The 57,671-nt window shown below is 41.7% G+C and carries 52 protein-coding genes and 1 other annotated feature (1 of these 53 running past the window's edge); of the genes, 29 read left to right on the top strand and 23 right to left on the bottom strand.

What is annotated here, in order from left to right; all coding sequences use genetic code 11:
- The 6 genes from CSV72_RS11640 to CSV72_RS11615 all read right to left on the bottom strand — a co-directional run.
- Positions 1-653 carry the 5' portion of an ABC transporter permease gene (locus CSV72_RS11640; RefSeq protein WP_099678485.1) on the bottom strand. Its footprint begins 112 nt before the window's first position, so 653 of the gene's 765 nt are visible here — the first part of the coding sequence; it begins with the start codon at positions 651-653; its stop codon lies off the left edge, out of view.
- A complete protein-coding gene (locus CSV72_RS11635; protein ID WP_099678484.1) occupies positions 650-1,546 on the bottom strand; it encodes an ABC transporter ATP-binding protein in 897 nt (298 codons plus the stop codon). The genes CSV72_RS11640 and CSV72_RS11635 overlap by 4 nt, the downstream gene beginning before the upstream one ends.
- Positions 1,530-1,757, bottom strand: coding sequence for a PLDc N-terminal domain-containing protein (locus CSV72_RS11630; RefSeq protein ID WP_099678483.1), 228 nt, complete (start codon positions 1,755-1,757; stop codon positions 1,530-1,532). The genes CSV72_RS11635 and CSV72_RS11630 overlap by 17 nt, the downstream gene beginning before the upstream one ends.
- Positions 1,754-2,854: a helix-turn-helix domain-containing protein gene (locus tag CSV72_RS11625; protein ID WP_099678482.1), complete on the bottom strand. Its 1,101-nt coding sequence runs from the start codon at positions 2,852-2,854 to the stop codon at positions 1,754-1,756. The genes CSV72_RS11630 and CSV72_RS11625 overlap by 4 nt, the downstream gene beginning before the upstream one ends.
- A 149-nt stretch (positions 2,855-3,003) precedes the next feature.
- Positions 3,004-3,600: an N-acetyltransferase gene (locus CSV72_RS11620; protein WP_099678481.1), complete on the bottom strand. Its 597-nt coding sequence runs from the start codon at positions 3,598-3,600 to the stop codon at positions 3,004-3,006.
- Positions 3,601-4,007: 407 nt separating this feature from the next.
- A complete protein-coding gene (locus CSV72_RS11615) occupies positions 4,008-4,622 on the bottom strand; it encodes a DUF421 domain-containing protein (protein WP_099678480.1) in 615 nt (204 codons plus the stop codon).
- Between the two features lie 118 nt (positions 4,623-4,740).
- Here CSV72_RS11615 and CSV72_RS11610 point away from each other — a divergent pair, with 118 nt between their 5' ends.
- Complete coding sequence (locus tag CSV72_RS11610) at positions 4,741-5,691, top strand: hypothetical protein (protein WP_099678479.1); 951 nt, start codon at positions 4,741-4,743, stop codon at positions 5,689-5,691.
- 6 nt (positions 5,692-5,697) lie between these two features.
- On the opposite strand, the gene nhaC is transcribed toward CSV72_RS11610, so the two are convergent.
- Complete coding sequence (gene nhaC / locus CSV72_RS11605) at positions 5,698-7,077, bottom strand: Na+/H+ antiporter NhaC (protein ID WP_099634953.1); 1,380 nt, start codon at positions 7,075-7,077, stop codon at positions 5,698-5,700.
- Between the two features lie 691 nt (positions 7,078-7,768).
- Here nhaC and CSV72_RS11600 point away from each other — a divergent pair.
- On the top strand, positions 7,769-9,214 hold the full coding sequence (locus CSV72_RS11600) for a DASS family sodium-coupled anion symporter (RefSeq protein WP_099678503.1): 1,446 nt from the start codon (positions 7,769-7,771) through the stop codon (positions 9,212-9,214).
- A 108-nt stretch (positions 9,215-9,322) separates the two neighbouring features.
- Here the strand turns inward: CSV72_RS11600 and CSV72_RS11595 are convergent, their stop codons facing one another.
- Positions 9,323-10,834 (bottom strand): APC family permease, encoded by a 1,512-nt coding sequence (locus CSV72_RS11595; RefSeq protein WP_099678478.1) that lies wholly within the window; start codon positions 10,832-10,834, stop codon positions 9,323-9,325.
- A gap of 235 nt (positions 10,835-11,069) precedes the next feature.
- Between CSV72_RS11595 and CSV72_RS11590 the strand changes: the two genes are divergently transcribed.
- From CSV72_RS11590 to CSV72_RS11580, 3 genes are read left to right on the top strand one after another with little or no spacing between them, the layout of a single operon-like run.
- Positions 11,070-11,891, top strand: coding sequence for an amino acid ABC transporter substrate-binding protein (locus tag CSV72_RS11590; RefSeq protein ID WP_099678477.1), 822 nt, complete (start codon positions 11,070-11,072; stop codon positions 11,889-11,891).
- Complete coding sequence (locus CSV72_RS11585; RefSeq protein WP_099678476.1) at positions 11,881-12,597, top strand: amino acid ABC transporter permease; 717 nt, start codon at positions 11,881-11,883, stop codon at positions 12,595-12,597. The genes CSV72_RS11590 and CSV72_RS11585 overlap by 11 nt, the downstream gene beginning before the upstream one ends.
- Positions 12,594-13,331, top strand: a complete 738-nt coding sequence (locus CSV72_RS11580; RefSeq protein WP_099678475.1) for an amino acid ABC transporter ATP-binding protein — start codon at positions 12,594-12,596, stop codon at positions 13,329-13,331. The genes CSV72_RS11585 and CSV72_RS11580 overlap by 4 nt, the downstream gene beginning before the upstream one ends.
- Before the next feature lie 224 nt (positions 13,332-13,555).
- Here CSV72_RS11580 and CSV72_RS11575 read toward each other — a convergent pair whose 3' ends face one another.
- The gene (locus CSV72_RS11575) at positions 13,556-13,870 is read right to left on the bottom strand and encodes an MGMT family protein (protein ID WP_099678474.1); all 315 of its coding nucleotides are present in this window, start codon (positions 13,868-13,870) and stop codon (positions 13,556-13,558) included.
- 124 nt (positions 13,871-13,994) lie between these two features.
- On the opposite strand from CSV72_RS11575, the gene kynU reads away from it, so the two are divergent.
- The 4 genes from kynU to CSV72_RS11555 all read left to right on the top strand — a co-directional run bounded on the left by kynU (position 13,995) and on the right by CSV72_RS11555 (position 18,409).
- Positions 13,995-15,266: a kynureninase gene (gene kynU, locus CSV72_RS11570; RefSeq protein WP_099678473.1), complete on the top strand. Its 1,272-nt coding sequence runs from the start codon at positions 13,995-13,997 to the stop codon at positions 15,264-15,266.
- The gene (kynB, locus tag CSV72_RS11565; RefSeq protein WP_099678472.1) at positions 15,263-15,895 is read left to right on the top strand and encodes an arylformamidase; all 633 of its coding nucleotides are present in this window, start codon (positions 15,263-15,265) and stop codon (positions 15,893-15,895) included. Before kynU ends, kynB begins: the two co-directional genes overlap by 4 nt.
- Entirely contained in the window at positions 15,892-16,710 is an 819-nt protein-coding gene (gene kynA / locus CSV72_RS11560; protein ID WP_099678471.1) for a tryptophan 2,3-dioxygenase, read from the top strand. Before kynB ends, kynA begins: the two co-directional genes overlap by 4 nt.
- Positions 16,711-16,777: 67 nt before the next feature.
- On the top strand, positions 16,778-18,409 hold the full coding sequence (locus CSV72_RS11555; protein ID WP_099678470.1) for an S-layer homology domain-containing protein: 1,632 nt from the start codon (positions 16,778-16,780) through the stop codon (positions 18,407-18,409).
- A gap of 101 nt (positions 18,410-18,510) precedes the next feature.
- Here the strand turns inward: CSV72_RS11555 and CSV72_RS11550 are convergent, their stop codons facing one another.
- Positions 18,511-19,743, bottom strand: coding sequence for a dicarboxylate/amino acid:cation symporter (locus CSV72_RS11550; RefSeq protein WP_233191254.1), 1,233 nt, complete (start codon positions 19,741-19,743; stop codon positions 18,511-18,513).
- 185 nt (positions 19,744-19,928) lie between these two features.
- On the opposite strand from CSV72_RS11550, the gene CSV72_RS11545 reads away from it, so the two are divergent.
- Positions 19,929-20,348 (top strand): MarR family winged helix-turn-helix transcriptional regulator, encoded by a 420-nt coding sequence (locus CSV72_RS11545; protein WP_099678469.1) that lies wholly within the window; start codon positions 19,929-19,931, stop codon positions 20,346-20,348.
- A 12-nt stretch (positions 20,349-20,360) separates the two neighbouring features.
- Positions 20,361-21,548, top strand: a complete 1,188-nt coding sequence (locus CSV72_RS11540) for an MFS transporter (protein ID WP_099678468.1) — start codon at positions 20,361-20,363, stop codon at positions 21,546-21,548.
- Positions 21,549-21,592: 44 nt separating this feature from the next.
- On the opposite strand, the gene CSV72_RS11535 is transcribed toward CSV72_RS11540, so the two are convergent.
- From CSV72_RS11535 to CSV72_RS11525, 3 genes are all read right to left on the bottom strand, one after another.
- Positions 21,593-22,537: a GGDEF domain-containing protein gene (locus CSV72_RS11535; RefSeq protein ID WP_099678467.1), complete on the bottom strand. Its 945-nt coding sequence runs from the start codon at positions 22,535-22,537 to the stop codon at positions 21,593-21,595.
- Between the two features lie 3 nt (positions 22,538-22,540).
- A complete protein-coding gene (locus tag CSV72_RS11530; RefSeq protein WP_099678466.1) occupies positions 22,541-23,353 on the bottom strand; it encodes an alpha/beta fold hydrolase in 813 nt (270 codons plus the stop codon).
- Between the two features lie 127 nt (positions 23,354-23,480).
- Positions 23,481-24,671 (bottom strand): coenzyme F420-0:L-glutamate ligase, encoded by a 1,191-nt coding sequence (locus CSV72_RS11525; RefSeq protein ID WP_099678465.1) that lies wholly within the window; start codon positions 24,669-24,671, stop codon positions 23,481-23,483.
- 112 nt (positions 24,672-24,783) lie between these two features.
- Here CSV72_RS11525 and CSV72_RS11520 point away from each other — a divergent pair, with 112 nt between their 5' ends.
- Positions 24,784-25,668 (top strand): LysR family transcriptional regulator, encoded by an 885-nt coding sequence (locus tag CSV72_RS11520; RefSeq protein WP_099678464.1) that lies wholly within the window; start codon positions 24,784-24,786, stop codon positions 25,666-25,668.
- A gap of 625 nt (positions 25,669-26,293) precedes the next feature.
- Here CSV72_RS11520 and CSV72_RS11510 read toward each other — a convergent pair.
- The 5 genes from CSV72_RS11510 to CSV72_RS11490 all read right to left on the bottom strand — a co-directional run bounded on the left by CSV72_RS11510 (position 26,294) and on the right by CSV72_RS11490 (position 31,290).
- Positions 26,294-28,366: a catalase gene (locus CSV72_RS11510; protein WP_369802912.1), complete on the bottom strand. Its 2,073-nt coding sequence runs from the start codon at positions 28,364-28,366 to the stop codon at positions 26,294-26,296.
- 56 nt (positions 28,367-28,422) lie between these two features.
- Positions 28,423-30,099: an ABC1 kinase family protein gene (locus tag CSV72_RS11505; RefSeq protein WP_233191257.1), complete on the bottom strand. Its 1,677-nt coding sequence runs from the start codon at positions 30,097-30,099 to the stop codon at positions 28,423-28,425.
- A 106-nt stretch (positions 30,100-30,205) separates the two neighbouring features.
- Positions 30,206-30,775, bottom strand: a complete 570-nt coding sequence (locus CSV72_RS11500; protein ID WP_099624866.1) for a manganese catalase family protein — start codon at positions 30,773-30,775, stop codon at positions 30,206-30,208.
- Between the two features lie 36 nt (positions 30,776-30,811).
- Positions 30,812-31,075, bottom strand: a complete 264-nt coding sequence (locus CSV72_RS11495; RefSeq protein ID WP_099678460.1) for a spore coat protein CotJB — start codon at positions 31,073-31,075, stop codon at positions 30,812-30,814.
- Positions 31,075-31,290 (bottom strand): spore coat associated protein CotJA, encoded by a 216-nt coding sequence (locus CSV72_RS11490; RefSeq protein WP_085427534.1) that lies wholly within the window; start codon positions 31,288-31,290, stop codon positions 31,075-31,077. The genes CSV72_RS11495 and CSV72_RS11490 overlap by 1 nt, the downstream gene beginning before the upstream one ends.
- 282 nt (positions 31,291-31,572) lie before the next feature.
- On the opposite strand from CSV72_RS11490, the gene CSV72_RS11485 reads away from it, so the two are divergent.
- The 7 genes from CSV72_RS11485 to CSV72_RS11455 all read left to right on the top strand — a co-directional run bounded on the left by CSV72_RS11485 (position 31,573) and on the right by CSV72_RS11455 (position 40,207).
- Positions 31,573-32,820, top strand: coding sequence for an EAL and HDOD domain-containing protein (locus CSV72_RS11485; protein WP_099678459.1), 1,248 nt, complete (start codon positions 31,573-31,575; stop codon positions 32,818-32,820).
- A gap of 185 nt (positions 32,821-33,005) precedes the next feature.
- Positions 33,006-34,691, top strand: a complete 1,686-nt coding sequence (locus CSV72_RS11480; RefSeq protein ID WP_099678458.1) for a BCCT family transporter — start codon at positions 33,006-33,008, stop codon at positions 34,689-34,691.
- A 64-nt stretch (positions 34,692-34,755) separates the two neighbouring features.
- A complete protein-coding gene (locus CSV72_RS11475; protein ID WP_099678457.1) occupies positions 34,756-35,532 on the top strand; it encodes an ABC transporter ATP-binding protein in 777 nt (258 codons plus the stop codon).
- Between the two features lie 119 nt (positions 35,533-35,651).
- Positions 35,652-37,100: a phospholipase D family protein gene (locus tag CSV72_RS11470; RefSeq protein ID WP_099678456.1), complete on the top strand. Its 1,449-nt coding sequence runs from the start codon at positions 35,652-35,654 to the stop codon at positions 37,098-37,100.
- A gap of 119 nt (positions 37,101-37,219) precedes the next feature.
- On the top strand, positions 37,220-37,837 hold the full coding sequence (locus CSV72_RS11465; protein WP_099678455.1) for an NAD(P)-dependent oxidoreductase: 618 nt from the start codon (positions 37,220-37,222) through the stop codon (positions 37,835-37,837).
- 137 nt (positions 37,838-37,974) lie between these two features.
- The gene (locus CSV72_RS11460) at positions 37,975-39,546 is read left to right on the top strand and encodes a sensor domain-containing diguanylate cyclase (RefSeq protein WP_099678454.1); all 1,572 of its coding nucleotides are present in this window, start codon (positions 37,975-37,977) and stop codon (positions 39,544-39,546) included.
- A 49-nt stretch (positions 39,547-39,595) separates the two neighbouring features.
- Complete coding sequence (locus CSV72_RS11455) at positions 39,596-40,207, top strand: SAM-dependent methyltransferase (RefSeq protein ID WP_099678453.1); 612 nt, start codon at positions 39,596-39,598, stop codon at positions 40,205-40,207.
- A 27-nt stretch (positions 40,208-40,234) separates the two neighbouring features.
- Here CSV72_RS11455 and CSV72_RS11450 read toward each other — a convergent pair whose 3' ends face one another.
- The 3 genes from CSV72_RS11450 to CSV72_RS11440 all read right to left on the bottom strand — a co-directional run bounded on the left by CSV72_RS11450 (position 40,235) and on the right by CSV72_RS11440 (position 45,094).
- Positions 40,235-41,536 (bottom strand): uracil/xanthine transporter, encoded by a 1,302-nt coding sequence (locus CSV72_RS11450; RefSeq protein ID WP_233191252.1) that lies wholly within the window; start codon positions 41,534-41,536, stop codon positions 40,235-40,237.
- A 180-nt stretch (positions 41,537-41,716) separates the two neighbouring features.
- The gene (locus CSV72_RS11445) at positions 41,717-44,134 is read right to left on the bottom strand and encodes an EAL domain-containing protein (RefSeq protein ID WP_099678452.1); all 2,418 of its coding nucleotides are present in this window, start codon (positions 44,132-44,134) and stop codon (positions 41,717-41,719) included.
- A gap of 255 nt (positions 44,135-44,389) precedes the next feature.
- Positions 44,390-45,094 (bottom strand): pseudouridine synthase, encoded by a 705-nt coding sequence (locus CSV72_RS11440; RefSeq protein WP_099678451.1) that lies wholly within the window; start codon positions 45,092-45,094, stop codon positions 44,390-44,392.
- A 174-nt stretch (positions 45,095-45,268) separates the two neighbouring features.
- Positions 45,269-45,488 (top strand) — a binding site (T-box leader).
- 91 nt (positions 45,489-45,579) lie between these two features.
- Between CSV72_RS11440 and CSV72_RS11435 the strand changes: the two genes are divergently transcribed.
- From CSV72_RS11435 to CSV72_RS11390, 10 genes are all read left to right on the top strand, one after another.
- Positions 45,580-46,959 carry an anthranilate synthase component I family protein gene (locus CSV72_RS11435; RefSeq protein ID WP_233191250.1) on the top strand — a complete coding sequence of 460 codons (1,380 nt, stop codon included), beginning with the start codon at positions 45,580-45,582 and terminating at the stop codon, positions 46,957-46,959.
- 65 nt (positions 46,960-47,024) lie between these two features.
- Positions 47,025-48,056: an anthranilate phosphoribosyltransferase gene (trpD, locus tag CSV72_RS11430; protein ID WP_369802911.1), complete on the top strand. Its 1,032-nt coding sequence runs from the start codon at positions 47,025-47,027 to the stop codon at positions 48,054-48,056.
- A complete protein-coding gene (gene trpC / locus CSV72_RS11425) occupies positions 48,053-48,841 on the top strand; it encodes an indole-3-glycerol phosphate synthase TrpC (RefSeq protein ID WP_099678448.1) in 789 nt (262 codons plus the stop codon). The genes trpD and trpC overlap by 4 nt, the downstream gene beginning before the upstream one ends.
- Complete coding sequence (locus tag CSV72_RS11420; protein WP_099678447.1) at positions 48,838-49,470, top strand: phosphoribosylanthranilate isomerase; 633 nt, start codon at positions 48,838-48,840, stop codon at positions 49,468-49,470. Before trpC ends, CSV72_RS11420 begins: the two co-directional genes overlap by 4 nt.
- Entirely contained in the window at positions 49,454-50,644 is a 1,191-nt protein-coding gene (gene trpB / locus CSV72_RS11415) for a tryptophan synthase subunit beta (RefSeq protein ID WP_099678446.1), read from the top strand. Before CSV72_RS11420 ends, trpB begins: the two co-directional genes overlap by 17 nt.
- Positions 50,641-51,432 (top strand): tryptophan synthase subunit alpha, encoded by a 792-nt coding sequence (gene trpA / locus CSV72_RS11410; protein WP_099678445.1) that lies wholly within the window; start codon positions 50,641-50,643, stop codon positions 51,430-51,432. The genes trpB and trpA overlap by 4 nt, the downstream gene beginning before the upstream one ends.
- A 253-nt stretch (positions 51,433-51,685) precedes the next feature.
- Positions 51,686-52,615 carry a S66 peptidase family protein gene (locus CSV72_RS11405; RefSeq protein ID WP_099678500.1) on the top strand — a complete coding sequence of 310 codons (930 nt, stop codon included), beginning with the start codon at positions 51,686-51,688 and terminating at the stop codon, positions 52,613-52,615.
- Positions 52,616-53,725 (top strand): mandelate racemase/muconate lactonizing enzyme family protein, encoded by a 1,110-nt coding sequence (locus CSV72_RS11400; RefSeq protein WP_099678444.1) that lies wholly within the window; start codon positions 52,616-52,618, stop codon positions 53,723-53,725.
- On the top strand, positions 53,718-54,602 hold the full coding sequence (locus CSV72_RS11395) for a C40 family peptidase (RefSeq protein ID WP_158232203.1): 885 nt from the start codon (positions 53,718-53,720) through the stop codon (positions 54,600-54,602). The genes CSV72_RS11400 and CSV72_RS11395 overlap by 8 nt, the downstream gene beginning before the upstream one ends.
- Before the next feature lie 90 nt (positions 54,603-54,692).
- On the top strand, positions 54,693-55,172 hold the full coding sequence (locus CSV72_RS11390) for an acyl-CoA thioesterase (protein ID WP_099634915.1): 480 nt from the start codon (positions 54,693-54,695) through the stop codon (positions 55,170-55,172).
- A 352-nt stretch (positions 55,173-55,524) separates the two neighbouring features.
- On the opposite strand, the gene mscL is transcribed toward CSV72_RS11390, so the two are convergent.
- Together mscL and CSV72_RS11380 are read right to left on the bottom strand one after the other, a co-directional pair.
- Entirely contained in the window at positions 55,525-55,911 is a 387-nt protein-coding gene (gene mscL, locus CSV72_RS11385) for a large conductance mechanosensitive channel protein MscL (RefSeq protein ID WP_099678442.1), read from the bottom strand.
- A 46-nt stretch (positions 55,912-55,957) separates the two neighbouring features.
- Positions 55,958-56,587 carry a phosphatase PAP2 family protein gene (locus CSV72_RS11380; RefSeq protein ID WP_158232202.1) on the bottom strand — a complete coding sequence of 210 codons (630 nt, stop codon included), beginning with the start codon at positions 56,585-56,587 and terminating at the stop codon, positions 55,958-55,960.
- Positions 56,588-57,671: the final 1,084 nt, after the last annotated feature.

Raw genomic sequence — 57,671 nt, 5'->3', positions numbered from 1 at the left:
AATAGCTGTGTCGTAGCTGTTAGTAATTCAAGAGGATTCCAATTGGCAGAATTAGGAAATATAGCTGCAATAAATAATGCAATCACGACTAATAAAGTGAAAAGTGTTCCGCCATAGGGGGTAGCGAATAAGGTGTTTCCCCATAAGGTAATCGCCAGTAAGAGTATACCGAATACATACAGGCAACTAGCTGCAAATAGTAAATGTTGCAGTTGGCTTTGATCCCAATAATAAGCAGTGTAAGCATAGGTGATGGTGAATGATAGCGTGATAGCTAGTGTCCAATAGCAAAGAGCCATAAAGAATTTTGCTGTAATTACGGTACTGCGACGTAATCCTTTCGTTAGCAAAATTACAAGCGTACCTTTTTCCAGTTCCTTCGACATCAGCGTACTGAATAATAGAATAAACACGATCAATCCCATTTGTGGAACGTTTTTATAGAACTGTAGCCAAGAATCAAGTGCGGTAGGTTCAGGTAGATTGACAAATGTACCTTCAGGCATGAAGTTCTCTAATACCACCGGAGTGATTTTTGCTGTAAATGGATTTAGTATCCCGAGAATCGAGAAAATGACTAGGACAAGCATTAACTTATACGTCTTGACACTTTCAAACCATTCTTTCTTTAAAAAACCAAGCCACTGATTCATCCGAGCACCTCCAATACGAGTTGCTCAAGCAAACGGGTTTTGGGCTGCATCGATTGTATAGGAATCTTCTGGGTAGTGAGTTCTTGCATGAATGCCAATTGAGTACTTTCATCAGGTAAGTTTACAACTAATTTCTCGCTGTCAATCTTCACTTTAAATCGGGTGTTTTTCAATCGTTCATATACTTCTGTTACAGGTATCGTAAATGTGAAAGTGAATTGACCTGTAATTTGTTGTTTTAAATTCGCCAGTTCATCCTGAAATATAATGGTCCCTTCATGCAACATCGCGACGTGATCACAGATTTGTTCAGCGTCCGAAACGATATGTGTGGAGAAGAAAACAGTTGTTTCCTCTTTCGCCTTGTGTAAAATGGAAAGAATTTGCGCACGTCCAGCCGGATCCAAAGCAGAAGTAGGTTCATCACAAATCAACAATTTAGGGCGGTTTAGTAGTGCTTGTGCGATTCCAAGTCGCTGTTTCATTCCTCTCGAATACGTGCTAACAAGTGAAGTCGTGTCGGCTAATCCGACCAAATCCAATAGTTCATGGATCCGTCCTTGTTGTTCTGTTTTCGTCATATTCGTAATGACTGCACATAACTCCAAATACTGCGTTGCATTATAGAAGGGATAAAATTCAGGAACGTCCGGCAAATATCCAACATATTGATTGGACTGGGTCTCGCCAAAGGTTACCGGTTCACCTGCAATAGTAATGGAACCTGCATTGAGTGGTAATAAACCTAGCATGCATTTCATCAGTGTCGTTTTGCCGGAACCATTTGCACCGACAAATCCGAAAACGGTATGCTCAGGAATAGTGAGATGTATATCTTTCAGTACTTCATGATCTCCGAAACGCTTCGTGACACCATTAATTTGTACGACCATCGTGATCACCTCTTCCAAAAACGAAATAGATTAATGGTCCGATAAATTGCATTAATAACACAATCAACAGCCACATCACTTGATTACCAAAGCGGTAATGGGGATGGCGAATGACATGTATAGCGGAGTAAATGGCCAATCCCAGTTGCAAAATAATAAGAGGAATTAAAAACGGTAGATACTCCATAAGTAAAGCTATGTCGTTATTCATGAGCTTCCCTCCAATCCAAAGCGTAATCGTTGTCGTAACTCCTGCATCTCGTCGTCTTGTTTAAATGTCTCAAAGAATGGCGCATCCATTGACTCTAGGATGGATTGCTTAATGATTTCATTATTGCGCAGTGCATTTGCGCCTAAATCCAATTGTTTTAGCCAACCTTCCAGCAAGTCGAAGTATTCATCACCGCGTAGTGAAAGAGGAAATAGATGATGAACACATACATCCACAAACTTCTCTAAGTATGCATATAGTAACGACCGGTTAGATGAAAGGGCTGCACATTGCGCTGCGCTAAAATAAAATTGTAAGCACACATTTGGATGAAGTGCCCGCATTGAATATAACTCAATTAAACCTTCAATTCGGTGGATTGTTTCATCAAATACTTGTTTATTGGAAGCGGAAAGTCGTAAATAGAGTGGGCTACTGCCGACAAGTTGAATAACATTTTGATACATCATGACTTGGATGACGCGCATCGCTTCTTCTTGATCACCAAGTTGTTCGTGAGCGGTGGCCAGCAAAATCTCGTCTCCGATACTCGGTTTAATTACTCCGTCTAATAATTCCAATGTAGTTTCAGGATTTGATTGCATAAGCGAAATTGTTGCCAGTAAGGAGTTTGCTTGACGCAAAATCCATACATCTTCACTTACTTGTCGAATGCGCTCCAACAAATGATTGGTTTTCTGTAAAATAGAGGGACTATCACTGCTCAACATATGATGATTGATCAGCAATATACTCATCTGTAGTAGGAATGCAGGATCGTGGTAGTACAATTTCACTTGTTCTTCTACATCAATAAAAACCGATTCAAAAGATTCTTTACCAAAACGGGATGCGAATTCATAGTAGTAGTGTTGGATGGCTTCTTTAGAAAGCTGTCTTTCATAGCCAAGCAGTTCATCGACGGTTAATTCGAAATATGAGGCGATTTTCGGCAACAGTGTGATATCAGGGTAGCTTAATCCTTTTTCCCATTTCGACACCGAGGCTTTCGATACTTGGCAATATGAAGCCAGTGTATCTTGAGTAATTTGAAGTCGCTTTCGTTGTTGTAGAATCACAGTTCCTATTTGCAACATATCCTCACACCTTTCTCATATATTCAGTGTAAGGTTAAATGATTGTTGATTCAATCAACTGTTAGGCGATTATTTAGAAGGGGAGTCAACTAACAAGATATTATGTATTAGTACATAAAAAAGCCGGTCTATGAAAGACCGGTTTCACGTCATACGCTTACTGATTCGAAAGCTTCTAAAATATTCTTTTTTGGTTTCGCTTGATATTGCAGAACTTTGTCAGTGGAATCGTATGAATCTCCATAGAAATCTTGGTCTTTGTAGGTATGAATTTCTTCGTAGGTTGTTTTCATCGCGTTGAATACATCTTGTTCATCCGCTTGTGATGACTGCGGGGGTGCCCAGTATAGAATTTCGAGGATAGTCTGTTCGCCAGTAGCTAATGAACGACGGTTATAGCCGATTTTCTGTGCGTGCGTAAATTTTTCACGTGCATAGAACTTCAGTCGTTTCTCAGTATCTGGTTCGGATTCGTCTACTGGTTCAACTTCCAGTAAGATCGTTTTTTTCTTGGTTTTCAACGAATCCAGCAGTTTTTTTCCTAACCCTTCACCACGTGCGGCTGAAGATACGAAAAGATAGTCTACAAAAACGAAGTCCTCCGTTTCCACGTACATCAATACGTGCTTTGGCCCTTCTTCCTTATAGTAGACATTGCCTTTGTCATTCAGTAATGTCTCCATATGTTCCTGTGACTTCATCTCTTCAATTGGAAAATACTCTTTCAATTTGTTGTACCAATGCATTTGTTAAATTCTCCTCCATAGGTAATGAATGTACCTGGAGCTTTTTGTTTGGTGATCAAACAATGTGAGGAAAAAAGAGGTCAGAAAAAAATCCTCACACTTAGTATACACTTATTTTAGTAATAAATAAACCTATTTTATAAAATAAATTTTACTTTTTCATTATAATATATAAAAAACCGATACCTAGTGAATAGTTGGTATCGGTTATTTATGTTTTACCTACGGCCTTTACTGCCTGAATACGCCTCTTTTTTCTTCTTTTCATTCATTACGGTTTTTGCGACAGGATATAACACCATTCCCCATTTTATTAATTTTTTTATAACTCTTATCATATATGCTTCTTCCTCTCGATTTTGGAGTTGTTATAAGTTACTTCCCCTTTTAACGTGCGTATTAAACTTTTATTCAAGAGGTTTAGGAACTGGAGTGGGTTGTTCTATTTCTGTGAACAGATTAGAACTCTCGTTGATTGGCGTAGTTTTAGGTGTGAATGGAATATCAAGTTCTAGTTTTTTGCTCATTTGTTCTAACGTCAGCTGGAGTCTAGCAATGTCCTCCTTTGTTGCATATTGCTTGCGATCAATCAAGACATAACCGAGCTGTCCACTCATTTCGATAGTCGCCCATTTCACATCATCAATTCTTTCAATCCCACTTTGCCGCAAATGCATTTCCAATTCATCCACGGTTAAGCGTAGTTTTTTCATTGTAGATATTTTAAGGATGCCATTTTCAATCACCACTTTAGATCTTCCACGTAAAATACCTTCAAAGAAATTCCACTTCAACGCGAATAGTTCAAATGTAAAAAGTGTCAGTACTAAAATAAATGAAAGGAATAGGGTTTGCCATAGACTTTTGCTTGCTACAGGCTGAATCAATAATGTGCCGACCGCAATCATCAAAACGGTTTGGCCAACTGTCATTTGTGAAATGGACTTGCGGCCAGAAATATGTAACAGAATAATGCCTGCCACAATAATGAGTACCGCTTTCCAAATTGAATCGAATTCCATTATGCTCACGTCTTTTCATGCATTTAACTTTAATATGAGATAAATACTATATAATATGCATGAAAATTATGAATCCTTATTTAATACATTTCCGTATATGAATAAAGGAGTGATCAACATGAAGCAAGATATTCAGATGCGACAAAATAGTCTACAGGAAAAACGAGTGAATCAGCGACGTTTGATGAAACGTTTAGAGCAGACGAGCGAAAAACTAATCACTATGAAACAAAAACGTGATCAACTTCACCGCCAGTTGACGAAAGAACAGCAGGATGTTGTGAAGCTTGGCAAGTTTTCATTTGCGAACAAAATCAGTGAATGGACAGGTAGATGGGATGAAAAGGTGAAAAAGGAGATGGAAGAAGCCGCAGAAGTCGAATTGCAATATAATGAAGCAGAAAAGAACGTACTAGATCTAACTATAGAAGTAGAAGATTTGCGTAATGAACTGGAGAAACCGGACTATATGCATATTGCTGAGGATTGGGAATACTTCTTGAAGGAAAAAGAGTCATGGATTCGTTTGAATGATTCTGTTGCCAATCAAACGCTCCAGAAGATTTCGGACGATCGTGTGCGTGTCTATTCTATGTTGCGTGAAATAGGTGAAGCGTTTGAAGCGGGGGAAAAGGCGGACTACGCGTTGGCAGGTGCAATGAAGAAATTGGATTCAGCCGAAGGGATATCGATGTGGGATACATTTTTAGGAGGAGGCATTTTTGTCTCCGCATTAAAGTATTCCGAAATCAATAGTTCGGATGATCATGTTCATCAAGCGCAACGGGCATTACGTCATTATGAGACGGAATTGATGGATGTGCAAGATGCTGCGACAGATTCTTTCCAAGTAAATAAAAATGATATCTTTACATTCACAGATGTGTTTTTCGATAATATATTCTCTGACTGGATGGTCCATACACGAATTACAGACGGTAAAAAGAAGCTACACGCAGTCATGCAAGACGTCCGTCGTATACAGGACCGACTTGCAAGAAAACGTGCAGCTTTAGAAGAAGAAATCCGGCGACTTGATCAGCAGCAAGATGATATTATCATGTCGTAACGTTAATTAAATGCGTGTCAGCGTCTTCCCTAAATAGCCAAAAAGCACAGTCAAAATCGGGCTCAATAAGCAGAAGAACGCAAAGGGTAAATAAGCAATCGTTGGTACATCAAGCACAGTGGTGATGAAAATCCCTGCGACACTCCATGGAACAAGAGGATTAATGACGGTCCCGGCATCTTCCATTACACGGCTCAAGTTTTTATTTGCCAGTCCAACCTTTTCGTAGCTAGATTGGAAGGCCTGGCCGGTTAATAAGATAGATAAATACTGTTCACCGATCAAAACGTTAATGCCGATTGCAGTAAGTGCAGACGTCAAAATAACTGACGACACTTTACGTAACGCGCTTTCGATTTTAGCAAGTAAGCACTGCACAATACCTAAAGTAAACAGCATACCGCCCATACTAAGTGCGAGCAACACAAGCGAGATTGTGAACATCATGCCTTCCATTCCGTCACTGCGAGACAGTAATTCATCCACGACTGCAACGCCTGTGGATCCTTCATAACCACTAAATAGAATACTTAATACTTCGGATGCTCCATAAAATGTATGGATGTAGGCAACGATAATAGCAGACAATGCACTGACAGCCAGCGTCAAAATTGCTGGTACTTTGACGAATGTTAAAATGATCAGCACGGCTACAGGGATCAACGTATACCAATGTATTAAGTTGGTACCAATTAGTGCATCACTGTATTTCTCGATTGTCGTAAAATCACTTGATGTTACATTAGGCGATAACACACCAAATAAGATGAGTGAGATGAAGAACGCGGGAAATGTTGTCCATCCCATATTGCGTATATGTTCAAATAAGTCTACACCGACAATCGAAGAGGCTAAGTTGGTTGTATCAGACAACGGTGACATCTTATCCCCAAAAAATGCGCCCGAGACAATCGCGCCTGCCGCAATAGGCAAAGAAAGCTCCAAAATATGCGCCATACTAATGAACGCTACACCTATCGTAGCGACAGTTGTCAATGAACTACCGACAGATAAGCCGATAATGGCTGTGACAATGAACACGATGGCATAGAAAAACGTTGGCGTAATGATTTGCAGTCCAGCATAGATCAGGGTTGGAATCGTTCCACCCATCATCCAGCTGCTCACGAGAACTCCGATGAAGAAGAACAAGAACACCGCGCTCATACCAGAACTTGCACCTTCCACTAAACCGCGTTCCAACTCTTTGTAAGAAATTTTCTTCCATAATCCGTAGCCAAATAATAAAAGAATAGCAAATAAAATAGGTACATGTGGTACAGAATCGAATACTATAATGCTAGCACTGATCATTGCCACGATTAGTACAGTCAGTATGACCGACGCTTTTACGGTTGGCGAGTGAATCGCCTTAATTGGAAACATGCTCATGACCTCCTGTAAATGTAGAAAAACTCCTGTCATCCCCTTAAAGGACGAAGGAGTACTCCGCTCTGTCTCTTTGCTGTTGCGAATAAAATATGGAAGATATTGATTCATTATATAATAGATTGCTCTTTACTTATATAAATAGTTATCGTTTTGAATTTTATCACGTCAGAAAGATAAGTCAATAGAGGAGTAGACAGATTATTTCCACGCCGAAAAGTGTAAAGCGATAGAAAGTATTACAAGTATTCGGCTGTTCTTAGAAGTGATCTACTTCTGATGACAGTTTTTTTAGTGTATAAAGCTCGCGTTCTGATACAAATGTATCGTTTCAGGGATAGCAAGTAAGTGCGTACTGAGGTATTGAAAGTCGACTAGTTGGCGATTAGTGCGATAGTAGAGACAACCAAAGGGAGCGAGAGAGAATACTAAAAAAGGATTTTGCCAACAAAAGCGAAGCGTTAAGAGAATATGTAGCGTCAAATTGGCTCACTGTGTCAGACTAGAACGCAGTGTAACGGCAACCTGTCGTTTTACTTGCACATTCTTTTTCCGACATATTTCGCGTACATAGTTATTTGTAAATTATTTAGGGTATTATTAAAATATAACTATATATAGAGAGGAATGAATATTTGTGACAACAACACAAGAAGCTGCTCCTCAGCCAGAGAAGCAGAAACGTAATCTGAATGGATTGTGGATACTCTTGGCATTCGTTGCACTCATAACCATCGTTTTACTTCCTAACCCCGCAGATCTACCTGTCATGGGACAAAGAGCACTAGCCATCCTAGCATTCGCGGTAATTTTATGGGTGACTGAAGCCGTACCGTATCCTGTCAGCGCAGCCATGATCCTTGGATTAGCTGCAGTACTTCTCGGCCTCGCGCCAAATATGGAAAACCCTGAGGAACTGCTTGGAACGAAAAACGCCTTAAGAATGGCATTGGCCGGATTCTCGAGTCCTGCTGTAGCATTAGTGGCAGCGGCATTGTTCCTCGCAACCGCCATGCAGACGACGAATCTACATAAGCGATTGGCACTTTTCATACTGTCGAAAGTTGGCGTTAAGACGGGTGCTATTATCTTTGGTTCCATCGTCGTATCGATTGTCTTGGCGTTTTTCGTACCAAGTGCAACCGCACGTGCCGGAGCGGTCGTACCGATTTTGCTTGGTATGGTAGCTGCATTCGGATTGCCGACAAACAGTCGACTAGGAGCATTGCTCGTCATCACGGCTGTTCAATCTGTTTCGATCTGGAACGTTGGTATTAAGACCGGTGCTGCACAGAATATGGTCGCACTTGGCTTTATCGAGAAAGAGTTTGGTGTATCCGTCGCATGGAGTTCTTGGTTCTTGTATGCAGCTCCCTGGTCTATTCTCATGTCGATCGCTTTATTCTTCATCATGAAATTAGTTATTAAACCGGAAACACAAGTAGTAGAAGGCGGTAAGGAATTGATTCAGGGTCAATTAAAAGAACTAGGCAAAATCAAAGCTTCCGAACTACGCTTGATAGTCGTCGCAGTCGCTTTACTTTTCTTATGGGCAACAGAAGAAAAATTACACCCATTTGATACAACGACTGTCACCATTGTCGCTATTGCGATTTTACTGACACCGAAGATTGGTGTATTCGATTGGAAAACTGTTCAGCAAATGATTCCGTGGGGGACAATCGTCGTCTTCGCGGTAGGTATCTCAATGGGTACACTATTACTAGATACAACAGGTGCGCAGTGGCTGTCTGATAAAGTGTTTGGCGCAATGGGCTTGGATACTATGCCATTGCTCGCAACTATTGCTTTACTGTCACTGTTTAATATTTTGATTCACCTCGGGTTTGCCAGTGCGACGAGTTTGTCATCTGCACTGATCCCGATATTTATTGCATTGGCCACAACGATTTCACTTGATGTTAATGAAGTCGGATTTGTCTTGATTCAGCAGTTCGTCATCAGTTTCGGATTCTTGTTGCCTGTTAGTGCTCCACAGAACATGTTGGCATATGGAACCGGTGCTTTCTCGGTGAAGGACTTCCTGAAGACAGGTGTTCCGCTAACGATTATTGGTTACTTGCTAATCTTGCTACTCAGTGCGACTTACTGGCAGTGGATTGGACTTCTATAAGACTAGACATAATGAAAGCAGAGGCCGCTATCGTCTCTGCTTTTTTACTGTAAAGAAAGGACCGCCACAAGAAGTGTAGAATTGTGGCGGTCCTTTTATTTAGTATGTTTATGAACGAGTAGCTTCTGGAACAGGCAGATCGGTATCTGGTTCTACAGTCGCCGCATCCATTACTTCTGAGTCGATGGATTTTCCTAAAATGTAATACTCCGTTTCATCTTGTGTCAGGCTGTTGTACCGCTTGCGAATAGCCAGGTAGAAGATCACACCGACGATTGTCCAAGCCAGTAATAGTAAGTAAGAAGGCGTTGTAAGTGCTGCTGGAGAATTTGGCACAAGTAGTAATGCCAAGAACGATCCGCTTGCCACCATGCCTAGTAATGCCAAAAACTTTTTCAAAGGTGCAATTTCGCGACCTATTTCTTCTTTACCCCAAGCCAGTACTTTAAATGCTGCGAGACAAGTGAAGAAGTAGGCTACAGATACGCCGGTTGAAGACATATCAACAATCCATGTCAATGCTTGGCGACCGAACCATGGTGTCGGCAAAGTAATTAATGCTACGAACCAGATTCCCCATTTAGGTGTTTGGTTTGCCGTCATCTCACGGAAGAAGTTCGGTAATGCCCGTGCGCGCGCCATAGAGAATAATAAACGACTCGAGGACATGAAGAATCCATTCAAACCAGTGAAGATTCCCATGATAATCGCTACTGCCATCACAGCTAATCCACCAACTCCTAATGCGGATCGGACCACATCACCAGTTACCCATAAATCACCGCTTCCAATATTAGCCGATGCAGGATATGTCCAGCTAGTTAAACCGATCATGATGGCATAGATGATGAAAGAAGTGAATAGGGAAGCAACAATTAGCATAGTTGCTTTACGGGGAGAGAAGTTGAATTCTTCCGCGGCTTGTGGGACATTATCGAATCCGACGTATGCCCATGGTGCAATGGCCAATACTACAAGTATAGAAGTAATAATCGACTGATTCCCTTTAAACAATGGTTGCAAATTGGCAAGCGGTTGCTCAGCTCCAGCGAATGTGAAGATACCAAGTACGATGACACCGGCAACAAGCAAGACGCTGAAATAAAATTGAATTTGACCTGAAATACTTGTACCGGTCGTGTTAATAAACGCAAATGCTAAAATCAGTAAACTGGCGACAATAATTTCTGGTATGTACACGTCCCAACCTGCGACGTTATATAGAAATCCTTGTTTCATAAATCCGGGTGCTAAAAACTTCAATAATAAAGTGAGTGCAGAAGCATTCAATGCAACGATTGATATATATCCAAGTGACAAAAACCAACCGCAAATGAACGCCCATATTTTGCCTGCTGCTATAAAAGCATATGTAAATCCGCCTCCGGAAACTGGAAACTTCTTGATCATGACACCGTAACTGGAGGCGATGATCATCATCACGAGTGCACCGATTCCTAACCCGATGACTGCGCCTAATGGTCCTGAAGATTGAATCCAATCACCTGGTAAGATGAACGCTCCCCAACCAACAGATGAGCCGAGTGCGATAGCAAACACCCATGATGGTTTTAATGTTTTATTTAATTTCCTTCGTGCATTTTCAGATCCTTGATCCATGCGATCCAACCCCTAAGTTAGTAGTATAGCGATTGTATGCCCCTTCTTTAGTCATTTGAAACGTATCAGGCACCATATTATTATTTTACTATCGTAAGACAGAAGTATTTAGTTTTGACGTTGGATTCTGTATAGTGTAATAACATATGATGCAAGCTTTACATGTTGACAGAGTCTATACAATCTTTTATGATTCTAAACAACAAATACTTATAAGAATAGTGGGGTTTTATAGATGAAGAAAGTACTTCTACCATTTATGATCGTTTTATTGGCTGCTGTATTGGTAGCATGTGGTGGTAAAGAAGAAAGTAAGCCCAACGACTCCGCTGAAAAACCGGCAGAGCAAGACGGTCTGCTAGAAGAAGTTCTTGCAAACGGAGTGCTCAACGTAGGAACGGAAGGAACATACGCACCTTTCTCTTTTCATGATGAATCAGGAAAGCTCACAGGGTATGATGTGGAAGTTACACAAGAAGTTGCTAAACGTTTAGGCGTGGAAGCAAAGTTTTTTGAAACACAGTGGGATGCTGTTTTCGCAGGATTAGATGCGAAACGATTTGACATGATTGCTAACCAGGTAGGTGTAAATGAAGAACGCAAAGCGAAGTATGAATTCTCTCAAGCCTATACGCATTCGAACTCTGTCTTAGTCATTCGTGAAGACGCAGATATCGCGTTTGATGGAATGGAAGGAAAGAAAGCTGCGCAAACATTGACAAGTAACTATGGAGAACTTGCAAAAGCTAATGGTGCGGAAATTATAAAAATCGACGGATTCAACCAAGGCGTCGACTTAGTCGTTTCAAAACGAGTAGATGGTACGTACAATGATAAACTTTCTGCACTCGATTACTTGAAGCAAAAACCTGATGCGCCTATCAAAGTAGTTGAGGAAGAAGAAATCTCTGAAGACAATAAATCAGAGAGCGCCTTTTTATTCAGACAAGACAATGAAGACTTAATAGAAGAAGTAAACAAAGCGTTGGATGCGATGCGTGAAGATGGTACATTGAAGACGATCTCCGAAAAATGGTTCGGCGAAGATGTATCTTAATACGATTGCACTAAGTCCCGAACGGATACAGAGATTCCAGGAAATCGCATCAACGTCCATCGGGCCATTGATTGAAGGGGCTATTAAGTATACGATCCCCTTGGCAATCATCGCATTTAGTATTGGATTGATCATTGCAATCTTTACTGCATTAGCGAGAATTTCATCTAATAAATTATTGCGAGCCATCGCGCGGGTGTATGTATCGATCATCCGAGGAACGCCTTTGCTTGTACAACTATTTATCATATTCTACGGGTTACCGACAATTGGTATCACCATTGATCCTTTCCCGTCTGCAATCATAGGATTTTCATTAAATGTCGGTGCCTATGCCTCGGAAATCATTCGAGCGGCTATATTGTCCATTCCTAAAGGACAGTGGGAAGCAGCATATTCCATTGGTATGAACTACTCGCAAGCATTGCGGAAGATTGTTTTGCCACAAGCTGCCAGAGTTTCCGTACCACCTCTTTCAAATTCCTTTATTGGACTGGTGAAAGATACTTCGCTTGCAGCTACAATTTTAGTAGCTGAGACATTTAGACGGGCGCAAGAAATTGCCTCTATGAACTATGAGTTCTTATTCGTCTATACTATGGCGGCTCTTGTTTATTGGGTGATTTGTTTCATCTTGTCGATCATCCAAGGTAGAATTGAAATACGCCTTGATCGTGTTGTCGGTAAGTCAGGGGGATTATCATGATTTCTATACAAGGATTGAAAAAGTCTTTCGGATCGCAAGAAGTACTGAAAAATGTAGATTTAGAAATCGAGCAAGGAAAAGTGGTCGTGATTATCGGCCCATCAGGTTCTGGTAAATCCACGTTGTTACGTTGTTTGAATGTGCTCGAAACACCGAATGGTGGCGTACTGTCTATAGATGGCCAGAAGCTAGACTTTAATTCATCGGTTTCGAAAAAAGCTATCGGTGCTTTTCGACGATTGACAGGAATGGTATTTCAGAGCTATAACCTATTTCCGCACCTGACAACAACAGGTAATGTGACGGAAGGACTCACTACAGTCAAAGGATTATCACGTAAGGAAGCCGTGAAGAAGGCAGAACTGCTACTAGATAAAGTAGGACTGGCTGATCATAAGGACAAGCATCCTTTCCAACTTTCAGGGGGTCAGCAGCAGCGTGTTGCGATTGCGCGGGCACTTGCGATGGATCCGAAAGTCATGTTGTTCGATGAGCCGACTTCCGCTCTAGACCCTGAACTTGTCGGAGAAGTACTTCGAGTCATGAAGGATCTAGCACATGAAGGTATGACGATGGCTGTCGTAACGCATGAAATGAGGTTCGCTAAGGAAGTGGCCGATGAAGTGATTTTCATTGATGGTGGTGTCATTGTAGAACGTGGTGCACCAGCGGAGATCTTCAACCATCCAAAGCATGAGCGAACGAAGAAGTTTTTAAGTTTATTACAAGTATAGATTGAGAAAACGCTTGGCACATTAGATGCCAAGCGTTTTTCTGTGTTGAGCTTAGTGGAAATCAGCTTATGCGCTCATTAATTCGTTTAAGTGATCATAGTTCTGCCTTAACCGCTCAATGCAGCTCAGCAACCGCTCTATGAATCCCTGTGAGCGCTCATTCGGCTTGCACGAGCGCTCAAGGAGACGTCTTCACCGCTCAATCCCAATAACCTACTTCCTATTCAGTCCGGATGCCAACGATATGCATCGAGTGAGACGCGGCCGTTTGCATTGAATTGAACCCCTTCGGCGATCAATCGCTCACGTTGCGTCTCGCCTTTACCTTCTGCATTTTCGGGAGTCGAAATTCCACCTTGTGCATTGATGATGCGATGCCAAGGTAATTCATATTTAGCACTCATCGAATGTAAAATGCGTGAGATTTGTCTTGCGCCACGAGGGTTTCCGGCTTCTGCAGCTACTTGTCCGTATGTCATTACCCGACCTGGAGGAATTGCTTGAATAATGGCTATGGCCTGTTCAGTAAATTTTTCCATAGTGGTGAAAACCTCCTTTTAAATAAAGTCTAGCATAGAATATCGAGACGGGTTATGCCATTATTCAGAAGACATTGAATGCCAATATGGTATTATTTATGTATAGATAGAAAGGAGAATGTATATGAGCTCCAATACACTAGAGTATGCAAAAGTACTAGATCAGCAAGATTTACTTGCACCTTACAGAGAGGAATTTTACTTACCGCAAGAGAAAATCTATATGGATGGCAATTCACTTGGATTATTATCAAAGCGCTCAGAAAAGAAGTTATTCGAACTGCTAGACACTTGGAAAACACTTGCAATTGATGGCTGGACGGAGGGAACGCATCCTTGGTATTACATGGCAGAACAAATAGGGGGAAGAATGGCGCCGTTAGTTGGCGGGAAGAAGTCTGAAGTGATTGCGACAGGTTCTACTACGACGAATTTACATCAAATGATTTCCACATTTTATCGACCTTCGGGGAAAAGAACGAAAATATTAGCAGATGAATTGAATTTCCCGTCAGACATTTATGCGTTACAAAGTCAGATTCGTGTACAGGGGCTTGATCCGGATGAGCATCTGATTCGTGTGAAAAGCGAAGATGGGCTTACGTTGGATGAAAATCGAATCATTGAGGAAATGACAGAAGACGTTGCGCTGATTGTACTGCCATCCGTTTTATATCGCAGTGGTCAGGTGCTAGATATGCAAATGCTTACGCGGGAGGCGAGGGAAAGAAAGATCCCGATTGGATTCGATTTATCCCATTCGGTTGGTTCCGTAACGCATGCACTTCATGAATGGGACGTTGATTTTGCTTTTTGGTGTACATATAAACACTTGAATGGCGGACCTGGATCTGTTGGCGGTTTATTCGTCAATGAACGACATTTTGGTAAAGAAGCAGGGCTTGCAGGATGGTTCGGCTCTGATAAGAACAAGCAATTTGATATGAATCATACGATGACACCTGCAACAGATGCAGGTGCATACCAAATCGGAACACCGCATATATTGAGCCTGGCTCCGCTACTCGGTTCACTTGAAATGTTCGAGGAAATCGGAATGGAGGAAATTCGTCAGAAGTCATTGGAACTCACAAGCTTTATGTTGAGTTGCATAGAGAATGAACTAGGTGAGTATTCGTTTGGTGTCGGGAATCCACTAGACGATTCGCGTGGGGGTCACTTATTACTGCAGCACAAGGAAGCTGCAAGAATATGTCAAGCATTGAAAGCACAAGGTGTCGTTCCAGACTTTCGTGCGCCTGACGGTATTCGGTTAGCGCCTGTTGCATTGTATAATTCATTCGAAGACGTCTGGCAAACGGTACAAATCCTCAAAAATATTATGCAAGAAGATATATACAAACAATTTCCGAATGAACGCGGGGTGGTGGCATGACGAATCAGTGGATCGATATTACACAACCATTGAATCAACGTATTGCGGAATGGCCAGGAGACACACCGTTTAGCTATGAAGTAGCCATTTCGAAAGAGCAGTCTGGTTCGGTCAACATTGGTAAATTAACGATGAGTACGCATATCGGCACGCATACGGATGCTCCTTTTCATTATGATGATAATGGATTAAAAATCTTGGAGTTGCCGGTGGATTTGTATATAGGCAAAGCTTGTTTGGTAGACGTGACAGGAGTTAGTTGTGTGACGCGGGCAGATTTGGAGCCACTTGATTTCGATGGTGCAGAACGACTTTTATTGAAAACGGGAAGCCACCCAACACCAACGAAATTTCCTGAGAACTTCACTGTCATCGGTGAGGATGTCGGACCGTTATTGAAAGAACGCGGTGTACGTCTAATCGGCGTAGATACGCCATCTGTCGATTCGGAGACTAGTAAAGATCTACTTGGTCATCATTCGTTATATCGCAATGATGTGATCATCATCGAGAATCTAGTATTGCATTCATTGGAAGCAGGAAGTTATGAGTTAATTGCATTGCCTTTAGCATTGGAAGATGCGGATGGAAGTCCTGTCCGTGCAGTCGTCAGGAGGTTGCAGTCATGAAGGAAAAGGGGATTCACATCGATTTTCGTGAATCGATGACGTACGGAGAGTATTTACATTTAGATCAGGTGCTATCGAGTCAAGAGCGTCTGTCCGGACATCATGACGAAATGCTGTTCATCATTATCCATCAAGTAAATGAATTGTGGATGAAGCTGATTTTACATGAGTTAGAGACAGCGATCGAATCGATTCAACAAGATGAGTTGCCGGAAGCTTTCAAAATGCTTGCTCGCGTCTCAAAAGTTCAGACTCAGATTATTCAAGCGTGGGATGTCTTGGCTACGTTGACGCCTGCTGAGTACATGGAGTTTCGCGACAGTTTAGGGAAGGCTTCAGGATTCCAATCCTATCAAAACCGTTTGATTGAGTTTGCCTTAGGTTATAAGCAACCCCAAATTATTAAAATCTATGAAAAGGACTCCGAGTTATCAGCGAGATTAGCGAAAGCGTATGAGGCACCGGGAATTTATGATGTAGCCATTCAAGCTTTGGCACGTGCAGGTTTTGCTATCAATACGGACTTACTAGCACGTGATTTTTCAATTACTTATGAAGGAGATCCGAGTGTAGCAGCTGCATGGCTTGAAGTGTACCGTGATGTAGATCGATATTGGGATTTATATCAATTAGCGGAAAAGCTAGTCGATATCGAAGACAGTCATCAGCAATGGCGCTTTAGGCATATGAAAACAGTCGAGCGCATTATCGGCTTTAAGCAAGGCACAGGCGGCTCTTCGGGTGTTCACTATCTAAAATCTGTACTTGATCATCGCTTCTTTCCAGAACTATGGGACGTCCGCACTGAAATTTGACAAACTGGCAAGCTAGCAACTATGATTGAATTTACAATAATCTGAAAATGGGAAGGTGGTATGTATAATGACCAAAAAGTCGATTAGCTATGTTTTGATGGCATTTGTCTTAGTTTTGCAAATTGCTGTTATGCCGTTACAAGCATCTGCTGCGGATACTGAAAAAGCACCTACGTGGATTATTCCTATTAATTACTTAGCGCTAGGGGATTCATTAGCAGCAGGTGTTACACCAAATAACGAATTGGGAAAAGGCTATACAGACTTTTTAGCGGAGGAACTGGCTAAAAGTGAAGTGTTACAGGCAAGCAATAAAGGGTTTTCGTACCCGGGCTATAAGACAGACGATGTCTTGAAGGATTTCGAGATGGACGTCACGAAGCCGATTGTAGGGATCGGACATTCCGACAAAACAGCTTCTCTTCACCAATCGGTGAAAGAAGCACATCTCATTACGTTAACTATTGGTGCAAATGACGTGTTACCGAAGTTTGCGTTTGATGACAAAGGTACACCGCAATTCAACTCGGAAGAATTACAGGCAGCTATTATGAAAGTCGGGATGAACACGCAAAAAATCTTGGCCAAAATCTATCAACTGAATCCGGGTGCACAAGTATATATAATGGGCTATTACAATCCATTCCCTTACTTGAGTCCACAGAATCAACCATTAGTGAATCAGCTTGTCGTAACGTTAAACGATGCGATTAAAAAAGGTATGACAGACACTACAGCGCAGTTTGTAGACACATCGAAGAAAATTGCTGAAGATCCTTATACGTACCTACCTAATCCTGAAAATATTCATTTAAGTCAAGCGGGCTATAAAGTAGTCATGGAGGCTTTCCACAAATCATTGATGGAGAACTATTCATGGTTTGCTAATGATGCACTTACTGTCACGGCTAAAGATGAGACGACAGTAGAACTAAATTGGAAACCAGTCATTGATACGGGTATGATCTCGACGTATCAAATCTTTAATGAGGATAAAATGGTAGGCGAAGTGATGTCACCTGTATTATCTTATGAAATTACAGATCTCGAGCCAAATAAAGAGTATCACTTCTCTGTTCAAGCTGTTAATCAGAACGGCAAAAAGAGTATGCAGAACTTAACTACTAAATACACAATAGATAAAGAACCAACAGTGATGTTTACAGATATTACAGATCACTGGGCTAAAGATGTAATCGAAATGGCGGCAATGAAAGGTATTGTTAGTGGCTATGCAGATCATACTTTCCGACCGGAAAAATCACTAACACGTGCACAAGCTACATCAATTATTGTTCGTGCGTTGGATTTAAAGCCTAAGAGCACAAAATGGGCATTTACTGATTTAGCAGACTATGCGGACAGCACCAAGACGGATATACAAGCGGCTTATGATCATGGTTTAGTAAGTGGAGTAAATAGTCACTTCATGCCAAACAAGCCCATTACTCGTGCACAGTTAGCATTAGTGCTTAGCCGAGCGTATGAAGTAGCAACTGGAAAGCCGTTTACACCAACAGTAGCTGCACCATTTACGGATATTAAGAAGTTCTCAAAAGACACGCAGTGGGCAATAGCAGGCCTTTACCAATTGAATATCGCAACAGGGGATAACGGGAAATTCATGCCAAACCATTCCACGACCCGAGCGCATGCAGCAAAGATGATCGTGCATTCAATGGAAGCTATTGCGCAATAATAAAGTAAACACTAAAAGGCACACCTCACATTGAGGTTTGCCTTTTAGTGTTGTTCAGTTTCAGGAATAGCCACTAGTCGAACTTCGATCAAGGGTGCGATTTATGCAAATTTCTTACGTGGTGTTTTCTTATCCACCACAGCGGCACCGACGATATCCCCCATGACATTGGAAGCGGTACCCGCCATACCAATCAATGCATCAACTCCAGCAATCAGGGCGACGATCTCGAGCGGTAATCCGAACATAGTAAGTACTGCAGATAGCGTAACCAATCCGGCAGCAGGAACGCCAGCCGTTCCAATAGAAAGCAAAGTTCCAATTGCGATGATGACGATAAAATCTACAGCAGATAAGTTCAAGTTCGTAATATTCGCTGCGAAAACGAGAGAAATACCCATGCGCAATGCACCACCGTCGGAATTAAAGACTGCGCCTAATGGTAAAGCGAAGTTCGCTGTATTCTCGGAGACACCCGCTTTTTTAGCAGATTCAATCGCAATTGGCAACGTCGCAATACTGCTAGAAGTGAAGAATGCCGTTGTGTAGGCATCTTTCGTATTACGATAAAAAGGCAATACCGGATTTCCGAAAAGCTTTAAGAACCCGCTGTAGACAAACAACCAAAGAATCAAAACGCCAAGATAGAAAACGCCGACGAATGATAACAATCCAAGTAATGTTTCCCATCCTTGCTCACCAAATGCGGTGGCACTGATCGCGAAAACACCAATTGGAGCATATAACAATACACCTTCAAGAATTTTATAGAACATCGTATTTAGTGCGTTAAAGACACGATCAAGAAAATCGCCCATTTCAACGAGTTTCGTATCTTTGGAAAACTTCATAGAAGACATGGCCATACCAATGATGACTGCTACGAATAAAATGGCCATCAGATCTCCAGATGTAAAAGCTTCGAAGATATTCTTTGGCACAATTTGCAATAGGATTTCTGAGAATCCAGGTGTATGTGGAGGCTCTACTACTGCGTCAGTTGGTAAAGTTAAATTTTTACCTGGCTTGATCCACATCGCCAAAGAAAGTCCGATTAATACAGCGGCGGCTGTAGTTGCCGTATAATAGAGAATTAATTTACCACCCATTTTCCCGAGTTGGGCTAAATTCATTTGATTAACAGCTAATACAACCGTCAGGAAGATGACAGGTATGGCAATCAAGCTGAGTAAATTTAATAACAATGTTCCGAATGGTTTCAGGAAAGTCGTGTATTCGTGAAAAAATATTCCGAGCAATGTGCCCGCAATAAATCCAATTGTGATTTTGACGACAAAAGGTACGTTCTTATACTTATTCCAAATGGGTATCACTCTCCTGTACGTTACTTATTCCCTCAGTTAGTGAATTACGGTGCGAGAATATTATTTTATCATATCATATCCGTATAAATTGGTTGCGTTAAGTATCTTGATATTGCTTTACTTTCGATTAGAAAAGATTTAAAATAAAATTAATAGTTAGCCAGACTAACTAAAAGTATAAGAGGTGTAAATTTATGAAGCAATCACAACAGTTTTTTGCAGAATACGTTCAACTCTATCGTCCATTGTTGAATCGATTAAATAATTTACTGGCTCCGTATCAATTATTTCACTCACAATGGGGAATACTGAAGCTATTACGGATAGACGGTGAAATGACATCAGCAGAAATTGCTATACGTAGGCAAGTGGAAAAGCCAAGTGTCACTAAAATTGTCCAGCGTCTATTGGAAATGGGTTTAGTAAGCATTCGTCCGGGAACAGATCGTAGGGAAAAATGGATTGGTCTGACAGAACAAGGACAAGTTACAGTAGCAAGTATTATGGCTGACTTGGAAGTGTTTTATGAGGATTTACTTGAAGGAGCAACAGAAGAAGATCTAGAAGCAGGAATTCGTATATTACAATTAGCAAATAAAAATCTATATAAATGAAAGAGTGGTTAAATGGATAATAGAAAAATTTGGACAAAGGACTTTATTGTTACATCAATTATTAACTTCTTTTTAATGTTAGTTATGTATTTACTTATAGTTACGATAGCGCCATATTCGGTAAAAGAGTATGGTATATCAACAAGTGTTGCAGGTCTTGTATCGGGTATTTTCATCATTGGAACATTAATTGCCCGCCTTGCCATAGGTGGGTTAATAGAAAAGATCGGAAGCCGAAATATTCTTTTTATAGGATTGTCAGTCACTGTATTGGCATCTATTTTTTATTTTGGTGCAGTAAACTTACCATTATTGATGGCGAACCGATTTTTTCATGGAATTGGGCTTGGTATTTCTTCTACCGCAACAGGTACGATGGTAGCGCAAATGCTTCCACCTTCACGTAGAGGTGAAGGAATTGGGTATTTCAGTTTAAGTACAGTTATTGCTACAGCAGTGGGGCCTTTTTTAGGCATATTCTTAAGTCAGCACTATCATTTCAACATACTCTTTATGTTTTGTCTGACAATCAGTATAGGTTGTGCGGCTATGTTCTTTTTTGTTAAGAAAACACCTGCTGTCATGCCTAAAAAGAATGAGACGATAGCAAAGACATTCGGAGTTCGCGAATTATTGGAAGTGCAAGCATTACCGATCGCGTTCGTGACGTTGTTAGCTGCTATTGCTTATTCTGGTGTGCTTTCATTCATTTCGTTCTATGCCGAGGAAATCAACTTAGTCAGTGCAGCTAGTTTCTTCTTTTTAGTATACGCCATCGCTGTACTGCTATCGAGACCCTATACCGGTAAGCTATTGGATGTAAAGGGTAACAAGTTTGTTGTCTATCCTTCGTTATTATTATTTGCAGGTGGGTTGTTATTATTAAGCGGGGCAAATGCAGGTTGGATGTTACTTCTTGCGGGTGGCATTCTTGGGCTCGGGTTTGGTAACTTCCAATCATGTGCACAAGCTATTGCTTTGCAAGGTGTAAAACCTGAGCGTTTAGGTGTGGCTACGTCAACGTTCTTCATCTTCTTAGACTTTGGTTTTGGCTTTGGCCCGTATGTACTCGGATTACTTGTACCGATTATCGGCTATCAGCAACTGTATTTGGTTCTCATGGTGATCGTACTGATTGCACTTGGTTTTTTCATGTTATTCAGTCGGATGCGCCAACGTCCCATCGTAGAACAGAGTTGATAAACTATACAAAAAGACACGACCATTCGGTATGTAGTGTCTTTTCATATGTGTGTTAAACAATTCCGGCCGTGACGTTTGGAAGTATATTGGGCTTCGTCAGCCCTGCCGTAAATATGTCTCGATTGGTCGCCTTCTTGGAAACTCGTTATGCCCATACTAACGGTTATAGCAATGCTATTCCATTCGGACTTCTCTATATGGCATCGAAGTTCTTCTGCTCTTACACAGTTCTTTTGGTGATCAGGATCATCAAATAGTACCGCAAACTCTTCTCCGCCAATCCGAGCTACTAAGTCGGGGGAATAAACTTTGTGCTCTAACTTGCGAGCTAATTCCCTCAGTACATCATCTCCTACTTGATGCCCATATGTATCATTGACGGTTTTGAAATGGTCGATATCAAACAGTAATAATGAGAAAGAACGTGTCTTAAAGAGTGTTGCACGATCAATCGCAGCATCTAGACTTCTTCGGAATAAACGACGATTATAGAGTCCTGTTAATTCGTCACGTGTAGCTAGTTCTTGAAGTTCCTCATTCAATTCCAGAAGTTGCTGTTGCTTGTATTCCACTTCCTCAAGCAATCCAAGTAATTTATTGTACGCTTCATCTGTCTGTTGTTGAATTTGCTCTGCTTCTTTTTTTGATTTCAATAACTGATTCTCATATTCATCCCGTACTTTAATTTGGACAACGATCCCTTCATACAATCCATTACGTTTACTGACATTCATTAGTACAGGGAGGGGGCGTTTATCTACTTTAAAGTTTAAATACATTTCCCGTATTTCTTGGTGCACGGAAATGGACGGCACAAAGTAGGTTTGGAAATAGACTTTAGATGGGACTGTTAGCACGTCATGCATATGTCGCGGCATTTTGTCTAGGCGTAATACGTCTCGCATCGTCTTATTCATTTCAACAAACTCCCAGTCACTTGTTAAGACGAAATATCCGCAAGGCAATAAGTCCAACCGCTCGTCCATAATTTATACGCTCCTGTCCTCTTCTATAAAACGTCTAATCTCTTCAATTGTTTCTTTAGGATGACTGATATGTGGATTATGTCCTTTTGCCTTCATGATGACCAGTTCACTATCCGAAATGTGTTTTTGAATATAATGACCCACTTCGAGCGGTACAATAGAGTCTTCAGTTGGCTGTAAAATAAGCGTTCTTGTTAGAACCTTAGATAATTCCTCACGAACGTCTGACATGAATGTTGCTTCTGCAAAGCGACGCGCGATGCGAGGGTCATTCGTACATAGCATAGACTCGAACTCTTCAGATAGATGTGGGCGATCTTCATTTTTCATCGCAATAGGTGCTAAGTATTTAGTGAACTCTTTATAGTTCATCTCCATCATATCGAGTAATTCATCAATATCTTCACGTTCAAATCCACCATAGTAATCGACTTCATTCAAGTAATGAGGTGATGGGCCGATCATGATAAGCTTTTGCATCAAGTCAGGTCTTTGGATGGAAGCGAGCACACCAATCATTCCGCTTACTGAGTGACCCACGTAGATAATATCTTTTAGTTCTAGTGCATCGCATACCTCGATCACATCTTGTGCGTAGCCAGGTAATGCTGCATAGCGCTCTGCTGAGTAGGCTGTCTTATCACTTTGGCCAGAGCCTACATAATCAAATGTCACAATCCGATACTGTTCTTGGAATGCGGGAACGACATGATTCCATACCGTTTGATCACAGCCAAAACCGTGTGCAAAGACTATGGTTTGTTCACCAGAACCTGTTATATGTACAGCGTTTCTTCTTTTAATATCTATTGTCATAAACTCCATTCCCTTCTTCTGAACCTCAAGTAAATTATTACCATTGTAGCATAGAAAAAAGATCCGTTTATAATACTTTAGCGATAAAATAAAAAACACCTGTGATTATTCTCACAGGTGTAACGTCTTAGTTTGTAAAGTTATCGAAGTATCCTTGAATAAAGACAATAGGTGTACCTTTGTCACCACTACCTGAAGTCAGGTCGGATAAAGAACCTATTAAATCCGTTAGCTTACGAGGAGTTGTACCCTGTGAAGCCATAGATCCCATTAAATTAGTGTCTTTATTCTCGATGAAATCAGATACTGCTTTCTTTAATTCTTCTCCGCGTAATTCAGAGAAATCATTATCAGCTAAGTATTTTAGTTTCACTTCATTTGGAATACCGTCAAGTCCATCTGTATAGGCAGGGGATACGACTGGATCAGCCAGTTCCCAAATCTTACCTACAGGGTCTTTGAACGCGCCATCTCCGTAAATCATCACTTCGATATGTTTGCCTGTTTCTTTTTTTAACATGTCCTGAATGTTATCTACTATAGGCTGACAGCTATGAGGAAACAGTTTGATGCTGTCCTCTTGAGCTTTGTTTGCGCCAAGTAAGCCGAACTCTCCGTTGTAGCCACTGCCATCAATAGAAGTTGCTAAGATGTCATCCAAACCATAAATCTTTTCGGCACCATTTGCTTCCAAAATACGCTTCGTTCTGAAACGTGTATGGATGTCGCAAGTCAATACAGTTTTCGTATAATCTAAAATCGTTCTCGCATTATTGGAGAAAATGACTTCATGTTCTACACCGAACTCGTCCATCAATGATTTATAGTATTCGATATAATCAACGCCTGTGAATGGGTGTTTGTTATCGCCGAAGTGCTCGCGGAACTCAGCTTCAGTCAATACGTCAGTCCAAGGGTTCACTCCCTTTTCATCTAGACGATCTAGTTCAACTAAGTGGTTACCGACTTCATCAGAAGGATAGCTAAGCATTAAAACGATTTTCTTCGCACCTTTTGCGATACCGCGTAAGCAGTTTCCAAAACGGTTACGACTAAGAATAGGGAAAATGACACCAATAGTATCATCACCGAATTTCGCTTCGATATCTTTTGCAATATCATCGATTGTTGCATAATTTCCTTGTGCACGTGCTACGATCGATTCCGTAATGGATACGATATCTTTATCTTGAAACGTAATATTTTCTTTTTCAGAAGCTTCTAATACACTATCCACTACGATTTGCTCAATATTGTCACCTTCATTGATAATCGGGCAACGTAATCCTCTAACAACCGTTCCTACAACTCTTCCCAAAACAATCGCTCCTTAGTGAAACTCAATTTGATCACTCTTCTTTGTATTATAACGTCCATTTATGGTATAAGTAAAATTAATATACTTAATAGGTGGTATAAGGAGAGGTTATATGTCAATCAACTTAGAGTGGTATAAAGTCTTCCGTACCGTTGTTCATAAAGAAAGCTTTTCGAAAGCCGCTCGAAGTTTATTTATGACACAACCAGCTGTCAGTCAAATCATATCGCAGCTAGAAGGAGCATTGGATACACGTCTGTTCAATCGTACATCCAAAGGGGTGACATTAACCGATGAAGGCTCCTTGTTATACGAGTATGTCAATTCGGCATTAAATTTAATCGATGCGGGCAATGAAAAGTTGCAGGAGTTGAAGAATCTATCTTCAGGTGAATTAAAAATAGGGGTAGGGGACACGATTTCCCGTTATTATCTGCTACCTTATTTGGAAGCTTTCCATACAAGTTTTCCGGGTATTCGATTCAAAATAATTAATGGCACAACTTTAGAGCTAATTGCTGCGCTAAAATCAGGCGAAGTGGATATTGCCATTTGCAACTTTCCGATTGATGATGATTCTCTAGAGAAGCGTGCTTGTTTTGACGTGCAAGACACGTTTGTATACGGAGAACGGTTCCGAAAGCTTTTCTTGAAACCTGTGCCTCTGCAGGAGCTTTCAAGATTACCGTTAATTCTGTTGGAGTCTAAATCCAATTCGCGCCAGTATGTAGAAAGCTTTCTGTTAAAGGAAGGTGTAAAGATTTATCCTGAATTTGAATTGGGATCGCATGAGCTGTTGCTGGAATTTGCACAAATTAATTTGGGCATTGCATGTGTGGTAAAAGAGTTTTCGGAAGAGTATTTGGAACGTGGCATACTACAGGAAGTAGAGTTTTTGGAGCCCATTCCTAAGCGTAGCATCGGCGTTTGCTACCTAAAGGGAGTGTCATTATCACCAGCCGCTTCGAAGTTTATTGGGGTATTGGGGAAGAATTAGATAAGCTGGCAATGGATAGGGTAGGGGATTGGTGCTTCGGAGGGGACGCTTTCCGGAGGGCGGGCGGTGAACCACACCCCTACGCTGCGCTCCGGTGGGTGTTTCACCTGTCCCGCTGATCCTCTCGGAGTCGCCCCTCCTACGCGCCAATCCCTTGCAGTGTAAGTAGGTAACACTTTTTGTTGTGCATTAAAGTAAGTTTTGTATAGGTTTTGAACTTCAGTACTTGAATCTAAATAAGTTAAGACAAAACAATAATTCACACACTACCGACAGTGAGGGATATAAGTACCTCCACTATAAAAGTACGATGGAAGCGGAAGTTGGCGGCGAAGTGCAAAGATGTGCTCCTAACGCTTCGCTTTTACTCGCAAAAGCCGTCCTTCGTTACGGCTCTTCCTGATGGATCAGCTCGAAAGGAGAGACAACCAAAAGGGAGCAAAGCGACCTGGTTGGCTCAGCGAGAGCCCATGGGAAAGCGTCCGCCAACTGGAGCTTCCATCCCTTAGTACTCACAAGTTTACTCACTATTCACATGAACTTGCTTTTAACTTCGAATCTTAACTCCATACATAAAAAAAGGCTGTCGCAAGAAGGGGATCTTCTTGTGACAGCCTGTGCTTGATTATGCGTAAATATTACGATCCCAGAAACGGTGGTGTGCAACAGCCTCTACCCATTGCTCGCCTTCGCCTGAAACCGTCAAGTCCATCAAAATACCAGGACCTGGTTTTGCCTTCGACTTGTCCATCAACTCTTTTGCCGCTGGAGCAGAGCCGATTGGCTTGAAATGCATATACGCTTCATTGATGAAATCAGCGACACCTGCATCGAACTTCTGTTGTTGCTTCGCTTTTCCGCCCACAACATACAACGCATCATATAGGACGGAATGAACCGTCAGTAGCGTTTCGTCGACATCGACTGTCGCTCCGTTTTGTCCGGTCAGCTTGCCGAACTTCTCGCTCACAATATCAACCGTCATACCTGCGTCCAATGAAGCCTTCAAAAACGGCTCAAGCGCTTCATCGTCAAATTGGTCTGCGATTAATACGGCTACTGTACGCGTATTAGGCACTTTCGCCGTGTTTTCCTGACTAAGGGCAGGGGATGACTTGGATTCGGTGGACTGCGTAACATCTGTTGGTGCATCGACACCGACTGCGTCTGCAACTTGAGTCGCCATATCCATATCAACATTAGCAAACATATCTACCGCTTGTTTTCTCACATTCATATCATTCACTTTTCCAATTTCAAAGCTGAACGCTGCGATTATATGCTCTTTTTCCGCGTCAGACATACTGTTCCAGAATAGACGGGCCTGTGAGAAATGATCCTTAAACGAATCACTTCGGGCTTGTACTTTGCGGCCTTCTACCTTCTCTTGGTAATGTACGTAACCGCCATCTTCCTCGGAACTCGTGTCCGGTTTATTATTGGATAATGAATTGTTATGATAGTGAGTCTGTCCGACGTTGATCGTTTGTCTGCCATATCCGTCACGTTGGTTATTGTGGAACGGACAGACCGGTCGGTTGATAGGTAACTCATGGAAGTTAGGTCCGCCTAGACGGATCAACTGAGTATCTGTATAAGAGAACAGTCTTCCTTGTAGCAATGGATCGTTCGAGAAATCAATTCCAGGTACTACGCTGCCAGGGTGGTATGCTACTTGCTCCATTTCAGCAAATACATTGTCTACGTTGCGGTTTAAAGTCATTTTCCCAATGATCTTTACCGGAATATCTTCTTCAGGCCATAGCTTGGTAGGATCTAGAATGTCAAAATCAAATTTGAATTCATCTTTTTCTTCTAGTAATTGAACACCAAGTTCAAATTCCACGAAGTTTCCATTTTCAATCGATTCCCATAAATCACGACGATGGAAATCAGGATCTTTTCCGTTAATCTTCTGTGCTTCATCCCAAACTAAAGAGTGGGCACCGAGTTTTGGTTTCCAATGGAATTTCACAAAGTGGGCTTCACCTTGATCGTTTACAAAGCGATACGTGTGAACACCAAAGCCTTCCATCATTCGGAAACTCCGCGGAATGGCACGGTCGGACATTTGCCACATGACCATATGTGCGGATTCCTGATTGTTCGCAACGAAATCCCAAAATGTATCATGTGCTGAAGCGGCTTGCGGCATTTCGTTATGGGGCTCGGGCTTCACAGCATGTACTAAGTCAGGAAATTTAATAGCATCTTGAATAAAGAATACCGGTATATTATTTCCGACTAGATCGTAGTTTCCTTCTTGCGTATAGAACTTCACAGCAAAACCTCGCGCGTCACGTACGGTTTCAGCGGAACCTTTACTCCCTGCTACACTAGAGAATCTAGTGAATACAGGCGTTTTGATACCTGGCTCCTGTAAGAATGCTGCTTTCGTATACTTCTTCATGGACTCGTACACTTCGAATTCACCATGCGCTGCAAATCCTCGTGCGTGAACTACCCGCTCTGGAATCCGTTCGTGGTCAAAGTGCGTCATTTTCTCTCGGAAATGGAAATCCTCCATCAACGTCGGACCACGCGTCCCTGCTTTTAGGGAGTGTTCATCTTCTGAAATCTTTAAACCTTGATTCGTTGTCATAGCGTGTTCCCCATCGTATGCGCGAAACGTCTCCAATTGTTTGTTTTTACTTTCTTTATTTACTTGGTGATCGTTCTTCACATAAAATCCTCCCATCGTAAAATAGTAGTCTGCCTTTCCTATTCCCCAATTATGAGAGGATAAACTGAAGACTATATTCTACCGGAACGAATGATGGAAAATAATAAGTAAGTAAACATTAAGGCTGCGATGACCGCGCCGACTTCAATGAGAGGTAACTTTAAGAAGAGAGCAGTTTGTCCAGCAATGGCAGAACCGATAATGAGACCAACCATGAGAATGCTAAATGCCAACAACACAATACTTAGGGATAAGCGATTGGCAATCTTATCAAGCCGGCGGAATATAATATTCGTTTGCTTCAAGCCGACGTCTAATTCTACTTTACCTTTTTGTATAGTTTTGATAGCTTTTTTCATATCGTTTGGTAACTCGGATAAAATTTCTGCATTCTTTAAAAAGGTATGCCAGCCGTTTTCCAATAAGTAGCGTAGGTCGAATTGTTTGAACACCATCTTTTTACCATACGGTTCGATGGCTTTCATAATACTGAAAGAAGGATCCAGCTTTCCTAGTACACCTTCAAGTGTAAGAATCACTTTTACAAGAATGGCGATTTCATTCGGCAGACGTATGCGGTGTCGATAAGCAATTGAGAAAATCTCCATGAATACATCACCTAATCTTAAGTCTGTAAGTGATGTTTCATAATATTTCCGCTGAATAATCTGCAAGTCACGATACAATGCATCTGTGTTAGTTTTTTCATGTAAGATATTCATAGCTTCAAATACATCGATTAATCGGGCGATATTTCCTTTTTGTAAGGCGACGAGTAAGGAAATGAAATGATAAGTCATTTCCTTACTTAGTTGACCGACCATACCGAAATCTAAATAATGAATAACGTTTCCAGGTGCAATGAAGATATTACCGGGATGGGGATCACCGTGGAAAAAGCCGTTTTCCATTACTTGAGAAAGCATCGAATCCGCAATTCTTTCTGCAATTACCTTACGATCATATCCTTCGCGGTCTAGTTGTCCGACATTGCTCACTTTAATACCTGTGACCAGTCCCGCTGTTAGGACAACACGCGTAGTGTATTCATCGTAGACTACTGGGACTTGAATAGTAGGATCTTTCACAAATTGCTGCGAGATCCGTTCAGCGTTACGGCCTTCCAGTTGGTAATCTAGTTCTTCCCGTAGTGAATGAGAGAACTCATAGATTAAATCTTTTATATGATATGCTTTCGCCCAGTCCATATTCTTCTCGAGAAACCCTGCCAAGTCGTGCAAGATGGCTAGGTCAGTATTTATTTGTTGTTGGATATTAGGTCGCTGGATTTTCACAGCTACTTGTTCACCGCTAGGCAAACGAGCGGTATGCACTTGACCTATAGAAGCTGAAGCGAGTGGTTTTTCATTGAATTCCAAAAAGAGCTCTTCAATCGTTCCACCTAATTGATGCTCGATGATTTCCCTCACGACTTCAAATGGAAAAGATTCTACATGGTCTTGTAGCTTCTCAAGCTCTGAAGCAATTTCCTCAGGCACTAAATCTCGACGACCGCTGGCGATTTGTCCAAGCTTAACGAAAGTTGGTCCAAGTTGTTCTAATGCAGTTCGTAATTTTTTACCGACATGATACAAATTCAAATCAACTTGTTCGTCCGCAGAAGCAAATTTACGATCTGTCAGTCCAAGACGAAATAAGATATGACTAAATCCATTTCTTAAAAAGACATTGATGATTTCTTGTGAACGTTGTGCATTTTTCATTCTTCGTTTTAACAAAAAGAACACCTCCGTATCTACCCTCTCTACAAAAGATACCATTGAACTTGTATAATTAAACACTAAAAAGGTCCCCGTCCTCTCTGTTGAATAGAGAATAGGAGACCCTTCTATATTAGAAGATTTTTTTCCTGTCACGTTCATCCTTCAAGACCTCGACCGCTTCACGGAAACGCAGTGAATGGACGTTTTCTCTTTCTCTTAGAAACTTTAGAGAATCATTAATCCATGCATCGTCTGAAATGTCGATAATCCATTGATACGTAGCGCGCGCTTTTTCTTCCGCTGCTATATCTTCATACAAATCAGCTATCGGATCTCCCTTTGCTTGGATGTACGTCGTCGTAAAGGGTACACCACCCGCATTTTCATAAAACAGCGCATGACCGTGATTGACGTAATGTGCACCAAGCCCCGCTTCTTCAAGTTGTTCAGGAGTAGCGTCTTTCGTTAATTTGTATATCATGGTAGCTAGCATTTCTAAATGGGAAAACTCTTCGGTTGCAATATCATTCAGTACGCCGATCACTTTGTCAGGAACGGTGTAGCGCTGATTCATATAGCGTAATGCAGCAGCGAGTTCGCCGTCTGCACCGCCATATTGCTCGGCAATATACCTCGCAAGTTTTGGGTTACACTCTTTGACTTCTACCGGATACAATAACTTTTTCTCATAGACCCACATCCATATTCCCTCCAGTAACCTAGTGTGTATTTAAAACTACATTTGCCATGGCCAAGGCGCTTGATTCCAACGCCAACCTGTATCAATTGCTTGTTCCGACGGTATGGAATTCAATGAAAGCGGTCCGAAACGCTTTTCATACAATTTTCGTAGCCTAGCCGCTTCTTTAATAGCAAGTCGCCATTGCGTAAGAGCTTCTTGATCATTAGGGTGCGTGTTGGTATAGAGAGTCAGTTCAACTACTACAAAATCGGCTTGCTGCACATTCTTCAACATGTCTCTTCGCTCAGTTGCATCCATCAGGAGATTCCCTCCCTTTTTGAATAGCCATCGACTAGTGCCGGCCACAGCGACCCGTGTTGTAAAGCTTCAGCAGGTGAAAATTGTGGAAGTGAAGCGGGCTGGAAATTCATAAACAGCTGAGGCGGCAAGGAAAACGTTTTGACTTTGACAGGTGGACACGGATCCCATGGAGAAATATACGGTTCATAACTGCCTGTGAACGTATAATCCATTCGTTATCAACTCCTCTACGCAAGATATGTAACTTTCTCATGTCGTATGACTAGACATATTGACTTTGTGCAACAAATAAAAGAACATTAGTAGTCTAAAGGTTATGTAATATAATAGTAATATCTAATTAATATATTTATTAATAGCGAGTATTCTAGTACAATGGAAGGGGTAATTAATATCTAACTGAATGAATTGAGGGGATATGTAGCTTCGGTAATACCCTAGGATGAATACATACAATGAAGGAGACGTTCAAATGAAACGCGGAGATGGAATAAATGAATGATTACTCCATATTTATCGGAAGACAGCCGATCCTAAGCAGATCAGGAGAGATTTATGCATATGAACTACTGTACCGAAATAGTGAAAAAAACTTCTTTCCTGATATAAATCCTGAACAGGCTACAATCGGTCTATTAATCAATACTTTTCTCTCCGTTGGAATAGATCAGGTAACAAGCGGTGTGCGTTCCTTCATAAACTTTTCAGGTGAACTGCTTGCGCAGGATATATTTATGAGTCTGAATCCTGATCAAGTAGTGATTGAGATTCTGGAAGATGTGGAAATAACACCCGCTCTGTTGCGTCGGCTGCGGATGTTTAAGGAAGCAGGATTCACTCTGGCGCTAGATGATTTTATTCTACAAGATCAATATGTAACAAATTCTCAGTTATTTGAACTCGTGGACATTATTAAAGTGGATTTCATACAAACGAGCATAGCGGAGAAACATCGCATCACCACATTTTTGAAAAGATATCCATCGATTATTTTATTGGCGGAAAAGGTGGAGACAGAGGCAGATTATCAGCTTGCATTAAAGAGTGGCTATGATTTGTTCCAAGGCTATTTTTTTGCGAAACCTGACATTATTAAGAGTGCTGAAATTCCATCCAACACATTAATACATCTGCAAATTATTGATTATTTCCAACAGGATTCTCAGTCTATCAATCAGCTATCCGATCTAATTATGCGGGATGTATCGATTTCCTATAAACTATTACGTTTTATCAACTCATTAGCATTTGATATACCGCGTCAAATCAGCTCCATCAAGCAAGCGATTATGATGATCGGACTAAATGAAACGAAGAAGTGGCTACAAGTCTTGATGTTGCATGATTTAGGTTCAGATCTACAAGATGGTCGTGTGGAAGCACTTGTTGAATTATCACTTCGTCGTGCGCGAGCATGTGAACTGCTAGCGAAGTATAAAAGAAAGCCAAATAAAGACGAGTACTTTCTGACCGGTATGTTTTCACTGATCGATGCAGTGATGCGGCGTAAATGGGAAGATATATTGCCATTACTTTCTTTATCCGACGTCATTATGGATACGTTAAATGGAAAACAAACTGAAATGAGTCCATATATGGAACTGATAGAATCGGTAGAGCGTTTTGAATGGCAAACAGTCGAGCGACTTTCACGTGAACTAGCAATTCCTAAAAAAGAGTTAAGCGATATCTTTCTACAAGCCTTGCGCTGGTCGCGTGGAATAGAGCATGAAATGAATTGATTACATATGGAAAAAGACATTTTCTCTTGAAGATGTCTTTTTTGATGTGTAAGATAGACAGTTATAATCTATTTGGTAATTTCTTATTCTGTAATTTATATAGGCAGAAGAACGTTATATCTCTTGAGTTTGGGGTAAAGAGTGTAGTAAGAGAGTTACCAAATGAACACTAGGAGTCGATAAGTTTGGACAAAAAGTTCTGGAAAAATCCCGTGTTCTCTATTTCTGCCGTATTTATATTGATCCTCGTCATATTAGGATCGACGATACCGGGTCCCTTTGGTGTGGTTTCCGAAAGGCTCTATCATTTCACGACAGATAACTTTGGGTGGTTCTATTTACTAGCTGTATTTATTGTCATTATATTTTTAGTAGGATTGGCAATTAGTAAATTTGGGGCTATTCGTTTGGGTGGAGATACAGAACGCCCAGAATATCCATTTTTCACATGGATCGGCATGCTCTTTTCTGCTGGTTTCGGTGTAGGGCTGGTGTTCTGGGGCGTGGCGGAACCAATGAGTCACTATTTCAAGTCACCTATTGCAGGTGTTGATTCTCAGACAGAAGAGGCAGCACGTGTTGCGATGGGTTATTCATTCTTCCACTGGGGTATTTCACAATGGGCCATCTTTGGTATAGTCGGGCTGGTTATTGGGTTTCTACAGTTCCGAAAGAAGAAGGATGGTTTAATTTCAACGGCGCTTGAGCCTTTGATCGGAAGTAATCGCCACGTGAAGACGGGTATCGATTCATTTGCGGTTATAGCGACTGTCATGGGTATTGCCACTTCATTAGGTATGGGTGTCTTACAAATGAGTGGTGGACTGGAGTATGTCTTTAATATTAAGAGTACGTTTACGATTCAACTACTGATTATTGCTGTTGTGTTCGTCGCCTACATGACGAGTGCTTCTACAGGCTTGAGTAAAGGTATCGCATATCTAGGTAACTTTAACTTGGGTATGGCGATTGCGTTATTGCTATTTTTCTTTATAGTAGGACCAAAAGTATTTATATTGGAAACCTTTACGCTAGCAATTGGGGATTATATTAATAATTTTATTACGTACAGTTTACGTTTACAACCTTATCAAGGCGGCACTTGGGTGAAAGACTGGACCATCTTCTACTGGGCTTGGACTATCGCTTGGTCACCTTTCGTCGGTGCATTCGTTGCACGCGTGTCGAAGGGACGAACAATCCGAGAATTCATCATGGGGGTCATGGTCATCCCGCCTGCATTTTCTTGTATGTGGATTGCTACGCTTGGTGGAACTGCACTTTATAGCGACTTGCGTAATGGTACGCAAATCGCACAAGAAGTAGACAAGGATGTTACGTCGGCTATTTTTGCGACGCTTCAACACTTGCCGATGACAGGTATCGTATCGTTTCTGGCTATAGTGCTAATCTTTACATTCTTGATCACGTCTGCTGACTCAGCAACGTATATTCTAGCGAGTATGACAACGCGTGGTAGTTTGTTCCCTCCATTAATTGTGAAATTCGTTTGGGGATTCTTAATGACTGCAATCGCGGCTGTATTATTATATGCTGGCGGATTAGAAGCTTTGCAATCAGCGTCACTCGTTTCTGCCTTACCGTTTACCTTACTTCTTCTATTACTGATCTTCTCGTTGGCCAAGCTGCTGGCTAGAGAACCGATTACTGTCAGGCCGACGGATATTCGCCAATTTGAACACGTAGAGGGCGAAGTCAAAAAGAGACGTAAACGGAAAGAAAGTGAAAACGAAAAGAAAGAGCGTAGAGAAGCAGAAAAAGCGAGAAGAATAAAAGAAAAAAACGATAGAAAATATCAAGAGCTTGAAAAGAAAAAGTATCGTGAAGTAGAAAAAGAAAAGAACGAATAGAAGAAAAGGCCGGTTCGTAGCATTTAGCGCGAACCGGTCTTTTATCATAGAGAGGAGCATGTATATGGCGATTGTAAAAGTTAAAGACGTTCAGTTCAAAAGAGAAGACAATCAAATCTTACAAGATATAACTTGGGAGATTGAGCAAGGGCAGCAGTGGGGGATGCTTGGGCTTAATGGTTCTGGTAAGACTTCGCTATTATCCATTATTTCTACATATGAAATTCCTTCAAGTGGTGAGGTGGAAGTACTTGGCAAACGGTTTGGGAGTTCCTATTTACCTGAATTACGTAAAAAAATTGGCTTTGTCAGTAGTTCTTTAGAAAAGTTCTCGGACTATTTCTGGAATGAATCGATCGAGCGGATCATCATCAGTGGTAAATTTGCGAGCTTTGGCATTTACGATAAAATAATAGCTGAAGACTGGATACGTGCGGATTATTTAGTGAAGGAATTTCGGTTAGGGCATGTCAAAGGCAAGAAATTCAGACTGCTATCTGAAGGTGAAAAACGTCGTGTGCTGATCGCGCGGGCTTTAATGGGTGATCCAGATTTATTGATTTTGGACGAGCCGTGTTCGGGGTTGGACATTTTGGCAAGAGAACAATTTCTTGAAGCGCTTGAAACGGCTACAAAAAGTAATGTGCATCTTGTTTATGTTACACATCATATAGAAGAGCTCGTTCCCGAAATTACTCACGCACTATTATTAAAAGAAGGAAAAATTGTAGCGAGTGGCCCTAAAAAAGAAGTTTTGACGGACGAACTGCTATCTGAAGCGTATCAGGTTCCTGTAACGATCGAGTGGCATGCTGAACGGCCTTATCTATCAATGAAATAATATAGTCTATACAGTTTATTGCAAGATAGATAGGGAATATTATATAAAGCATAATATTGCAATACGAAGTGTTCAGGGACACATAAATCAAACGGACTAATGAAAGGAGGAGAGAGCTTGTGTCGAAAGAGAAACGTAAAATGACCCAAAAGCGCATAGCTTCCTATGTATTGCTTTTTGTTGCATTACTTTATGCAGGTGTCATGCTTTGGCAAACATATAAGCCATTGCCATCTGGAATTTCCTATAAAGGAGACCTTCATCAAGTAGAAGATATAGAGTTCATTTATGATTTGACATACTCCAAGACGAAGTCAAAGGATCACTACCAATCAGAGCTTCGCATATTCAAAGAAGTATTTCAAATGATTGAAGATGCACAAGAGTTTGTCGTACTCGACTTCTTTTTAATGGATGATTACTACGATGAAAAGGAAGACTTTCCTCAAATTGCGGATCAACTAACAGATGTACTAGTGAAGAAAAAAGAAGAGTTTCCTGACATGCCGATCGTCTACATAACGGATCCAGTAAATACCGGCTATGAATCCTATGAGTCGGAATGGTTTAAAGCATTGGAAAAAGCAGGCGTACAAGTAGTGTATACAGACTTGGAGCCATTGCGTGATTCGATGCCCCTGTATTCTGGGGTATATCGCATCTTCCTTCAGTGGTTTGATTTTAATGGGAAAAACCGTTTCCCCAACTTCTTGGCAAGTGATGCGCCTGACGTGAAGTTTTCATCTTATCTGAAGTTGTTGAATGTTAAAGCGAATCATCGAAAAACACTCGTGACAGAACAAGCGGCATTAGTTACCTCTTCTAATCCTCACGCAGCGAGTGGCCGTCACGGCAATGTGGCATTTAAAGTGAAAGGCCCAATCCAGAACGATATATTGGAATCGGAAGAAGCTGTGCTTCAGTATTCATCGGGTGGAAAGTTGCCACGTATCGAAGTGGAAGAGCAAAAGGGACCTTATCAAGTCCAGTACTTGACCGAAAGTAAGGTAATGGATGCCTTAGTGAGCGATATTAAAAAAGCGAAAAAAGATGATATGATCCGTATGGGCATGTTTTATCTTTCTGAGCAACAAGTAATCCAGCCTTTAGAAGAAGCAGCCAATCGGGGTGTGAATGTAGAGATTGTCCTGGATCCGAACGAAAACTCATTCGGTAGTAAAAAATCAGGTTTACCTAATCGTCCAGTTGTTCAAGAAATAAGAGAAAACACAGACGATAAAATCAAAGTACGTTGGTACAATACCGTAATCGGTCAATATCACACTAAGTTGGTAACCGTACAGACCGCAGAAGAGACGTATATTACAAATGGATCTTCGAATATAACGGAGCGCACGTTACGTGATTACAACTTGGAAGCGAATCTGCGTATTATAGCACCAACTGACAGCGAGCTGACAGATGAAATCAACGCCTATTTCGATCGGATATGGAATAACGAAGACGCGCTATATACTCTAGACGTAGAAGAATACCAAAATAACCTGACATTCTTCCAACGAGGAATTTACGCATTGCAACGCTGGGCGAAGTTTACATCATATTAAAATTAGAGAAGCACTGCTTATCGTTGCGGTGTTTCACTAGTTTTTTCTCATAGCGCAAAGTATAAAGTATGAAGTATGAAGAGTTTCTAATAATAAATTGAACATAGGAGATGGAGTAGATGAAGATTGTAATATTTGGAGCAACAGGCCGTACGGGAAGTGAGATCGTTCGTCGTGCATTAGCTGACGATCATGAGGTCACGGCAGTAGTTCGATCTCCTGAGAAGTGCAAACCTCAAGAAAAGTTAACGATCATTGCAGGTGACGTACGGGATCCGGTTGTAGTGGAAAATACATTGGTTGGGGCTGACGCAGTCGTTAGTGCGCTTGGCACTGACAAAACAACCACACTGACGGAAGCGATGCCGGCTATTATTGAAGGGATGAAAGAACACGGGGTCAAAAGAATCGTAACGATTGGAACAGCGGGTATATTAAATAGCAGAACAGAACCGTCCAAGTTACGTTACCAATCGAATGAATCTCATCGTAAGTTGACATTTGCCGCAGAGGAGCACCATAAAGTATTTACTATGTTGAAAGATTCCGGCTTAGACTGGACGATAGTTTGCCCAACCTATTTACCTGACGGTGAAGCGGTCGGCAATTATCGGACGGAAAGAGAGTACTTGCCGATTGATGGTGCCCAGATCTCTACCGGTGATACTGCTGCGTTCGCTTATGATGAACTTTGTAAACAAGAACATAAGGGATATAGAGTTGGGATATCCTATTAAGTAATGTCAATCAAAGGAAGAATGAACAGCGGATATTGGTATATTATGTTATAAGGTTTGAAATATCCCATAACCTCTCTCTACTCTATGATATAATAGGAGGATAGCACCACAGGGAAAAGGAGATTGGGAGACAGATGAGATGGTCCTTGAAAAACTTAATTCAAGTCATGGCAATATTGGCAATTGTGTTGACCTTTCTAACGAGTACTACGGTAGCATATCAAGTGCATAAAAAAACCTTAATCAATTCAACTTTAGAAACGAACTACGCATATGTCCAAAAATTGACTTCTACTACAGATACTTATTTACGTGAAATATTAAACACATTAGAAGTTAATGCGGAAGTAGTGTTAACTCTCCTGAATGACCCTTCTTCACAAACGCAAATAAATGCATTGGCAGAGCGGATTAGATTAGAAACGAATACATTTGATTCTGTTGCGATTGCCTCTCCAGAAGGCACCATACTAGGTGCTTCCTCTCCGAGTCTTGAGTTGGTTGGGGAAAAGTTGACTTCAATTGGAGCAATGCAAGCGATTAAGGAAAAGAGGGAAATAGTCTCTCACCCTTACGTTGGAATTGAAGGAGAACCAATTATATTCATCAGTGTTCCACTCTTTGAAGGTGACGAGTATAAAGGTTTTTTAGGAGGCGCCATTTATCTTGATAAGCCCAATATATTAGAAAAGCTTTTAGGAAACCATTATTATGAAAATGGTTCATATGTTTATGTAGTAGACTATGCAGGCAAACTAATTTATCATCAAGAAAAAGAGCGTTTGAAAGAGGATGTCTCAAGCAACTTAGCGGTGCAAAAAGTAATTAAAGGGGAAAGTGACTTTACACAGCTAGTCAACACAAAAGGGATACCCATGTTAGCCGGATATGCCTATGTACCCATTGCTGAATGGGGAATCGTAGCGCAAAGACAACTAGATATTTCTGTTGCTCCAGCAAAAAAAATGGTGCTGGAGATGGCAGTAAAGTCTCTTCCGTTACTACTCCTTTCTTTCTTTTTAGTGAGCTATCTTTCAAGAAAGATCGCTCTGCCTCTTCAAAAGTTGGCATACTATACGGAAAGTAGTACAGAGTCTGATCAAAAAGAAAAGATGGAAGGAATCTCTGATTGGTACTATGAAGTGAGACAATTAAAAGGAGCTATGTTACATAGTTTGGATTACTTCAAGAACGAGATGAACTATTTCATTCATCAATCAACAACAGATCCTTTAACGAAGTTAATGAATCGCCGAATGATGGATAGTTACATGAAGCAATGGGTGGACGATGGGACGCCATTCGCTCTAATTATTTTTGATATAGATAAGTTTAAACGTGTCAATGATCGCTACGGACATGCAGTAGGAGATGAAGTACTTATTTACTTGGCAGACTTGATGCAACGAACCGTTCGCGAGCAAGATATCTGTTGTCGCTACGGTGGAGAAGAATTCGTCATCTTATTGCCGAAGTCGGATAAAGTCACTGCGTATCTAAGGGCGGAACGCCTTCGTGAAAAATTGGAAGACACAGTTAGTCCTTGTGGTGAAGTCATTACAATTTCAGCTGGGGTAGTCGCTTACCCACTTCACGCAAACCACCCGGCACGACTTATAGAGTTGGCCGATCGAAGCCTGTATGAAGCTAAACGTACAGGACGTAATAAGACCATCGTCGTTTCCGATGAACCTCGGCATGAGTAATATGCCGAGGTTTTCTTTAGCGGTAGATGAATTGAAAGGGGTTAGAATAATGCAAGAGCAATCTATGGATAAACGCTTACACATCAAAACACTTGGTGTTAAAGAGTGGATTCATCAGTTATCTCATTATAATCGTTATGAAGCGACGCCTTACGAGATGCTAGATTATTTATTTACCGAACATGACCTTTTAAAAGAGGGGAGCTTGATCGACTTTGGATGTGGTAAAGGGAGAGTCCCTTTTTATGTAAACCATCTTTTTTGTTTGGACACGATAGGTATAGAAATGAATGGTGTGTTACATCAAAATGCAATGACTAACTTAATGGAGTATCGACAAGCCTTCCCTAAGAGGCCTGGATCAATTTCATTTGAATGCTGTATAGCAGAGAGTTACATCATTCCGGCAGATGCCGTGACGTTCTATTTTTTCAATCCATTTTCTTTGGATGTTTTTCGATCTGTTGTTCAACGGATCCTAAAGTCAGCAGAAAACTCCCCCCGCGCATTGGAAATCATTCTATATTATCCGACTGATGAATATGTCTATTTCATGCATCGACACCCATTATTCGAAAAGTTGGCAGAGATACCGATTACACATTTGCAAATCCATGACAAAGCAGAGCGCTTCCTAGTCTATACGTACAAACAGCCTTGAACATGTAAATCAAGGCTGTTTGTATATTCATGTAGAATGACTGAACCGCTGACCCATCCAGAAAATTAATTCCATCAAGAGCGCAGCTAAGATACCCACTAATAACCCGCTTGATAATAGAGGTTGAACTAGCTCAGGAAGTGAAGAAAATACAGTGGCCGGCAATGTCATGATAGATAATCCGAGAAGTGCAGGTAATGCAACTCGATATATAGTTTTAGGTTCGAAAGTTAATCCTTCCACGTTGCGTAGGGCAGAACGGAATAACTGTAAATAGGCTACAAATAAAACTGTGTTTCCTACGCTTTGAGGGATAGTGGAAAAAAATGCACTTAATGGCGGTACGAGCCCAAGGATTATGAACAGTATTGAACCGATAAAGAAAGGAGCTCTATCCTTTATTCCGCTGGACTGCAGAAAACCTATGGAAGACGCATAAGGCGCATACGGAACGAGGCCCAGCGCACCCGCTCCAATATTCAGTCCTCCTGTAATGAGGAACGAAGTTTTATACTGACTTTTAGTAGTTTCTTTTTCATATATATCTTCCGCACCTTTTAGAGTGGCTATTGTGTTCGTCGTATTCAATAAACCTGTAATGACCACTGTAACCACTATACCGATTTCAAGTGTCGGTTCACCCCAAGGAAACCATTGGATAAATGGAGTGGTTTTAATCGTTTCAGTAGCTGCTTGCGGGAAAATCAGCACAGCGCTAATCCAACCTACGGTCATACCGATGAGCAGATTCAAGCTACTGATGATCCCTTTTCCTTTGACATGAACCAGAATCGTGAGGCCCGCTAGAGCGAATGAAAATATAGTTTTCGACAGACTAATAAATTCACCGTCATTGAGACCGATCATTCCTTTTAAGAAGATGGTAATCAATTGATTTGCCAATAGTAGTAAAAACACGAACATGACAGCGGGTGTAAACCACTTCTTCAGGATTTCACCCATGCCGAGCATACCGAGAGTAGCAACCAATACACCAGAAATCATGGCGCCTACTGCAATACTGCCTCCAACCGTAGCTAAACTTAAGCCCATCGCGCTCGCAGTTCCGGCCAAGCTGAGTACAACACCCCACCACAAACCTGACTGACCTTCCATCAATGCCAATCGATGTCCAAAAGCACCTTGCAGTAAACAAGCTATTCCTGTAAAAATAAATGAGCGCTGTATGGCTGAAACGATTTCAATCTGCTCAAGCTCAAAAGCAGTACCGACTGAAATGGGTATTACAACTGTATTAGCGAACATAAAGAACAGCCATTGAAATCCGGCCAACGCGGTAATCGAATACCGCATTTGTGTAGTGCTCATTCACATCTCTCCCTGTAAATAGTTATCTATGTATGTTTAAATAATTAAAATATAAAGAAAACTATAGCACAAAATTAATAGGAAGAATAATATTTCTAATATTACTTCGATGAAAAAGTAGTTTATTGGCAAACAACTATAAAAATAGTAGCCAGCAGGCGTCTGTCTGCTGGCTACATATTATGGTTTTATAGTAGTGAATAACTGTAAAATTTCGTCGGGAGGCACAGGTCTAGAATACAAGAAACCTTGTGCTTCATCACATTCAAGTTTACGAAGAAATTCGGCCTGTTCGTGAGTTTCGACCCCTTCAGCAATCACCCGTAAGTGTAAGTTCTTAGCCAAATCAATAATAGCTTTGACAATAACTGAATTTGAATGTAATTCTCTAACAAAAGATTGATCAATTTTAAGATGAGTTAACGGAAACTTAGTTAAATAACTTAATGAGGAATAACCTGTTCCGAAATCATCGATACTAATTTTAATGCCGATTTCACGAAGATCTTGTAAAATGTTTTGGCAATAGTCTACATCGGAGGTCATACTCTCTGTAATTTCGATATTCAAATAGCGTGGCAGCAGACCCGTTTTATGAAGGGTGTCTTTGACATCGGTCACAAAACTAATACTTTTAAACTGACGTAAGGATACGTTGACGCTCATTAATAGTGAAGTGTAGCCTAAGTCTTGCCACTCTTTAGCTTGTCTACAAGCGGTCTCTAGCACCCACAAACCAATAGCAAGAATCATCCCAGTTTCTTCTGCTATCGGAATGAATTGACCAGGGGGTATCATTCCTCGGGAAGGGTGTTGCCAGCGTACCAATGCTTCTACGCCAATCATATTTCCTGTATTAAATTCATATTGCGGCTGGTAATGTAGAGACAATTCCTTTTTATGAAGGACTTGGCGTAATTCCATCTCAATTAAAGTTCGTTCCATCAAGTCTTTATAAAGCTCTTCTGTGAAAAATTGATATGTGCTTTTACCCGATTGTTTTGCTAAATACATAGCAGAGTCCGCATTACGAATAAGTGTATCGTATTGGGCCCCGTCGTCTGGGAACATGCTGATTCCGATGCTTGGGGCAATAAAGACTTCCAAGTAATCAATGAGGAATGACTTTGATACTTCATCGACGATTCGCTGGGCGACCATTCGTGCTCCTTGTTTCGTCGTAGCAGAACATAGAATAAGAAACTCATCTCCACTAAGTCGACCGACCAAGTCATTTTGTCTAACGAGCGTCTGTAATCTTGCACCAACCGCTTTTAGCAATTGATCACCTACATAGTGACCCATAGAATCATTAATATTTTTAAATCGATCCAGGTCCATATAAAGCAGAGCGAAAGGTTCCCGGTTGTTTAAACGGGTCTCGATCAAGTCTTCTACTGTCTGCTTGAGTAACCTTCTATTCGGCAATCCAGTTAGATGGTCGTGAAATGCCATATGTTCGACTAAACGTTCAGCTTCTTTCCGATCGGTAATGTCACTGGCGGTACCGACAACCTCGACTACATTCTTTCCTTCGAAAATAGGAGACAGATAAACTAGAAAGGTTCTAGATTGATAGTCAAATTCAAACTGTTCAACACGGCCAAGTAAAGCTCCAAGAAGCTTTCGTTTAAATGTAGACAAAGTGAAATTTTTACTGGATGTGAATTGATTAAGCATATCTGCAGTAATTCCAAGTTGTTCGGCTACTTTTCCCTCTAGTAATGTAATTTTGATTTGATCATTTTCATCAAAAGAATATTTAAAAATAGCATTTTGAAGGTTTTTCACTGTCGTTGTAAAATCATTTTTTAATGCTAACTCTAATGACTTTTCTGCTTCCATTTGGGATGTCACGTCTTGACGTATAGAAATGTATTGAAATGGTTTACCATCTGAACCGATAAATGGAACGACGGTCGTATGGACCCAATAAAGATTTCCGGACTTCGACTTATTACGGATTATGCCTCTCCATACTCGACCGGATTGAATTGTTTTCCACATATTTGCAAAGAAGCTTTTAGGATGTGTGCCTGAGTTGACTACCCTATGTGTTTTGCCAATTAGCTCATTACGTGAGTACTCCGAAAGAGTACAGAAGCGGTTATTGACATACGTAATTACACCCTGTGGATTGGTGATGACGACTACTGCTGATTCATCTAGTGCATATTTAAAGTTTTGCAAATCGGCACGTGTTTTGTCATACTCGTTTGAGACCAATTTCGATCCGGTTACATCTATATCGAGAGAGAGATAACTGGTTAAATTTCCGGCAGTATCATAAATGGGTACAATTGTAATATCCAACCAGTGTGCTATGCCTAGCTTAGAGTAAATCTGTATAGATTCTTGATAGACAGTTTCATGGATAAAGTGCTTCGAAAGCGTATAAAGCGTCTCTTCAATAGAGAGTTCCCTATTTAACTTTGCCCATGTTCTACCAATTAACTCCTCTTCGCTATAACCTGTCAGCTCACAAAAATTCTGATTTACATAGGTCAGATGACCATTTAAGTCAATGAGTGATATGCAGAACTTTTCATCAAGTAGCGTGGATAGATGTGAAGAAATACTAGGAGTATGTAACGGCATAAATGCACATCCTTTCTTAAAAGCAGTTATGGAAATAGAATAGTCCTTTATTTGAATGCTAAGTGTTATGAAATTAAATAAAAATACCTAATAGATAGAATTAAATATATTAACTGTCTGATTATAGCATGAATGAGAGAGTTTTGAACTAGTTATTAAAGAGAATATATATAGGTTATTAGAGGTGTTGGAATTTGAGTGCTTGCATAGTAAAAAAGATCACGGAAGGCTTTGTAAGGCTCTTCCATGATCTTTTTATCTCTTCGGTTCGTAATGAAGTGTTTTGAATAACTTCTTACGCTCTGCATCTGTTAGTTCACGCCATTCGCCGATTGGGAGATCACCCAATTCAATAGTAAGTATTCGTACACGTTGTAAGCGACGTATATGATAGCCAAGAGCTGCGCACATTCTGCGTATTTGACGATTTAAACCTTGTGTCAAGATGATAGAAAAAGTTTTAGGCCCGAGCTTTTTCACGGTACAAGGTTTCGTTACGGTATCGAGGATCTTCACTCCGTTTTCCATTTGTGAAATAAACGAAGCGGTTAGGGGACTATCCACTGTAACGATGTATTCCTTTTCGTGGCCATATTCTTCCCTAAGGATTTCATTGACGATATCGCCGTCGTTCGTTAATAGTAATAAACCGTCTGAATCTTTGTCCAAACGTCCGATGTGGAAAATACGTAATGGGTGATTAACAAAGTCTATAACATTGCCTTCAATATGTCGTTCTGTTGTGCTAGTGATACCTACTGGTTTATTCAGTGCGATATAAACTAACTGCTCTTCTTGTTCGACTAGTTTGCCGTCGACCTCTACTTGATCGTCGACCTCGACTTTACTTCCTAGTTCCGCGAGTTGTCCGTTGATTTTCACGCGACCGTCAGCAATCCACTGATCTGCACCTCGTCTGGATACAATTCCTGCACCACTTAGAAATTTATTGATTCGCATAAAGATTCTCCTCCCGCACTTGTCGCAATAAGCTAATTATAGCATTTTTTCCGTAAGAAATTGTTGACATTAAAGATTCTGCATATTAAGATAAATATAATAACTAGATGGACAGAAGGTTTCGATAGCGGAATCGTCCCGGCAGATGAGATGAGTTAGCAGAGAAGAGAATAGCGAAAAGATATGAATAAGAAGAGTAGCGATTGCATGTGCTTCCTAGAGAGTCAGTGGCTGGTGAAAACTGATACACATCGTTCGTGAATGGACTTATGGCAGCTGTTTTGACGAAAAACAGACGTTTGCTCGCGTTAAGGGCAGTGTGAAAACACATAAAGTGGAAGTACTTCGGTGCTTCAATTTGAGGTGGCAACGCGGTTACATAATCGTCCTCTGCAACAGGCTAACTGGCTCTGTTTGCAGAGGGCTTTTTCTATTTAATCACATGAATTATACGGTAGTCCATAGAGAAGAGGAGAATGATCATGATGACAGAGCAGAAGAACTTACGGGTAACGACGAGAAAGATTGAAGGAGATTCCTTAACCCCTATTTTGATATTTAGAAGATTGAAAGGAAATCATAAATTCCTGTTGGAGAGTTCATCGCAAGCAGGTGGGTCAGGGCGCTATTCATTCATTGGACTGAATCCTCAAAAAGCCTATCGTGGTCGGGATGGTGTGGTAGAAGAGATTGTCTACTCAACGAATAGAACGTATACGCATGAAGGGGATCTCTATACGTTATTGAAGCGTCTCATGCCACGTATTACGGAAGATGCAGGTTTCCCGTTTACAGGCGGTGCGGTTGGTTATGTAGGGTATGGAGCTGCAAGAAATGGTGAACAGCGAACAGCTGATGATCTCCAGATGCCGGATGTCTACTTCAATATTTACGATACTATCGTGATCTATGACCATCAATTACACGAAGTGACGTTGCTGCATACAGAAATCAATCCAGTATACGAAGCACCTGACTTGGACGCTATCGAGGATATGATCGTCAATGGTTCAGTCGATAAAGAAGATAGTGTTTCCCTTTCTGATTATCGTTGTGCCATTTCCAAAGAAGAGTTTGAGCGTCGTGTCCAAATTGTCATAGATGCGATTAAAGAGGGACAGGCGGAACAAGTTGTTCTGTCACGTCGCTTTGAAGCAGATATTACAGGTGATCCGTTTGCGTTGTATCGTAAACTGCGTCGCCGTAATCCATCTCCGTATATGTATTACATGGAGTTTGAAGATCATACAGTAATCGGAACGTCACCTGAAAGTCTCGTGCGTGTAACCGGAGATAAAGTATTAACCAATCCAATTGCAGGCACTCGCAGAAGAGGACGAGATCAAGCGGAAGACAAAGCGCTTGAAATCGAATTACGCAATGATCCGAAAGAGTTATCCGAACACGATATGCTAGTGGAAGTCAGCAAGAAAGAACTGCAACAAATCTGTCGTCCCGAAACGATTGAAGTCGCAAGTTATTTGGAAACCGTTCGCTATGAACATGTTATGCACTTAGTTTCCGAAGTGACCGGTGACCTTGCGCCAGGCTTACATGCACTGGATGCACTGAAAGCGACAATGCCAGCAGGAACTGTAACAGGTTCTCCTAAACCGGTCGCCATGGATATGATTGATGAACTGGAAGACCAGCATCGTGGGATTTACGGAGGTGCTATCGGGTACATTGGACTAAACGGCAACATCGACTTCGCATTGACGATCCGTACAATGCTCGTAAAAGAAGGCAAAGCGTATGTTCAGGCAGGTGCCGGGATAGTAGGAGCTTCTGTACCTTCATTAGAATATAAAGAAACGTCCAATAAAGCTCGTTCTTTACTAGAAGCAACGGAAATGACCAAGTAATTGTCAAGGCCCAAGCCTTATCGAGAGATCGCGTAAACGTCTAGACGAGAAGAGGAGAGATGAGTATGGAGAAGTTTTTAAGCATAGTAGAGAAGCAACGCCACCTTATGTATGAAGAGATGAGAGAAGCAGCTGAGCTGATGTTTAATGAAGCGACAGATGAAGATCAAATTGCACAGTTTTTGATCGCGTTATCGAAAAAAGGTGAAACATCACATGAAGTAGCTGCGTTGGCAGCCGTTATGAAGTCATATGCAAATGACCTGACGCCTACAGAGGCGCGTTATCTGGATAACTGCGGAACGGGTGGAGACGGTGTCAATACGTTCAATATTAGTACGACAGCTGCATTCGTCTTGGCGGGTGCTGGGGTCCAAGTTGCGAAACACGGTAATCGTAAAATTTCGAGCGCATCAGGAAGCCAGGACGTCCTGGATGCACTCGGCATTCATTCCGACTTCCAAATACCTGATATGCAGAATTTACTGGAACAACAAGGTATTGCATTCTTATTCGCACCATCTATTCATCCGAAAATGAAACGGATTGGGGCTATACGAAACAAAATCGGGAAGACGACGATCTTCAACTTAGTTGGACCTTTAACGAATCCCGTATCACTTGAAACTCAATTCACCGGTATTAACCGTCCGGATTTCATTATGGAATATGCGTCAGTACTCAGAATGCTAGGACGTGAAAGAGCGATTGTCGTAAGTGGAGCAGGCGGAATGGATGAAGCGTCTCTTGCGGGCCAGAATGAATTTGTATTACTCGATCATGGTGATTTAATTCCATTTTCATTGACTGCGGATGATGTAGGTCTTGAATACGCACCGTTGTCAGCGATTAAAGGTGGGGACGCCGTAGAAAATGCTGCGACTACGCGGTCAATCTTAGGTGGAGAACGTGGCCCGAAGTTTGATACAGTGGTGTTGAATGCAGGAATTGGTCTGTTTGCAAATGGCCAAGTTACCACAATCCAAGAAGGCGTGAAAGTTGCTACGGAAAGTATCCTATCAGGCAAAGCTTTAGAAAAACTAGATGCCGTCGTCGCATTCAGCGAAATGATTCGGCAAAAGGCGGTTATCCAATGACGATCTTAGATAAAATTATTGCACAGAAGAAAATAGAAGTAGAACAATTGCTAGCGAGTAACGTGACGTTTCCGGAACGGGAGATCACACGTCCTTCACTCTATCAAACACTGGTGAAAGCGAAACAACTGCAAGTCATTTCTGAAATGAAACGTGCATCTCCTTCTAAAGGGCTGATTGCGGAAGGTGCGAACCCTGTTGAACAGGCGACAGCTTATTATGAAGCTGGTGCTGCGTGTATCTCAGTACTGACGGATAAGGAATTCTTTAAAGGATCATTTGAAGATTTGTCTGCAGTAGCGGATGCTGTACCGATCGCATTGTTGTGTAAAGACTTTATGATTCATAAAATACAGATTGACCAAGCGAAAAGCGCGGGTGCATCCGTCATTTTATTAATTGTGGCTGCACTCGATGATGAAACACTCGGAAGCTTGTATACGTATGCCAATGAAGAAGGCTTAGATGTGCTAGTAGAAGTGCATAACGTCGAAGAGTTGCAACGCGCATTATCGATTGACGCGAGAATTATCGGCGTCAACAATCGTGATTTGCATACATTCGAAGTGGATTTAGCGCAGACAGAATTGATCGCATCGCACTTCCCGTTTGATGAAGAGCGTGTGTTCATCAGTGAGAGCGGAATCTGGGGACCTGAGGATGCAGAACGTGCAGCAAAAGCTGGAGCAAGTGCAGTACTTGTCGGGGAATCTTTGATGCGCAGTGATTCAGTAAAAGAAGCCCTGCAAGCATTACAAGTGGAAAAGCGCGTGGCTCGACCATGACAAAAGTAAAGATTTGCGGGCTGATGAAGCCTGAACATGTACAAGCTGCTGTGGATGCGGGCACTGATGCTATAGGTTTTGTATTTGCACCAAGCCGCAGGGAAGTGACAGTAGAGCAGGCACAGAAACTTGCGAAACTCATTCCATCGTCCGTACTAAAGATCGGAGTCTTTGTGAATGAAACGAAAGAGAATTTACAAAAGGTTTACGACGAGGTGCCGCTCGATTACATCCAGTATCATGGCGATGAGACACCTGCCTTCATTCAGCAAGTAGGATTACCTTCTATTAAAGCACTTCCTATTGAAAATGAAGACGACGTAAAACTCGCTACCACATATGATGTAGATTATTATTTATTTGACACACCAGGTGTTGAATATAAAGGCGGTAGTGGTAAAACATTTGACTGGTCGTTACTTGAAAATGCAGGAGTATCAAAAGAACAAATTATTTTAGCTGGTGGACTGCATGCAGGAAATGTACAGGAAGCGCTAGGGCAAGTGAAGCCATATATGGTCGATGTATCAAGCGGAGTGGAGATAGAGAAGCAAAAAGACACGGAACGCATTCAAACGTTTATTCATACAGCGAAGGGTAGGAGAGATCGTCATGACAACAGAAACTAAAGGACGCTACGGTAAATTCGGGGGTCAGTTCGTTCCGGAAACATTGATGACAGCATTGCAGGAGTTAGAAGCCGCTTACGAAAAAGCGCAGCAAGATCCCGCATTTTCAAAGGAATTGGATTATTATTTGAAAGAGTTTGTAGGTCGTGAAACTCCTTTGTTTTTTGCAGAGCGTTTGACGAAGCATGCAGGTGGCGCAAAAATTTATTTGAAGCGTGAAGATTTGAATCATACAGGTGCCCATAAGATTAATAACTCTCTTGGCCAGGCGTTGCTTGCGATTCGTATGGGTAAGAAGAAAATTGTAGCCGAAACAGGAGCAGGTCAACATGGTGTGGCGACAGCTACTGCTTGTGCGTTACTCGGTCTCGAATGCGTTGTATTCATGGGCAAAGAAGATATCCGTCGTCAAGAACTAAATGTTTTCCGCATGGAACTGCTCGGTACGAAAGTAGTTTCCGTTGATAAAGGTTCAGGTACATTGAAGGATGCAGTCAATGAAGCATTGCGCTACTGGGTTTCCAATGTAGAAGATACACATTATATTCTTGGATCAGCTTTAGGCCCGCATCCATTCCCGCAAATCGTTCGTGATTTCCAGCAAGTGATTGGTGATGAAACACGTAAGCAAATCGTAGAGCACGAAGGACGTCTGCCTGATGCAGTTGTAGCTTGCATTGGTGGCGGTAGTAACGCGATCGGTATGTTCCACCCATTCGTTGATGATCAAGACGTGAAGTTGTACGGAGTAGAAGCCGCGGGTAGCGGTATTTCAACAGGCAAACATGCAGCAGCCATTGCAGGTAAACAAGAAGGGGTTTTGCACGGTGCGTACATGTACGTATTGCAAGACGAGGATGGATTTATTCAAGAAGCGCATTCCATTTCCGCGGGCCTCGATTATCCTGCAGTAGGACCTGAGCATTGCCATTTAGCTGATATTAAGCGTGTGCAGTATGATTCCGTCACGGATCAGCAAGCGCTTGAAGCGGTGCAATTACTTTCACGTGTAGAAGGAATTATTCCAGCTCTTGAAAGTGCGCACGCTGTTTATTATGCAGTGCAGTTAGCGAAAGAAATGAAGGAAGATGAGTTACTGGTGATCTGTCTATCTGGACGTGGCGACAAAGACATGCAAACAGTACGTGATGCGCTGGGAGGTCAATCCATATGACGAAAAAACTAGTGACACAAGCGATTGTGCAATGTAATGAACAGGGAAACAAAGCGTTTGTACCTTATATCATGGCGGGGGACGGCGGATTACAGACGTTAAAGAAGACGATATTGTTCCTGCAAGAAGCGGGCGCAACGGCTATTGAAGTAGGTATACCATTTTCCGATCCGGTAGCTGACGGTGATGTGATTCAGCAAGCTGGTGAGCGTGCGTTAGCTGAAGGCATTACATTACGAAAGATTATGACAGAACTTGCTTCATTCAAAGAAGAAGTTAAGATTCCTCTAGTAATCATGACGTATTTGAATCCTGTACTTAGCTATGGCTTGCAATCAATTGCGGCAGATTGTGAAGCGAGTGGTGTCTACGGTTTAATTGTTCCAGATCTACCGCTTGAAGAAAGTGACTTACTTAAAGAAGCGCTGAAAAATAGCGATGTGGCATTAATTCAATTAGTTTCTCTAACTAGTCCAGCTGAGCGTATTGAAGCCATCGCGAAAGCAGCAGAAGGATTTATTTACGCAGTGACAGTAAACGGCATTACGGGTGTCCGATCATCATTTACAGAAGGACTCGAAGGTCACTTGGAGCGTCTAAAGGCAGCAAGTTCCGTTCCAGTTCTCGCAGGATTCGGTATTTCTACTCCGGAACATGTTCGCACACTTGGCGGACTTGCTGACGGTGTCATCGTTGGAAGTGCGATCGTGACGGCTCTTCATGAAGGAGAATACGAAAAGGTTCGGACGTTAATTAATGCATCCAAAAATCAACTGACTAATAGCTAATCATTTTGCGGACAACTGATACATTTCAGTTGTCCGTTTTTTATGGAAATAAAACTATCCACAATCAAAGAATTGTGAATAACTTTTTCTGTTATTTAAGTAATTTAATGTGATGTATGCACAATACCTGGGGATTAGCTGTTCATAAAGGGGATAACTCAAAGATTACCCACAATCTATTTCAAATGTCTTAGAAATCTCGTGATGACAATGGAGTTTCATGAATATGATAAAGTAGGACGTAGAAAGGGTGATGAGTAGAATGATTCGTCCAGCACATTTAGTACAAGGTGATGTAATTGGGATCGTGGCACCAGCCAGTCCTGTAGAACGTGAAGTATTGGAACGTTCATTTCAATTTTTGGAGCAATTGGGTCTACGCTATAAAGTAGGACAGTCCGTGTATAAGAAAAATGGTTATTTGGCAGGGACTGATGAAGAACGGCTTGCTGACTTGCATGAAATGTTTAAAGATCCCGAAGTGAAAGGGATTCTCTGTGCGGGTGGCGGTTACGGTTCGGCGCGCTACGCAGAACAACTGGATCTCGATTTGATCCACGACCATCCAAAAGTGTTTTGGGGGTTCAGTGATATTACGTATCTACATACCGCGATTCGTCAGGGGGCAGGACTCGTTACATTCCACGGACCGATGCTTGCATCATGTGTCGCACAAGAAGAGTTTCATGAAATGTCAGGCAAAATGTTCGGGCAATTATTTACGCCTGTAGAAGTTCATTATTCTGAAGCTATCTCGCCACTCGAAACACTTGTAGGCGGTGTGGCAGAAGGCGAAGTGGTGGGCGGTAATTTGACGCAACTAGTCAACAGCCTAGGCAGTGAATTTGAGATTAAGACGAATAATCGGTTGCTTGTTATTGAGGATGTGGGTGAAGAGCCTTATAAAGTGGATCGTCTACTCAATCAATTACGTCTCGCAGGCAAGCTTCGCGAAGCAGCAGGTATCGTGATTGGTGATTTCGCGAAATCGACACCAACGAAGCCGAATGCTTCACTGACAATGGATGAAGTGTTTGAACATTATTTTGGCAAACTACATCAGCCTGTCGTAAAAGGATTCCGTATCGGTCATTGCGAACCGAATATTGCGATTCCATTTGGTGTGAAAGGACGTTTGGATGCAAATAGTAAGACGCTGACTATCTTACCGGGAGTGGAGTAATTGCAAATTCGCACGGTGGAAACATTCCTCGTGTCATCCCTATTACGTAAACCGTTTATCACGGCATTGCGAAAGGTTCATACTGTGCAATCGGTCATTATTAAATTAACAACTGACAACGGCCTAATCGGCTGGGGCGAAGCGGTGCCGACACACGTTATAACGGGAGATTCCATAGGTGGAATTCGTTATGTCATCCATCACGTTTTTGCGCCCGTATTGATAGGCCAAAATATCTCGCGACGGGAAGTATTAACGGAGAGAATACAACGAGCTATTATAGGTAATACGAGTGCAAAGGCTGCAGTAGATATGGCAGTGAATGATTTATTCGGACAGCTTTGCGGTTTACCTTTAGTGCAAGTGTTGGGTGGCTACCGCCAAAGCCTGAAAACAGATTTGACAGTCAGTGTCGGAGAACCTGCTCATATGGCAAAGGAAGCAGCAGAACATGTTGCCAAAGGATTCGATACGCTAAAAGTGAAAGTAGGTACAGGTAATTTACAACAGGAAAGAGAAAGGATTCACGCTATTCGTCGAACCGTCGGCCAAGATATCACGATTCGCCTCGATGCCAATCAAGGTTGGAAACCACAAGAAGCCATTCGTCTCATTCGTCAGTTGGAAGATGATGGAGTAGATTTGGAATTAATAGAACAGCCAGTTGCCGCATATGATGTAGAAGGCTTGAGGGACGTGACAAGACAGACAAGCACACTGATCATGGCAGATGAATCATTATTTTCAGCGAGGGATGCAAAAAAATTGCTGGAGATGCGCGCAGTGGATGTACTAAATATCAAATTGATGAAGTCGGGGGGGATCCGCGAAGCCTTGAAAATAAATGCATTGGCTGAAGTAAATGGCGTAGAGTGTATGGTCGGAAGTATGATGGAGACAGCGATTGGGGTGACGGCAGCTGCCCATATCGCAGCGAGTCAACCGAATATAACGCGAGTGGATTTAGACGCACCACTATTATTGGCAGAGAAGTTTTCTGCGGGTGGCGTGCTGTATCACGGATCGCATATGGAATTTAGTAAGGAGTCAGGACTAGGATTTGATTCAAAACGGATGATGCAATGGGTGAAGGAGCATGCATGTGAATGAGAAATGGATGTGCGCGGTAAGCGTTGCGACAGTATGGACTGATCCTGATTCTCCCCGTGTGGCTGATCTTCCTGCTTTGGATCACCCCGTACAAATCGATAGGTGGCTTTCCCAGTTATCTTATGAAGAACGTCTAGCGCTAAGTGACAAGAATCAAATTCAAACGCAATTATTATACGGTGAATCTGTAATTGTCGAAGAAGTGGTTGGTGACTGGGCACGTATCATTGCTAGTACTCAGTCGACTCGGAAAAATCCGCGAGGCTATCCTGGCTGGGTGCCACTGGTACAACTTTCCATGAAGAAACGACTACAGACAGAAGAGTTTGTCAGAGTGACTAATTCAAAAGCAGCTCTGTTTGACGAGTCAGGTGCCTTCTTTTTACGAGTTTCTTTCAATACAATCTTTCCTTCCGCTGAACGACGCGGCAAGAAGATACGTGTATGGACACCGCATGGTTGGAAACTACTAAATGCATCTGATGTCGAGCGTGTGGGAGAAGAATCGATTCACCGTCCGCTAACAGTGGGAAGACGCTTCATTGGCTTGCCGTATTTATGGGGTGGCATGTCTGCCTGGGGATTTGATTGCTCAGGATTCATCCGTACTATATGGAAAGCGTGTGGAATTTGCTTGCCGCGTGATGCGGTGGATCAGGCAGAAGAGGGCAGACCAGTCTCACTTGATTCTGCAGAATGGCAAAAAGGTGATTTAATCTTTTTCAAGAATGAAGAGCAGTATATTCATCATGTAGCGATGTATGTGGGTAACGGAATAATTCTTCACGCACCTTCAACTGGGAAATTAATTGAGCAAATCGAGTTAAAGAAGTCCGCATATGCCGGAAATGTCTGTAGTGTGCGTAGGGTTATTTAATCGAATATGCAACACAACAAGCAAGTATTAGCATTGACTCCCTTCTTTTATGTATACTTGAAAGAACGTACTAAAAAGGGAGTTGTCGTTATGTCTGAACCAAAACCGATGAGCGAGTCGAGAACAATCCAAAGTAAGCTGGTCTTACCGCCGGACACGAACCATATTGAATCAATCTTTGGAGGAAAAGTCCTCTCGTATATCGATGAAATCGCAGCTATTTCTGCTATGAAACACGCAGGGACTAGAGCTGCAATCACCGCTTCGATCGACTCTGTCGATTTCGTTTCTCCAGCCTTGCTTGGCGATGTCATTGAACTTGAAGCGGTAGTTACTTCCGTTGGTCGCACATCTATGGAAGTTTTTATTTCCGTTCATTCCAAAAACTTGGTAACAGGTGAAGTGAGGTTGACGACGGAATCATTCTGTACCATGGTTGCGGTAGATGACACAAATCGTCCGATACCAGTGGCGGAAGTGTATCCTGAAACGGAATTAGAAAAACGTCTTTTCGATACCGCACCGGCACGACGTGAACTTCGTAAGCAGCGGAGATTGATGAAACATTAATATAAGCACTAGGCAGAAATGGGGGAAATCGTTTCTACTTAGTGCTTTTTCATGAAATTCACTTATATAATTGTGTATATAAAAACAGCAGTGGATGAATAGGCCATAGCCCGCTCATTCACTGCTGTTAAGTTGTATTAGTTATTACTGCTGAACGTACGGACTAGTCCAAGTACTGTTCCACCAAGAATAAATGCAAACAATGCATACATGATATAGACGAACCACATGAATATCCACTCCTTTGATCAGTATCCTGCCTATAATTGTAACACCTTGACAGGCGCGTTGCAATGGACTTTGTAAGACAACTGTGGCGGCTGGACGACCAGATGAATGAGTGTTCGCAATTTTATCGTTCGCTTTTTAATAAATCACGAATTTCAGTAAGTAATTCCTCTTTTATATCTAGCGGTTTTTCTTCCTCTTCTTCTTCAACTATATCTGCTGGCTTCATTTTTAACTTCATAAGTACTCGTAAGAAGACGAAAATCGAACCTGCAACAATCAAGAAATCAATGATAGATTGAATGAATAGACCGTATTTGATTGCAGCATCGCCAATCGTATAAGTTAATGAAGAGAAGTCCAGACCACCTAATAAGATTCCAATAAGTGGTGTCATAATATTTTCAACTAATGAAGAAACGATTGTACCGAATGCCGCACCAATTACGACACCGATTGCCAAGTCGAAAATATTTCCTTTAAACGCAAACTCCTTAAAATCCTTCCACATTCACATAACCTCCTTTATTAATCTTCCTATGTCTTTTACCCAATTATTAGCGCTGTAAACGCTGGTATAATGCGATAGATGCGAACAACCAGACTGAACTAGCTAGTACGCCACCGACTATGTCGCTTGGGAAATGAACACCCAAGTAGATTCTACTGACTGCAATCATTGCAATCATTATAACTGCAAGAATGGTGATAGCGATTCGGCTTCCTGTAGTCTTTAGATTTCTCCATAGGATATAAGCAAGTATCGTATAGAAACTGAACGCCATCATCGTGTGTCCACTAGGAAAACTATAGCCACCAATGTCGATCAGCCGATTAAAATCAGGACGTTCTCGTTTGAAGATGAATTTGAGTACTTGATTAAGAATGCCTGTCCCAGCCAGTGCTATGCCGAATAGTACTGCTTGCGCACGATGTTTCTTCCATAACAGAACTCCGAGCGTCAGTATGGCCAATAGAGTAACCGATGTTGTAGAACCGATGGTAGTAAACAGTTTCATAATAGACGTCAGTCCTGGAGATTCTGCGCTTTGCACAAAGTCTATAATGGGTTCATCAAAACTAGAGATTGTTTGCAAATGAATGGATCTGGCGATATAGGCGAAAAAGCCGGTAAATAAAATACAAATAATCCAAACGGATAATAAACGAAGTGATAATTCACGCACGGTAAACATTCCTTTCTATAGTTGTATATTCTGAACGATTATAAAAAGAATGTACAGTGAAATGTAGGGGTTTTCGTCGGATTGGATGTAGGACAGTTCGGGTAGTTTTTTCAAAAGGAATTAGTGCGTAAGTGACCATGGATTACGTTTCTGTTAAGAGTGCGTAAGAAGCGGCATTGGGTTGTGGTTCTTGCACGTGCATTTTCTGTTTCCTGTTTAATCAGGAGGTTGTGGTTTAGCTGGCAATGTAAGTGGCAAGTCCATTGCCCTCACTTCGGCGCTGGTGGATGGCTTTCGCGAGGAGCCAGAGACAGGAAAGTGCGCCTGTCTTTGTCTCCTCGCTGCGCCTACCACAGCAGGCGCCTTCGTTGGATTGGGTGTAGGGCAGTTCGGGTGGGTGTTTATAGTCGTGAAAGTGCTGTCGGATTACGTTTCTGTTAAAGGTGCGTAATAAGCGGCGGTGGGTTGTGGTTCTTGCATGTGCTTTTTCTTTTTCCTGTTTGATCGGGAAGTTGTGGTTTAGCTGTCTATGTAAGTGGCAAGTCCATTGTCCCCACTTCGGCGCTGGTGGATGGCTTTCGCGAGGAGCCAGAGACAGGAAGTTCGCCTGTCTTTGTCTCCTCGCTACGCCTACCACAGCAGTCGCCTTCGTTGAATTGGGTGTAGGGTAGTTCGTATACTTCTTTTTCAAAAGTACAAAATCAGAATCACCAAATCACTGATCTTCTTCCTATTAGAACCACAACTTAACTAAATACCCCGCAGTAGCGCAGGCACAACTGCGGGGTAGGCCGTGGCCATGAGGCAACTGGCAGCACTATCGCCAGCTGGCTCCTGGCTGTAGGCAATCCCCCAAGTGCCTGCGCGAGTCCAGAAAGTAGACACTCACTAACTTCAGTATCCAACAACCAGTCGAGCAATGCCCCCAACAAAAGTGACAAAGACTCGCAGCCGCATAGTCTTTCCGTCAACCGCGTTTGAGGTTGGGTAAGATACGCAATTAATCATTCTTAGAACTGCAACCAAAGTAAATTCCACTCAGCAGCGCAGGCACAACTGCGGGGTAGGCCGTGGCCATGAGACA

This window comes from Sporosarcina sp. P20a (assembly GCF_002743175.1).
Lineage (GTDB): Bacteria > Bacillota > Bacilli > Bacillales_A > Planococcaceae > Sporosarcina.
The sequence above is the reverse complement of the archived record's forward strand: the minus strand, read 5'-3'. Positions and strand labels throughout refer to the sequence as shown.

Bases quoted from the DNA above. Each gene is read 5' to 3' on its own strand.
- CSV72_RS11635 (WP_099678484.1), bottom strand. From the start codon at position 1,546: ATGGTCGTACAAATTAATGGTGTCACGAAGCGTTTCGGAGATCATGAA.
- CSV72_RS11630 (WP_099678483.1), bottom strand. From the start codon at position 1,757: ATGAATAACGACATAGCTTTACTTATGGAGTATCTACCGTTTTTAATT.
- CSV72_RS11625 (WP_099678482.1), bottom strand. From the start codon at position 2,854: ATGTTGCAAATAGGAACTGTGATTCTACAACAACGAAAGCGACTTCAA.
- CSV72_RS11620 (WP_099678481.1), bottom strand. From the start codon at position 3,600: ATGCATTGGTACAACAAATTGAAAGAGTATTTTCCAATTGAAGAGATG.
- CSV72_RS11615 (WP_099678480.1), bottom strand. From the start codon at position 4,622: ATGGAATTCGATTCAATTTGGAAAGCGGTACTCATTATTGTGGCAGGC.
- CSV72_RS11610 (WP_099678479.1), top strand. From the start codon at position 4,741: ATGAAGCAAGATATTCAGATGCGACAAAATAGTCTACAGGAAAAACGA.
- nhaC (WP_099634953.1), bottom strand. From the start codon at position 7,077: ATGTTTCCAATTAAGGCGATTCACTCGCCAACCGTAAAAGCGTCGGTC.
- CSV72_RS11595 (WP_099678478.1), bottom strand. From the start codon at position 10,834: ATGGATCAAGGATCTGAAAATGCACGAAGGAAATTAAATAAAACATTA.
- CSV72_RS11590 (WP_099678477.1), top strand. From the start codon at position 11,070: ATGAAGAAAGTACTTCTACCATTTATGATCGTTTTATTGGCTGCTGTA.
- CSV72_RS11585 (WP_099678476.1), top strand. From the start codon at position 11,881: ATGTATCTTAATACGATTGCACTAAGTCCCGAACGGATACAGAGATTC.
- CSV72_RS11580 (WP_099678475.1), top strand. From the start codon at position 12,594: ATGATTTCTATACAAGGATTGAAAAAGTCTTTCGGATCGCAAGAAGTA.
- CSV72_RS11575 (WP_099678474.1), bottom strand. From the start codon at position 13,870: ATGGAAAAATTTACTGAACAGGCCATAGCCATTATTCAAGCAATTCCT.
- kynU (WP_099678473.1), top strand. From the start codon at position 13,995: ATGAGCTCCAATACACTAGAGTATGCAAAAGTACTAGATCAGCAAGAT.
- kynB (WP_099678472.1), top strand. From the start codon at position 15,263: ATGACGAATCAGTGGATCGATATTACACAACCATTGAATCAACGTATT.
- kynA (WP_099678471.1), top strand. From the start codon at position 15,892: ATGAAGGAAAAGGGGATTCACATCGATTTTCGTGAATCGATGACGTAC.
- CSV72_RS11555 (WP_099678470.1), top strand. From the start codon at position 16,778: ATGACCAAAAAGTCGATTAGCTATGTTTTGATGGCATTTGTCTTAGTT.
- CSV72_RS11545 (WP_099678469.1), top strand. From the start codon at position 19,929: ATGAAGCAATCACAACAGTTTTTTGCAGAATACGTTCAACTCTATCGT.
- CSV72_RS11540 (WP_099678468.1), top strand. From the start codon at position 20,361: ATGGATAATAGAAAAATTTGGACAAAGGACTTTATTGTTACATCAATT.
- CSV72_RS11535 (WP_099678467.1), bottom strand. From the start codon at position 22,537: ATGGACGAGCGGTTGGACTTATTGCCTTGCGGATATTTCGTCTTAACA.
- CSV72_RS11530 (WP_099678466.1), bottom strand. From the start codon at position 23,353: ATGACAATAGATATTAAAAGAAGAAACGCTGTACATATAACAGGTTCT.
- CSV72_RS11520 (WP_099678464.1), top strand. From the start codon at position 24,784: ATGTCAATCAACTTAGAGTGGTATAAAGTCTTCCGTACCGTTGTTCAT.
- CSV72_RS11510 (WP_369802912.1), bottom strand. From the start codon at position 28,366: ATGGGAGGATTTTATGTGAAGAACGATCACCAAGTAAATAAAGAAAGT.
- CSV72_RS11500 (WP_099624866.1), bottom strand. From the start codon at position 30,775: ATGTGGGTCTATGAGAAAAAGTTATTGTATCCGGTAGAAGTCAAAGAG.
- CSV72_RS11495 (WP_099678460.1), bottom strand. From the start codon at position 31,075: ATGGATGCAACTGAGCGAAGAGACATGTTGAAGAATGTGCAGCAAGCC.
- CSV72_RS11490 (WP_085427534.1), bottom strand. From the start codon at position 31,290: ATGGATTATACGTTCACAGGCAGTTATGAACCGTATATTTCTCCATGG.
- CSV72_RS11485 (WP_099678459.1), top strand. From the start codon at position 31,573: ATGAATGATTACTCCATATTTATCGGAAGACAGCCGATCCTAAGCAGA.
- CSV72_RS11475 (WP_099678457.1), top strand. From the start codon at position 34,756: ATGGCGATTGTAAAAGTTAAAGACGTTCAGTTCAAAAGAGAAGACAAT.
- CSV72_RS11465 (WP_099678455.1), top strand. From the start codon at position 37,220: ATGAAGATTGTAATATTTGGAGCAACAGGCCGTACGGGAAGTGAGATC.
- CSV72_RS11460 (WP_099678454.1), top strand. From the start codon at position 37,975: ATGAGATGGTCCTTGAAAAACTTAATTCAAGTCATGGCAATATTGGCA.
- CSV72_RS11455 (WP_099678453.1), top strand. From the start codon at position 39,596: ATGCAAGAGCAATCTATGGATAAACGCTTACACATCAAAACACTTGGT.
- CSV72_RS11450 (WP_233191252.1), bottom strand. From the start codon at position 41,536: ATGAGCACTACACAAATGCGGTATTCGATTACCGCGTTGGCCGGATTT.
- CSV72_RS11445 (WP_099678452.1), bottom strand. From the start codon at position 44,134: ATGCCGTTACATACTCCTAGTATTTCTTCACATCTATCCACGCTACTT.
- CSV72_RS11440 (WP_099678451.1), bottom strand. From the start codon at position 45,094: ATGCGAATCAATAAATTTCTAAGTGGTGCAGGAATTGTATCCAGACGA.
- CSV72_RS11435 (WP_233191250.1), top strand. From the start codon at position 45,580: ATGACAGAGCAGAAGAACTTACGGGTAACGACGAGAAAGATTGAAGGA.
- trpD (WP_369802911.1), top strand. From the start codon at position 47,025: ATGGAGAAGTTTTTAAGCATAGTAGAGAAGCAACGCCACCTTATGTAT.
- trpC (WP_099678448.1), top strand. From the start codon at position 48,053: ATGACGATCTTAGATAAAATTATTGCACAGAAGAAAATAGAAGTAGAA.
- CSV72_RS11420 (WP_099678447.1), top strand. From the start codon at position 48,838: ATGACAAAAGTAAAGATTTGCGGGCTGATGAAGCCTGAACATGTACAA.
- trpB (WP_099678446.1), top strand. From the start codon at position 49,454: ATGACAACAGAAACTAAAGGACGCTACGGTAAATTCGGGGGTCAGTTC.
- trpA (WP_099678445.1), top strand. From the start codon at position 50,641: ATGACGAAAAAACTAGTGACACAAGCGATTGTGCAATGTAATGAACAG.
- CSV72_RS11405 (WP_099678500.1), top strand. From the start codon at position 51,686: ATGAGTAGAATGATTCGTCCAGCACATTTAGTACAAGGTGATGTAATT.
- CSV72_RS11390 (WP_099634915.1), top strand. From the start codon at position 54,693: ATGTCTGAACCAAAACCGATGAGCGAGTCGAGAACAATCCAAAGTAAG.
- mscL (WP_099678442.1), bottom strand. From the start codon at position 55,911: ATGTGGAAGGATTTTAAGGAGTTTGCGTTTAAAGGAAATATTTTCGAC.